Genomic DNA, 55173 nt, shown 5'->3' with positions numbered 1-55173 from the left:
TCGACCAGAACTTTGTCGCCGCCGTCACCAAGGTCGGCGAAGTCCATGCCCGGATCGGGCTGGAGCCGCGCTGGTACATCGGCGGCTACGCCCTGATCCTCGAAAAACTCATCACCGACGTCCTCGTCGCGCGCTGGCCGAAGCGTCGCTTCGGCAGCGGTTCGGAGGAAGCCACCCAGCGGGCGGCCGAAATCAGCGCCTTGGTCAAGGCGGCGCTGCTGGACATGGACTACGCGATCTCGGTCTACCTGGAGGCGTCCGAGGCGGCCCGTCTTCGCGTCGAGGAGCAGGCCAAGGCGATTGAGCGCTCCCTCGCCGCGGAACGCGAAACGGCCGTCGCCTCGGTCACCGAGGCCATGGCGGCTTTGGCCGACGGCAACCTCACCTTCCGGATCAGCCAGGACATTCCGGCGGAGTACGCGGCCATCCGCGACAACTTCAACGGCGCGATGGACCGGCTCGAGCAGATGGTGTCGACCATCAAGACCAACTCCTCCGCCATCGCCGCGACCTCTCAGGAGATCAATTCGGGCGCAAACGATCTTTCGATGCGCACGGAGCAGCAGGCTTCGGCGCTCGAGGAAAGCGCTGCGACCACCGAGCAACTCGCGGCCTCGGTCAAGACCTCGGCCCAGGCCTCGCGCCGCTCCGTGGCGCTCGCCGACGACGCCACCAAGATCGCCCGCACCGGCGGCGACATCGTCAAGAACGCGACCGACGCCATGGCACGGATCGAGGACGCCTCGAAGAAAATCTCCGAGATCACCAGCGTCATCGACGGCATCGCCTTCCAGACCAATCTGCTGGCGCTGAACGCCGCCGTCGAGGCCGCCCGTGCCGGCGATGCGGGGCGCGGCTTCGCTGTCGTTGCCGCAGAGGTCCGGGCGCTGGCGCAGCGCTCCTCCGACGCCGCCAAGGATATCACCGGCCTGATCGCATCCTCCGATGCCGAGGTGACGGAGGGCGTGAAGCTCGTTCGTCTGGCCGGTGGCACGCTGGAGCAGATCGTCGAGGCCGCGGCGGCCGTCTCCTCCACCGTCGAGGAGATCGCCAGTGCCTCGGGCGAGCAGGCCAACGGCATCGAGGAAATGAGCCAGACGGTCAGCCATATGGACGAGATCACCCAGCAGAACGCCGCGCTCGCCGAGCAGAGCGCCGCCTCCTCGAAGGCGCTGTTGGACCAGATCGAGCAGCTCAACCGGCTGATCTCGAGCTTCAGGACCTCGCAGGACGGCCGCATGGCCGCCCAGCCCATGCACCGCCGCCGCGCAGCCTGAGCGACCCCCGGCGCGTGCGTTGCGCCGGGCTAGCCTGCCAGCCGCCAGACGGTGCTGTGCTTGATATCGGCGTCCTCGAGGGTGCGCGTCACCGGTACCGCGTAGCTCGCGAGGGCCTCGAGCCGCTCCTTCGGCAGATAGCTGCGACCGGGATCGCCGATCAGGACCTGCGCCCCGCGCGCCGACAGTGTCGCCAGCCATGCGACGACGCTGTCGGCCATGGCGCGCTCGTAGCAGACATCGCCGGCGCAGATGACATCCCAGCCTTCGTCGCGCCCGATCAGATCCTCCAGCCGGATCGTCACTGAGACGCCGTTGGCGGCGGCATTGAGGGCCATCGCCTCCGCCGCAAAAGCGTCGATGTCGCAGGCCTCCACGCTCGCGGCCCCGCAGCGGGCCGCTGCAATGGCGACCAGTCCCGAGCCGCTGGCGAAGTCCAGCACCCGACGGCCGCGTGCGATGACCGGTTCGTCGAGGAGGTAGCGCGCCAGCGCCTGACCGCCCGCCCACGCAAAAGCCCAGAAAGGTGGCGGCAGCCCGATCGTGGCGAGTTCGTCCTCGGTCTTCTGCCAGAGCTCCGTCGCCTCCTCGGCGACATGGATCGCGATCTCAGGCGCATGCGGCACCGGTAGCAACCGGGTATGTTCGCGGATGAAGGCGCGCCGGTCGAGCGCCGGGGCGCTCACGCGGCAATGTCCGTCGTCGGCCGCGAGAGCAGCCCGCGATACAGCGCCTTGACCGCGTTCATGACATCGCGCTCGGTGTGGCCGTCGATCAGCCGCGCCCGGGCGCTCGCGCCCATGCGTTCGGCGAGAGCCGGCGCGCGGGCGAAGACGATCAGCGCCCGCGCCAGCGCCGCCGCATCACCCGGCGGGACCACCATGCCGTCCTGGCCGTCGCGCACGAAGCTGCGGCAGCCCGGGACATTCGTCGTCAGGATCGGGCGGCCGCAGGCTGCGGCCTCCAGGATCGTGCGAGGCAGACCCTCGCCGCCGCGCGAGGGCAGGATGCAGAGATGATGCTGGCGCCAGACGCCCTCGATGTCGCGCGTCGGGCCGGCCCAGTCGATCCCAGGGCGCGCGGCCCACTGCTTCAGCGTCTCCTCGGGAACCGCCTTGGGATTGGAGGGATCCGGTGCGCCATGCAGCGTCAGCTCGACCCGCGCCCCCTCGGCCCGCGCCAGCCTCACCGCCTCCACTGCGAGATCGACGCCCTTCGACCAGAGCAGTCGGGCGACCAGCGCCACCTTGAATGGCGGGGCCGGCGGCATCGGCTCCGGCATCAGGATGAGCGGATCGACCCCCGCCCCGCCGACGAGGGCGACCTTGGCGCGATCCTGCGGGTCGAGCCCCAGCGTGACGGGGTCGTCCGGGTTCTCGAACAGGAACCGCACCTGCGGCCCGTCGATCACGCCGCGCAGCCAGGCAATCGCGGCCCATCGCGCCGCTGCTGCCACCAAACCCTGGCTGGCCCCGAGAAATCCGAGCCCGGTCAGCGCGTAGACGCGCCGCTCGACACCAGCCAGCCGACCGGCGAGCCCCGCCAGCGCGATCGGCTTCAGCGCGATGCAGTGCAGGATGTCGGGCCGCTCCTGCTCGATCAGGCGCCGCAGCGCCACGATCTGCCGGAACAGCACCCGCGGGTCGAGGCTGCGCCTTTCCGCCTCGAGAGGGATCAGCCGCACGCCCACCGCCTCGAGAACGCGGCGGTGATGGCGCTCGCGCGCGATCACCGCGACATCGAAATCCAGCTCGCGCGCAGCCCGTGCCATCGGCAGGAAATGCGAGGCGAAGAACCAGTCCTCGGTGGCGACGAAGAGAAGGCGGGGGCGGCGCATGGGCGGACATCAGTCCGATGCGGCGGCCAAGGTCAAGCGGCGCGATGCGCCGCGGCGCCGCTCTCCGCTTGAAACGACCGCCCACCACCATGCTAGGCTGCCTGGAATGCAGGAGACGGACATGCACGGGACGGTCGAGACGGCGGCAACAAGAGACTTTCCGGCCGCACTGGCGCGGCTACGCGAGGCACTCGCCCATGTCGCCAACGGCGAGGTCGGGCCGATCAAGGCGCTCTATTCCCATGCCGACGATGCCACCAGCATGTATGGCTGGGGCGGCTACGAGAAAGGCTGGGAGGCCATCTCGCGGCGCTGGGACTGGGCCGCCAAGCAGTTTCGCGGCGGCACGGTCAGCCATCAGAATGTCACGACCGTGGTCGGAACGGAACTCGCACTCGTCACCGACATCGAGAACTTCGAGGTGCTGCTTCCGGATCTGGACGCGCCGACGCGCTGGACCAACCGCGTGACCCATGTCTTCCGCTTCGAAGGCAGCGAATGGCGCCTGCTGCACCGCCATGCAAACCGGCTGGAGCAGCAATACGAGCCGGCGCCGCGCCTCGCCCCGGCGTCAGGGACGTGAGGCTGTGAGCGGCTGGGCCCGCGACAGGGCAGCGGCGGCGTCGATGCGGCCGGCACCGTAGACGGGGTCGCGCCCGCGCGATCCGAGATCGACCGCCGTCTCCGTCAGCAGGCGGCGCATCGCCGCAACGTCCAGCTCCGGCCGCTTCTCCAGCACCAGAGCGACCAGCCCCGAGACATGTGCGGCGGCGATCGAGGTGCCGGACGAGAAGACGTAGCGCCCCTCGGGCTCCGCCGCGAGCACGTCGACCCCCGGCGCCGCCACGGCGATATGGCTGCCGCGATTGGCGCGGACGTAAACCCGGTCTTCGGCATCCGTCGCCGTCACCGCGATGACATTGGGATCGACCGCGGGATGGAGCGGCGCCGAGGCCGGCCCGGCGTTCCCGGCAGCAGCGACAGCGACCACACCCTTGGCCGCGAGTCCCGCGAGACCGCGCGACAACAGCCGGTCCTCAGGGCCGGCGAAGCTGAGATTGACGACGCGCGCGCCCTGATTCACCGCCCATTCGATCGCCGAGAGGATTTGCAGGCTGGTGCCGTTGGCTGCGCCCGATCCGGCCTTGCCGGAAAAGGCCCGCGCCACCAGCAGCCTTGCGGCAGGCGCAACGCCCTGCAACTGTCCCTGCGCGACGATCGCCGCCGCCATCGAGGTGCCGTGGGCATGGGGTTCGAACGGCCCGCCGAGCGCATCATAGGCGCCGAGGATCGCCCCCCTCAGTTCCGGATGCCCGACATCGACCCCGGAATCGATCACGGCGACCCGGACTGCATTGCCGCGCGCGACCTTGTGGACCTCCCCGAGGCGCAGCTTGTCGACCACATACTGCGCCGGCAGCTCGCGCCGGACCGGCGGAGCGCGCAGGGCCGCGGGATCGGACAGGCGCAGCGTCGGGACATCCGAGCGCGTGCTGGTCGCGGTGGTGCTGACCGGCTGTGCCAGATCCTGCTGGAGTTCGAAGGTGAAATTCGGCTGGGCCCCTGCAATGGCGTTGTCGCTCGCCATCTGGGTCAGGACGGCGCGCAGGTCGCGCCCTTCCGCGAGCCGGGCGCGGATGATCGTCGTGCCCGCCAGTTCGACGCGCCGGCTCGCGATCAGGGTCGCGCCGTAGCGGCGCAGCACCGCCTCGGCCTGGGCGTCCGGCGCAAGCTCGAACAGAATCTCCCCGGGCACGAAACGGGTCTCGTCGGCCGCGGGGACGACGGTGCGCGACGGCCGCTGGCCGAAGATGCCCGGAACCTGCCAGGCCGGCGGCGGCACGGTGATCGCGCGGGTTGAGCCTCCGGGCGGGCTGGCCGGCGGCGTGTTGCCCTGGCCCTGCTGCTGCGCCCCCGCGGGCGCTGCACCCAGCGCCAGCGCGACGCAGCCGGCAGCCATGAGCAGCCCGGTCAGGGAACGGAACGACCTCATGATGCGCTCTCCCGATGCGCTCGGATGCGGCGAAGCCTTACCAGAACCATGCCCCGCCGTCACCGCCGCGCTCAGGGCGCCGGCGCGACGAAACGCACGATCGCGGCCTCGGATTTCATCCGGGCCGCGATGGCGTCGACCTGGGCCTGGGTCAGCGAGGCATCGCCGACGCGGACCTTGAAGAAGCCGTTCGCGCGGGGGCCATCGACGACCGAGGCGTCGAAGCGCTTGAAGAAGGAGGCGATGTCGCCCGCCCGCGCATCGGCCGAGAAGCTCAGCAGCACATAGCGCTCGGACGCCTGCGACACGCTCGAGGCGGTTTCGAAACCGGTCCGCTCGCGCAGGACGAGGCTGGTCAGCGCGATCCCCTGGATCGCGACCAGCGCGATCGCCGCCGCACCCGCATAAGCGAGCCGGCGCGGCGGCTGCGCCGCGAGCAAAGTCCCGAGCCAGGTGAAAAAGCCGCCCTTCGCTGAGGAGAGAAGGCTCTGGCGGCGCGGCTCGGCCTCGATGCCGGCCATCAGCCGGTCGAGGACCCGCGGCGAGGGCGCGCCGAGCCGCTCGTTGAGCAGCACGGTCTCGGCCATGTCGTCCCGCACGATGTCGAGACGCAAGGCAAGGTCGCGATCCTCCGCCAGGGCCGCCTCGACGCGGGCCTTGTCGGCCGGCGACAAACGTCCCGTGGCATAGAAGGGCAGAAGCAGCTCGATTTCGGCCCGCTTCGGATCGGTCGCGATGGCGTCGGTCATGACTGAACTCCGGAATCGCGCACCGCCTGGAAACGGATGGCGCAGGGACGGAAACGCATCGGCATGGCGGAGCTGCGACCTGCGGCGCGCGGCGTCCCCTCAGGGCCAGCCACGGTCGATCCCGGCCGCCTTGAGCAGCTCTCCCAGCTTCTTGCGAGCGTGGAAGAGCCGGGTTTTGACGGTGTTCTCGGGGATGCCGACGATCCGGGCAACCTCCTCCACTGAACTCTCGTGATAGTAGACCAGGTCGATGACCTCGGCATGCTCTCGCGAGAGCTTGGACAGGCAGGCCCGGATTGCGAGCCCCTTGTCCTGCTTCTGGAGAACGACCTCGGGGTCGTCCGCCTCGTCTTCGATCCCGGCGGCGAAATCGTCGTCCAGCCCCGCATCGCGCCGCTTGCGCAAGGCCGAGTAGGACTTGTTCCGCGCGATGGTGAGGAGCCAGGTCGTGACCGAGGATCGCGCCTCGAACCGGTCGGCCTGACGCCAGAGGTCCATGAAGACGTCACCCGTCACATCCTCCGCCATCGTCTCGTCGCGCAGCAGCCGCAGCGCAAAACGATAAACCCGCGTCTGGTGCCGCGAGAACAGCACCTTCATCGCGAGCCGGTCGCCACCGGCGATCCGCTTGACGAGTTCTTCGTCGGATTCCGTATGCATCGCCCTCGAGGCCTGACATCCGGCTCGCGAGGGTTGGTCGCAGCGAGCGTAGGAGAGGTTCAACCGCCGGCACGAAAAATTCGCCTGCGACGATTTCGCCTACGTTATCGGCGCGGCGGCCCGACGGAAAGGGGGAAATCCCGCGCAGCTCAGACGCGGCGACGTCCGCGCGCAAAGGGCACGAGACGCGAGGAGGGTTCCGACGCCACAGATGGGTCTGATATGCCGCCGTCAGGCGGCGGGCTTGGCCTTCGCCCGGCCCTTGCCGGCTTCGGCCTTGCTGGCCTTCGCGGCGGCCTTGGCCTCGGCGATCGCGGCCTTTGCCTGCGCCTGTTCGGCGGCGACGATGGCGGCGGTCTCGGCGTCGGCGGCTTCCTTGGCGAGGCGCAGCGCCCTCAGCCGTGCCGTCTTCTGGAGAACGGCCTCGCGGGCGAGCTGCTCGGCCTCGAGCGCGCGGGAGGCTTCCTGCTTGCGCGCATCGACCTTGTCGAAGGCGCGCTGGGCGCGCAGCTTGAGTTCGTCGGACGAAAGGCCTCGCGTCGCCATGGCGGCTCGCTCCGGGTTCGCGGCAGCGGCGGGTTCACGGTCCGGCCGGAGGGCGCGGAGCGACCCGCCCCTGTGGGAGGCATGTCACGGCGGAAACCTCGCTGGGTCCCGCGGCCTCGGCAGGCGGTCGATCAGGCGATCCGGCCGCCGGGGCCAGGTCTGACGGGCAGGGCAGAGCCCGGCCGGACAGCAATCAGCGGCGGCCCTTGCCGGCGGCGCGCATCTGCGCGTACTGCACGGCCTCGAGCAGCACCTTGCGCGGGCGCTCGGCGTCGCGCTTGGCCTGCTCGGCCTTGCGGGCGGCCTCGCGGGCGAGTTCGGCGATCCGCTCTTCCTCTTCGCGGCGCAGACGCTCGATCTCGGCAAGACGCTCCTGTTCGGCGCGGATGGCGGCCTTTTCAGCCTCGCGCGCGGCGCGGGCGGCGGCGATGGCTTCGCGTTCCGCGCGTCGCTGCTGCATGATCGGGTCATCCGGACCCGGCCTCGCCTTGAAACGCTCCAGGAGCGCTTTCTTGGCGGCCGCGGAATTGGCCTGACGATCAGTGAAGCTGCGGTCGTTCGGGTTCTTCAAGGGTGGCCTTCTCTCGGGTTGTGACGGGCGCATCGCGGCCCGCGAGGGCGCATTAATCCAAAATGCGCCCGAATGGTATCGAAATCAGCGCGGCGCGGGTGCGCTTCCAGCGCGCACCGGGCGCGGCTTCGGCTTCGGGGCGGCGATCAGGCCCTCGCGCTGCATCTGCTTGCGGGCGACCTTGCGGGCGCGGCGGATGGCGTCGGCCTTCTCGCGAACGCGCTTCTCGGACGGCTTCTCATAGGCCGAACGACGCTTCATCTCGCGGAACACGCCTTCGCGCTGCATCTTCTTTTTCAGCACCCGGAGGGCCTGGTCGACATTGTTGTCGCGGACGAGAACCTGCATCTGTCACTCCCTTGGTTGGAGAATGGAAAAAAGGGCCGGCACGGGCACCGACCCTTCGTCACGCCGCTCTGGCTCAGGCTTGGAAACGGGGGCGCCAGTACATCCGTGGTCGCCCTCCTGCTGTCCTGGCCGGCCGTCGCGGCGATCGTCTCAGTCGGCGCGGAGCTGGTCGGCCGACATCTTGCCCGAGCGCTTGTCCTGCGTGAGCTCGTAGGAGATCTTCTGACCTTCCCGAAGATCGCGCATGCCGGCGCGCTCGACGGCGCTGATGTGGACGAACACGTCCTGACCGCCGTCATCCGGCTGAATGAAACCGAAACCCTTGGTCGAATTGAACCACTTGACTGTACCGGCGCTCATGACGAACCCTTTCACGGTATGATTGTGCGACGCGGACGGATGTCGCGCGCCGTTTTTCGAATTTTGAGCGGGAAGGTCGTCAGCGTGCGCAGCTGAACTGCGCGGGGCCAAGTCGTTCGGCCTAAATATCGACAAACCCCATATGGGCGCTTGAACCCACAATGTCAATGCAACTGCCGCGCGAATGCGCCGACGGTGCCCCCGCCCCCGCGCTCACGCGCTTTACAATGACGCGCTTTTCGCCAAGAGGCTGGCGGCGCAATCGCAACCCTGCGGATTTTCTCTCCGTGCAGACGCCTTCGCTGAACCAGTTCCGTCGCATCGTGGTGAAGGTCGGCTCGAGCCTTCTCGTCGATCGCGACCGCGGCCGCCTGCGTCAGGCCTGGCTCGCCGCTCTCGCCGAGGACCTCGCCGATCTGCATCAGCGCGGCGCGGATGTGCTCGTCGTCTCCTCGGGCGCCATTGCCCTGGGGCGCACCGTGCTCGGCCTGCCCTCGGGCCCGCTGCGCCTCGAGGAGAGCCAGGCCGCCGCCGCGGTCGGACAGATCGCGCTTGCCCGCACCTGGGCCGAGGCACTGGGCCATCACGCGCTCACCGCCGGGCAGATCCTGCTGACCCTCGCCGACACGGAAGAGCGCCGCCGTTATCTCAACGCCCGCGCCACGCTCGGCCGCCTGCTCGATCTGCGCGCCGTGCCGGTGATCAACGAGAACGACACCGTCGCCACCACCGAGATTCGCTATGGCGACAACGACCGGCTCGCCGCCCGCGTCGCCACCATGGCGGGCGCCGATCTGCTGGTGCTGTTCTCCGACATCGACGGGCTCTACACCGCCCCGCCCGCTCGCGATCCGGCGGCGCGCCATATTCCCGTCGTCGAGCGGATCACGCCCGAAATCGATGCGATGGCCGGCGGCGCGGCGTCCGAACTGTCGCGCGGCGGCATGCGCACCAAGATCGAGGCCGGCAAGATCGCCGCCAGCGGCGGCACCCACATGCTGATCGCCGACGGCCGCGGCAAGAACCCGCTCTCGGCCATCACGCAAGGCGCGCGCTGCACCTGGTTCCTGACCGCCTCGACGCCCGCCACCGCCCGCAAGACCTGGATCGCCGGCTCGCTGGAGCCGCGCGGGACGCTCCATGTCGATGCGGGCGCCGCCCGCGCGCTCGCCGGCGGCGCGAGCCTCCTGCCCGTCGGCGTCAGCCGGATCGAGGGCGAGTTCGCCCGTGGCGACGCGGTGCTGATCCGGGACGGGGACGGCCGCCTGCTCGGGCGCGGGCTCGTCGCCTATGACGCGGCCGAGGCCGCGCTCGTCCTCGGCAAGGCCTCGCGCGACATCGCCGCCATCCTGGGATATCCCGGACGCGCCGAGATGATCCACCGGGACGACATGGCGCTCGGCGTGAGCTAAGGTTGCGGGAAGATGGCGTCTGGCAGGGTGGACATGACGAGCGAAGCGGTGCTCCGCGTGGTCTCGAACGAGGGGCTCGCCCGCGACGGCGGACCGGCGCCGGATCTGGCCGCCGAGATGCTGGCCCTCGGCCGGCGCGCCCGCGCGGCCGCGCGACAGGTGTCGCTCGCCTCCGCTGAACGGCGCGATGCCGCTCTACTTGCCATGGCCGGCGCCTTGCGGGTCCGCGCTTCCGCCATCCTGGCCGCCAATGCGCTCGACCTCGCCGATGCGCGCGCCGCCGGCCAGACAGCGGCTTTTGTCGACCGCCTTCTGCTGGACGATCATCGCCTCGCCGGGGTGGCGGACGCAGTCGCCGGCATCGCCGCCCTGCCCGATCCGCTCGGCCGCGTCCTCGCGAGCTGGACGCAGCCCAACGGCCTGCGCTTCGAGCGCGTCACGACGCCGCTCGGCGTCATCGCGGTGATCTTCGAAAGCCGCCCGAACGTGACGGCCGATGCGGGAGCGCTCTGTCTGAAGAGCGGCAACGCCGCGATCCTGCGCGCCGGCTCCGACAGTTTCCGGACCTCGACCGAGATCGCGCTCGCCCTGCGCGAGGGGCTGACGGCGGCCGGCCTTCCGGCGGATGCGATCCAGCTCGTGCCGACCCGTGACCGCGCCGCCGTGGGCGAGATCCTGAAGGGGCTCGACGGCAGCGTCGACGTCGTCGTGCCGCGCGGCGGCAAGAGCCTGGTGGCGCGCGTGCAGAGCGATGCGCGGGTGCCGGTCTTCGCGCATCTCGACGGCAACTGCCATGTCTATGTCCACGCCGCCGCCGATCTCGCCATGGCGCGCGACATCGTGCTCAACGCCAAGCTGCGCCGCACCGGCGTCTGCGGCGCGGCCGAGACGCTGCTGATCGACGAGGGCTGCGCGGCGACGCATCTCGAGCCGCTGGTGACGGCCCTGATCGACGCGGGCTGCGCGGTGCGCGGCGATGCCCGCACCCAGGCCGCCGTGGCCCGGGCCGAGGCGGCGACCGAGACCGACTGGGCGACCGAATATCTCGACCGCATCATCGCGGTGAAGGTCGTCGCGGATCTCGACGAGGCCGTCGCCCATATCGAGCGCTACGGCTCGCATCACACCGACGCGATCGTGACCGCCGACGAGGCCGCCGCCGCGCGTTTCCTCGCCGAGGTCGATTCCGCGATCGTGCTGCACAACGCCTCGACGCAGTTCGCCGATGGCGGCGAATTCGGCTTCGGCGCCGAAATCGGCATCGCCACGGGCAGGATGCATGCGCGAGGCCCCGTCGGCGTCGAGCAGCTCTGCTCCTTCAAGTACCGCGTCCACGGCAACGGCCAGATCCGACCGTGAGCGACGAAACCGGGGCCCCGTCCCCCCACCTCGCCCTCGAGCATCTGCGCCTGCCACCCCACGCACCGGGGCTGCGCATCGGCCTGTTCGGCGGCACCTTCAACCCGGCCCATGACGGCCACCGCATGGCGAGCCTGACCGCGCTGCGCCGGCTCCAGCTCGACCGCATCTGGTGGCTGGTGACGCCCGGCAACCCGCTGAAGGACAATGCGGCGCTGCCGTCGCTCGCCCAGCGCATCCGCTTCGGGCGCAAGCTCGCCGACCACTCCAAGATCCACGTCACCGGCATCGAGGCGATGCTGCGCACGCGCTACACCGCCGACACGCTGCGCGCGCTGAAGCGCCGCTGTCCCGGCGTGAATTTCGTCTGGATCATGGGCTCGGACAATCTCGCCAGCTTCCACCGCTGGAACGAGTGGCGCACCATCGCGAGGATGATGCCGATGGCGATCATCGACCGCCCGGGATCGACCCACAGCGCCGTCGCCTCGCCAGCCGCCAACTGGCTCTCGCGCTGGCGGATTTCGGAAAGCCAGGGCGCCGCTCTGGCCCTGACGAAGCCGCCCGCCTGGGTCTTCCTGCATGGACGCCGCTCCGAGCTTTCGTCGACGATGCTGCGCGAACAGGCCGAACGCGATTGAATTTCGGGCCGATTGCGCGTATTTTGACCTTACCGCGCCGCGAGCGCACAAACCCGTGAGGATACGGATCTGACCCCTTCAACCCGTGGCGAAGCCGAGCCCAAGCCGCTTCCCCAGGAAGCCGTGCAGGAGAATCCTTCTGCCGACAGCATCGCCCTCGCTCTTCACGTCCTGGAGGACATGAAGGCGGAAGACATCACGGTCATCGACCTGGTCGGCAAGACCTCGCTGGCCGATGCGATGATCATCGCGACCGGTCGTGTGAACCGGCATGTCGCCTCCATCGCCGATTCTCTCATCGAGGCGATCAAGGGCTCCGGCCTTCCCGCGCCCAAGGTCGAGGGCATGCCGGCTTGCGACTGGGTGCTGATCGATACCGGCGACATCATCATCCACGTCTTCCGCCCGGAAGTGCGCCAGTTCTACAATCTCGAGAAGATGTGGGGCGCGGACCGCCCCAGCGAGCGCCTCGTCGGCTGACGGCGCTCCCCGCGCATGCGCCTCGCCCTGATCGCCGTCGGCCGTCTCAAGGACGGCCCGGAACGCGAACTCTGCGAGCGCTATCGCGAGCGCGCGGCCGCGCTGGGGCGCGGCCTCGGCCTCTCCGGCCCCGACATCGTCGAAATCGCGGAAAGTCGCGGCCGCCGCCCCGAGGAGCGCAAGCGGGAGGAGGCGGCTGCGATTCTCGCGAGGCTGTCCCCTGGCCTCGTCGTCGCGCTGGACGAGCGCGGCCGCAGCCAGGGCAGCGACGCCTTCGCCGCAGGGATCGCGGCGGCACGCGACGCCGGCACCGCCTCCTTCAGCCTCGTCATCGGCGGCGCGGACGGGCTGGCGGAGGAAATCCGCGCCCAGGCGGCGCGGACGCTCGCCTTCGGCGGCCTGACCATTCCCCATCAGCTCGTGCGGGTCCTCGTTCTGGAGCAGCTCTACCGCGCGATGACGATCCTCGCCGGTCACCCCTATCATCGCGCATGAACGCGCTTCTCCCTCTGATTCGTTTCCCCGGCGCCGGTCGCTCCCGGCGGTTGGCGACACTCGCGCTCGCACTCCTCCTGGCCGGCGCCCCGGCGGCGGGACAGCCGCAGCCGGCCGACCCCGAGGCGCTCGCGCGCGAGGCGATGCAGAAGCTGGTCGAGAAGCAGGCGCGCGAGGCCGAGCTGAAGACAATCGAGGAGCGCCTCGCCGGCAATGCCGAAGCCCGCGCGAAGCTGGAGGCGGAGATCGCCGCGATCCGGGCCGACCGGGCCGCTCTCAACAAGGCCCTGCTCGATACCACCGCCCGGGCCCAGGGGGCCGAGCAGCGGATCAGCGCTCTCGAACAGCGCCTCTCGCTGCTGCAGTCGAGCGAAACCGCCATTCGCCGCTCGCTTGAGGGGCGCCGCGGCCTGATCGCGGAGGTGCTCGCGGCCCTTCAGCGCATCGGCAGACGCCCGCCGCCCGCCGTTCTGGTGCGTCCGGAAGACATTCTCGAAGCGGTGCGGGCTTCGATGCTGCTCGGCGCCGTCGTGCCCGATCTACGGCAGGAGATCGAGGTTCTCGGCACCGATCTCGGCGAACTGGTGCGGCTGCGCGAAAGCATCGGCACGGAGCGCAAGGCGTTGTCGGGCGAACTCGAGCAGCTCGCGGGCGAGCGGCAGCGCATCGCCTCCCTCGTCGAGGCCCGCCGCCAGCGCGAGGCCAGCGCCACGCGTGACGCGGAAGCGCAGCGCGGGCAGGACGGCGAACTCGCCGCCAAGGCGAGGAGCCTGCGCGATTTCGTCGAGCGGATGGAGAAGGAGATCTCCACCGCCAATCGGGCTGCTGAGGCGGCGCGCCAGGCGCTCGAGGCGGAGACCCGCGAACAGCGCCAGCGCATGGCGGCGCTCGCCTTCAAGGACCCGGCACGCCTGGCTCCCAAGATCGCTTTCGCCGAAGCGCGTGGTCTGTTGCCGCTGCCGGTGGCAGGATCACAATTGCGTGGATTCGGCGAATCCGACGGTGCTGGCGGCACCACACGCGGGATTTCCTTGGAAACGCGGCCCGGCGCCCTAGTTTCGGCGCCTTCGGACGCTTGGGTCGTCTATGCGGGTCCTTTCCGGTCTTTCGGGCAACTCTTGATCCTGAATGCCGGCGGGGGGTACTATCTCTTGCTCGCCGGGATGCAGCGGATCGACGTGGCTCTCAACCAGTTCGTTCTCGCGGGGGAGCCGGTTGCGGTGATGGGCGAAACGTCGGAAGCTGCCGCGACGATCGTGGGCTCGGGAGCAGGCCTTCCGGTGCTGTATATCGAGTTCAGAAAAGACGGCGTGTCGGTCGATCCGGCCCCGTGGTGGACGAAACCGCTTGGCGAAAAGGTTCGCGGATGATGCGCAAGGTTTCTCTCGTTTTCGCCGGGGCTGTGCTGGGTGCGGGGCTGACCGGCATGGTCACGCAGACGCGCCTGCTCACCTCGACCAGCGCGGTCGCGGCCTCCGCCGAGGTCTATCGCAGCCTCAACCTCTTCGGTGACATCTTCGAGAAGATCCGCACCGACTATGTCGAGAAGCCGGACGAGCAGAAGCTGATCGAGGCCGCCATCAACGGCATGGTCTCCTCGCTCGACCCGCATTCCTCCTATCTCGACGCCAAATCGTTCCGCGACATGGACACCGACATGCGCGGCCAGTTCGGCGGCCTCGGCATCGAAGTCACCATGGAGGAAGGCATCCTCAAGGTCGCCAAGCCGATCCGGGACACGCCGGCCTTCAAGGCCGGCATCCTGGCCAACGACATCATCAGCCAGATCGACGGCCAGGAGGTGAAGGGCCTCTCCCTGACCCAGGCGGTCGAGAAGATGCGCGGCATCATCAACACCCAGGTCAAGCTCAAGGTCGAGCGCCCCGGCAAGCCGGAGCCGCTGGAATTCACGCTGACGCGCACGACCATCGTCGTTCCCGCCGTCGAGGAGCGCGTCGAAGGCGATGTCGGCTATATCCGCATCGGCACCTTCAGCGAGCAGACCTATGAGGGCCTGCGCAAGGCGATCGACAAGGTCAATGCCGACATCGGCGCCGACAAGCTCAAGGGCTACATCATCGACCTTCGCAACAACCGGGGCGGCCGCCTCGACCAGTCCGTGCTGGTCTCCGATGCCTTCCTGGAGCGCGGCAAGATCGTCTCGACCCGCGGGCGCAACGCCGAGGAGACTCAGGTCTTCAATGCCAAGGCGGGCGACCTCACCAAGGGCAAGCCGGTCGTCGTGCTGATCAACGGCTCCTCCGCCTCGGCCGCCGAGATCGTCGCCGGCGCGCTGCAGGACCACAAGCGCGCCACGATCATGGGCACGCGTTCCTTCGGCAAGGGCTCGGTCCAGACCGTGATACCGCTCGCCGGCAATGGCGGCCTGCGCCTGACGACGGCGCGCTACTACACGCCGTCCGGCAACTCGATCCAGGCGAAGGGCATCTCTCCCGACATCGAGGTGGTGCAGGACATCCCGCCGGAGCTGAAGGACAAGATCGCCGAGAACAAGGGCGAGGCGGCGCTGAAGGGCCATCTCAAGGCTGGCGACGGCAAGGACGAGCAGTCCGGCTCCGCTTCCTATGTGCCCAACGACCCGACCAAGGACACCCAGCTCATCGCCGCCCTGAACCAGCTCCGCGGCGTCAAGAAGGATGCCGCCGCCCCGCAGGCCGAGGCGCCCAAGCCCAATTGAGCAGGGCCCGCGCGCCTTCGGCGGCTGAGGTCGCGGGAGGCTGTCTGATTCCGTTCGAATCCGACATACTCTCGCTTCGCGGACCACTGATTCGGGTCCGTTCGCAAGCTTGAGGACGGCTTCGCTTGGCCGGAACGCCGCTCACTGAGCTCAACCGGCCACTCGGCCAGGACCGCCCGACATCCCCGGCCCGGCCATGGGGCCGCTGGGCCGTGTTCGCGGGGGCTGGCCTCGTCGGTCTGGCCTGGATCGGGCTTCTGCTCGTCGTCGCCATCCGACGCGATCCGGATGGCGGTCAGCCGATGGCGACCGCCCGTATCGAAACCCGCCCGGCACAGCCCTCCGTTCCCGCTGGCCCGGCCGTTGCGACCGCCCCGGCCGACGCGTCCCGCACCCAGGCCAGCGCACGCCAGCTCGAGAGCGAATCCGGCGTCACCGTGGTGCGCCCGGGATCGGATGCGCCCGGCGCCATCGTGATCACCATTCCCGACACCCCCACGGTCGTGAAGCTGGCCCCCGCGCCCGACAATCGCCTCGTCGAGCGGACCCGGCACGGGATGCTCCCGAAGATTGCTCCGGACGGCACGACCCCAGCCCAGCACTATGCGCGCCCGCTTGGCCCGCCACCGGCCGGCAAGGTCAATGGACGCGTCGCGATCCTGGTCGGCGGCCTCGGCATCAGCCCCACCGGGACCGCCGACGCTATCACGAAGCTGCCCGGCCCAGTCTCGCTTGCCTTCGCACCCTATGGCGCCGAACTGGAGCGGACGGTCCAGCGCGCCCGCGGCGAGGGCCATGAGGTGTTCCTGCAGCTGCCGATGGAGCCGTTCGACTATCCCGACAGCGATCCCGGACCCCACACGCTGCTGACCGGCCCCAAGGGCGCCGAGAACATCGAAAGGCTGCACTGGGCGCTTGGCCGCTTCACCGGCTATGTCGGGATCGTCAACTTCCTCGGCGGCCGCTTCACCTCCGACGAGGCGGCGCTGTCCTCGATCCTGCGCGAACTCGCCGGCCGCGGCCTGATGGTCGTCGATGATGGCTCTTCGGCGCGCAGTCTTCTCGCCGCTTCCGCGCAGCGGGCCCAGATCCCGACGCTGAAGATCGACCGCGTGGTCGATGCGGTTGCCCGCCCCGACGCGATCGACAAGGAACTCGCCGCGATCGAGGCCACGGCCCGTGACCAGGGCGTCGTCGTGCTCGGCGCCAGCGCGCTCCCGGTCTCGATCGAGCGCATCGCGCGCTGGGCGCAGACGCTGGAAGCGAAGGGCCTCGTCATCGTGCCGATGAGTGCGGCCCGGGGCCTGCGCAGCCCCAAGACCACCGGATCCCTCAGATGATCACCGCCACGCCGCCGGACGGCTACCGCCCCTGCGTGGGGCTCGCCCTGTTCAACGCCGAGGGCTTCGTCTTCGTCGGTCGCCGCGCCAACAGGTCCCAGCGCGAGCATGTCGCGCCCGGCCATGAATGGCAGATGCCGCAGGGCGGCATCGACGCCGTCGAAACACCGCTCCAGGCCGCCATCCGCGAACTTCAGGAAGAGACCAACGTCACCTCGGTGGCGCTGCTGGCCGAGAGCCCGGGCTGGCTCGCCTATGATCTGCCGACTGCCATCGGCAAGGAGGCCTGGAAAGGGCGCTGGCGCGGTCAGGCGCAGAAATGGTTTGCCTTCAGGCTGACGGGCCCCGACAGCGAGATCGACATCGCGACGCCGGCGGGCGGCCACAAGGCCGAATTCGACGCCTGGCGCTGGGAGCGGCTGGAGCGCACGGTCGATCTCATCATTCCGTTCAAGCAGGGCGTCTATCGCGAGGTCGCCTCCCTGTTTGCGCCCTTCGCCGCCGCCTGACCTACTTTCGCCACCCGGGACCCGCTCATGACATTCGACGGTGATCCCGGGCCGGTTTCGGCATCCCTGCGCGCGCGGCTGGCTCCGGACGGCATCCTGCGAGCGGGCATCAACCTGTCCAATTTTCTGCTCGTCTCCGCACGCGCGGCCGACGGTGTCCCGGTCGGCGTCTCGCCGGACATGGCGAAAGCGATCGCGGACCGACTCGGCGTCGCGCTGCGGCTCGTGCCTTACGCCTCGCCCGCTCTGCTGGCCGATGCGGCGGGCCGCGACGAATGGGACATCGGCCTGATCGGCGCCGAGCCGCAGCGCGCCGAGACGATCGCCTTCACCGCCGCCTATGCGCAGATCGAGGCGACCTATCTCGTGCCGGCCGGCTCGCCGCTCAACACGATCGACGCCGTGGACGCCCCCGGCATCCGCATCGCCGTCACGGGTGGCACGGCCTATGGCCTCTGGCTGGATCGTAACATCCGGCGCGCCGAACTCGTCCGCACCGCCACCATGGACAAGACCTTCGCCGATTTCCGCGACCAAGGGCTCGACGCCCTGGCCGGCCTGCGCATGCGCCTGCTCGAAGACGCCAAGCAGATGCCGGGCGCGCGCCTGCTCGATGGACGCTTCATGGCCGTGCAGCAGGCGATCGGCGTCCCCCGCAGGTCTGACGGACTGACGGAGGAGGCGGTCGCCTGGCTCGGCCGCTTCGTCGCGGCGGCCACCGCGTCCGGCTTCGTCGCGGACCGCATCCGCCATCACGGCATCATGGGGCTGAGCGTCGCGTGAAGGAACCGGGCTTGCCGGACCCGACGGCGCGGCCCAATTTCCGACATCGGGAACCGCTCTCAGACAAGCGGGTTGCCGGAGCGGCGCCAGGGGCGTCGCGGTCAACAGGAGCGCAATGGTGCAGGATCTGATCTGGGCAAAGCTGGCGGAACACCATCAGGCCACGCAAGCCCGCCCCTTGCGGGCTCTCTTTGCCGAGGATTCCGCCCGCTTTACCGACTTCTCCGCCCGTCTCGACGATCTGCTCCTGGATTACTCCAAGACCGCTGTGACGGCGCAGACACGCGCGCTCCTGCTTGAACTGGCCGAAGCCACCGGCGTTGCCGGTCAGCGCGATGCCATGTTCGCGGGCGAGGCGATCAATACCACGGAGAAGCGCGCTGTCCTTCACACCGCCCTGCGCGCACCGAAGAGCCATCGCGTCCTGGTCGACGGGCAGGACGTGATGCCCGCGATCCACGAGACCCTCGACCGGCTCGGCGCCTTCGCGGACGGGGTTCGCGGAGGCCGTATCGCGGCCTCGGACGGCGCGCCCTTCACCGACGTCGTCAATATCGGCATCGGCGGCTCCGATCTCGGCCCCGTCATGGTGACGCTGGCGCTGGCGCCCTATCATGACGGGCCGCGCCTGCATTACGTTTCCAATGTCGACGGCGCCCATATCGCCGACACGCTGGCGCGGCTCGATCCGGCGCGGACGCTCTTCATCGTCGCCTCCAAGACCTTCACCACGGTTGAGACCATGGCCAACGCCGCCACCGCACGGCGCTGGATCGCGGCTGCGCTCGGCGAGGCTGCGGTCGGCGCCCACTTTGCCGCCGTCTCCACGGCGCTCGACAAGGTCGCCGCCTTCGGCATCGCGCCGGACCGCGTCTTCGGGTTCTGGGACTGGGTGGGGGGCCGCTATTCGGTCTGGTCCGCCATCGGCCTGCCGGTCATGATCGCGGTCGGGCCGACGCACTTCCGCGCCTTTCTCGCCGGCGCCCACGCCATGGACGAGCACTTCCGCACCGCGCCGCTCGCCCATAACCTGCCGGTCCTGCTCGGCCTGATCGGCATCTGGCACCGCGACATCTGCAACTATCCGGCGCGCGCGATCCTGCCCTACGACCAGCGCCTGCTGCGCCTGCCGGCCTATCTCCAGCAACTCGACATGGAATCGAACGGCAAGCGCGTCCGCAAGGACGGCTCGCCCGTCGAACGGCCGAGCGGCCCGCTCGTCTGGGGCGAGCCCGGCACCAACGGCCAGCATGCCTTCTACCAGCTCATCCACCAGGGCACGGACACCATCCCCTGCGAGTTCATGGTCGCGGCAGAAGGGCACGAGCCGGAGCTGGCGCATCATCACCGGCTGCTGCTGGCCAATTGCCTCGCCCAAAGCGAGGCCCTGATGAAGGGCCGCACGCTAGAGGAGGCGCGCGAGTTGCTGGCGAAACAGGGGCTGTCCGAAGCGGACATCGCGGCATTGGCGCCGCACAAGGTCTTCCCCGGCAACCGCCCCTCGGTCACGCTGGCCTACCGCAAGCTCGATCCCTTCACACTCGGCCGCCTGATCGCGCTCTACGAGCACCGCGTCTTCGTCGAGGCCGCGATCTGGGGCATCAACGCCTTCGATCAATGGGGCGTCGAACTCGGCAAGGAGCTGGCGACGGCGCTACTGCCGGTCATCGAGGGCAAGGCTCCCGCCGACGCCCATGATTCCTCGACCGCCGGCCTGGCGGGCTATCTGACCGCATCGTCTTGATTCCAGTCAGGGCGGCCTCAGCGGGCCCGGTGTCCGCAGCACCGGTCTTGCATCGGCGGAACAGGCGGTCCCACGCTTCGGTGACGAAGGCGATCCGACGATGAACGACAGCACAAGCGGCCGGTCCGGATCGACTCATCTTGGCCCACCCGCTGATCCCCGCTCGCTGCGGCGGCGGGAGGACGCACGCTTCCTCACCGGGCGCGGCGATTACCTCGGCGATCGCGCCCCGGACGGCGAATTCGCCGCCGTCATGCTGCGCTCGCCCCATGCCCATGCCCGCATCCGCGCGATCGACCGCTCTGCAGCGGCAAGCCTCCCCGGCGTGCACGGAGTCTACACCGCCGCGGATCTCGACGGCCTCGCTCCGCTGCCGACCTCGATCGTTATCGCTTCCGTCGAGCCGCTGATCGTGCCGCCGCGCTGGCCATTGGCGCGCGACATCGTCCGCCATGTCGGCGAACCCGTCGCCTTCGTCGTCGCCGACACCGAGGCGCTGGCCCGCGAGGCCTGCGAGCACATCAGCATCGATTACGACATCCTGCCGGCCGTCACCGATCTGCGCGGCGCGACCGACCCGGAGGCGCCGCAGCTCTGGCCGCAGGCGCCGGGGAACATCGCCTTCCGTTTCCGCCGCGGCGATCCCGCCGCCGTCGAGCGCGCCTTCGCCAAGGCCTCCCATGTCGTAAGCTGCGCTCTGGTCAACAACCGCATCGTGGCGGCAGCCCTCGAGCCGCGCATCGCCATCGGCCGTTACGACGCCGGCGCGGACCGCTTCCATCTCGAGATCAGCGGCGCCTCGGTCCACGACATCCGCCGTGAACTCGCGCAGGGCGTCTTCGGCCTGCCGCTCGACCGCATCCGGGTTTCGACGCCCGATGTCGGCGGCGGCTTCGGCATGAAGAACGTCACCTATCCCGAATATGCGCTGGTACTCTGGGCTGCGCGGCGGCTCGGCCGGCCGGTGCGCTGGAGCGCCGAGCGCATCGAGGAGTTCACCGGCGGCGCCCATGCCCGCGACAATCTCAGCACCGCGCGGCTGGCGCTCGACCGGCGCGGGCGCTTCCTCGCGCTCGATGTCGAGACGATCGCCAATCTCGGCGCCTATGTCTCCTCGCTCGGCCCCGGCAGCGCGACCAATGCACCTTCAGCGGCGATGGGCGGGCTCTACGACATCCCCGCCATGGCGATGGACGTGCGCGGCGTCTTCACCAACACCGCCCCGATCGACGCCTATCGCGGCGCCGGCAAGCCCGAGGCGAATTATCTGATCGAGCGGCTGATCGAGGCCGCCGCCCATAAGCTGCACATCGATCCGGCGGAACTGCGCCGGCGCAACTTCATCCGCAGCTTCCCCTACCGCCGCCCCGCCTTCGGCATGGTGATCGACAGCGGCACCTTTCCGGAGAACCTCGAGCGGGCGCTGGCGGCGGCCGACCGCGCCGGCTTCGCGGCCCGCAAGCGCGCCGCCCGAAAGCGCGGGAAGCTGCGCGGCTTCGGCATCGGCTGCTTCCTCGAAACCTCGCGTGGCCGCCCCGACGAGGAGGCCTGGCTGCGGGTCGATGCCGAGGGCGCCATCGCCATGGCCGTCGGCACCCATTCCAACGGTCAGGGTCATGAGACCAGCTTCGCCCAGCTCGCGGCCGACCGGCTCGGCCTGCCGGTCGAGCGTTTCACCCTCGTCCAGGGCGACACGGCCACCGTCCCGCGCGGCGGCGGCCATGGCGGCGCACGCTCGCTCCATCTCGGCGGCACGGCGCTGCTGATGGCGGCCGACGATCTGCTCGCGAAGGCGAGGCCCGTTGCCGCGCAGCTGCTGCAGGTCGCAGCCGACAGCCTCTCCTTCGCGGAAGGCCGATTCCGCAGCGAGCCTGCCGCGGACGGCCTGCCGCGCGAGATCGACCTCTTCGCCATCTCGTCCCATCTCGCGGAGAGCAGCGGCGCGCCGCTGGAGGGCCATGGCGACAACCGCTGCGACGTCTTCACCTTTCCCAACGGTGCGCAGGTGGCGGAGGTCGAGATCGATCCGGAGACCGGCGCCGTCGCGATCGAACGCTATGTCGCGATCGACGATTACGGAACGCTGATCAACCCGCTGCTGGCGGAGGCGCAGGTCCATGGCGGTCTGGCGCAGGGCATCGGCCAGGCGCTGATGGAGGAAGCGCTCTACGATGAAGGCTCCGGCCAGTTGCTGAGCGCGACCTTCATGGACTATGCCGTACCGCGCGCCGCCGACCTGCCCGCCTTCGATCTCGAGATGGTCGAGGTGCCGACGCGCGCCAACCCGCTCGGCGTCAAGGGCGCCGGCCAGGCCGGCTGCATCGGCGCGCCGCAGACCGTGATCCACGCGATCCTCGACGCGCTGCGCCCGCTCGGCGTGACGCATCTCGACATGCCGGCGACGCCGGCGAGGGTCTGGCGCGCGATCCGGGATGCGCAGGCGGCGAAGGCCTAAGTCATCACCAGCCCGCCATCGACATGGAGCGTCTGGCCGGTGACGAAGCCACTGGCTTCTGAGGCAAGGAACAGCACCGGCCCGGCCACGTCCTCGGGCGTCGCGATGCGCCCCAGCGGCGTCTGGGCGATCAGCATCTCCCGGACCGCCTCAGGCGTCCGGGCACTCGCATCGGTCGGCCAGACCAGCCCCGGCGCGACGCAGTTGACCCGGATGCCGAGCGGGCCGAGCTCGGTCGCGAGGTTGCGGCTGAAGCCGATCAGCGCCGCCTTGGCCGTGGTGTAGTCGTGATAGGCGAGGCTCGGCCGCGCCACGAGATCGGTCGCCATGTTCACGATGGAGCCGCGCCCGCGCCGGCGCATCAGCGGCAGGGCCGCCTGGCAGACATTGTAGGTCGCCCTCAGCGCGCCATCGACCTGCGTCTGATAGGCCGACCATGGCGTCTCCCAGAAGCGCGCGCGATGGTCGGGGTCGAAGACATAGGGCGCAAACGCATTGTTGACGACGGCATCGAGCCGGCCCGCCTCCTCCGCGATCCGCGCCAGCATCCCCGCGACCGCCTCCGGATCGGTGACGTCGGCGGCGATCGCCACCGCCTGCCCGCCCGCCGCCCGGCAGGCCTCGACCACGGCCTGCGCCGCGGCGTCGCTGCTGCGGTAGTTGACGAAGACCAGCCCGCCCTCGGCGGCGAAGGCTTTGGCGATGGCCGCGCCGATGCCCCGGCTCGCGCCCGTGACGAGGATCACCCTGTCGCGGAAGGTCATGCCCGTTCCCTCGGCTGTTCTCGCGGAACTGCGCTGGCCCGCACCGTCATTGCGAGCGCAGCGAAGCAATCCAGTTGGGTTTGCGACGCGCTGGATTGCTTCGCTGCGCTCGCAATGACGAAGACGCTCACGGAATCAGATCCGTCTTCACGACCTGGCTTATATCGATCGGCTTTCCGATCAGTCCGAGCCGGTGGAAGGTGTCGGCGCCCTTCTGCAGCAGCTCCGGATCGAAATGGCCGAGGCCCTTCGCTTGCGTCGTCGGCGACACGGTCGAGATGTTGCGCAGCTTGATGATCTCGAGATTGAGCGCCTCGTCGCGGCCATTGATCGCGCGCGTCACGGCGAGCTTCGCCGCCTCCTCGGGGCTCGCGATCATCCAGGCGGCGCTGTCGCGATAGGCGGCGAGGAAGCGCTTCAGCAGCGGCTTCTTCGCCTCATAGGTTCCTTCCGTCACCACGAAGATGTCGCTCGGCAGGTTGAGATGGTCCTTGACCTCGATAACGTCGACCTCCGGCAGCCCCTTCATTTTCGCGACCAGCAGGCCGGTATCGGTCGCGGCCGTGGCGTCGACCTGGCCCTGGATCAGCGGCGCGAAGTTGAGCAGGCCGGTGACCTCGACCGTGACGTCCTTCTCGGTCAGCCCGACCTGATGCAGCAGCACCTGCAGGTTCTGCCGCGTGCCGCTGGACAGCGAATAGACGCCGATGCGCTTGCCCTTCAGGTCGGCGGCCGTGCGGATGCCCTTGGTCTTGGGCGCGACCACGTTGAAGACGTTCTGCGGATAGATGTTGTAGATCGCGACCAGCTTCTCGCCCTTGTCGAGCGCGAGATAGAGCGCCGCCGGATCGGTGAAGGCGATGTCGGCCTGGCCCGACAGCATGTTCTGGATCGCCGAGCCGCCGCCGGTTCCGGGCACATAGCCGAGATCGATCCCCTTCGCGCGGAAGAAGCCCTTGTCCGGCTCGGCCAGCAGATTGGTGATCTCGCTGATCGGCTGGCTCCAGCCGGCGACGGTGACCTTGTCCAGTGGCTGGGCTTGGAGGGGGCCAAGGCTGAACGCGCCCATCAGGCCGGTCCCGAAGAGCGCCAGCAGATGGCGGCGGGAATGTGGGGACATTGGAGCTTACCCTTTCAGATGGTGGCGCAGCAGCAGCCGCTCGATGAGGAGCGCCGCCTGGTAGAAGGCCATGCCGAGCAGCGTGATGACGATGAAGAGCGCGAACATCAGGCTCGAATCCATCACGCTCTGGGCGGCGATGATCGAGGCACCGAGCCCCGCCCGGCCGCCGATGAACTCGCCGACGACGGCGCCGACCAGCGCCAGCACGACCGCGACCCGGAACCCCGCGAGGATCACCGGCAGCGCACCCGGCAGCTTCAGCCGCAGCAGCGTCTGCAGGCGGCTCGCACCCAGCATCCGGAACAGCTCGCGCCGTCCGGAATCGACCTGCGACAGGCCGGTCAGCGTGTTTTCCATCAGCGGGAAGAAGCAGATCAGCGCCGTGATCACGATGGTCGGCGTCAGGCCGAAGCCGAACCACACGATGAAGAGCGGACCGAGTGCGAGCTTCGGCACGACCTGGCTCGCGACGATGTAGGGATGGAGCAACCGGCGCAGCACGGGAGCCTCCGCCAGCAGGATTCCTGTTGCCAGCCCGACCGCGCAGCCCAGCGCTAGCCCGAGTGTCATCTCGGTCGCGGTCACGGCGAGGTGCGGCAGCAGGCGCCCGCTGGCGATTTCGCTCCACAGCGTGGCGAAGACCGAAGACGGCGCCGGCACGATCAGGGCCGGAACCCGGCCGAGACGGCACCACGCCTCCCAGCCAGCGAGCAGGGCGACGAGCAGGAGCGCCGAGGCCAGCCTTTCCCTCATGGCGCGGCATCCATCGCCTGACGCAGCTCGCGGCAGAGCGCGTTGAAGGCGGGACCATAGCGCATCGCGCGCGCGCGCGGCCGTGGCAGGTCGATGGCGAGGTCGTGGTGCAGCCGCCCGCCGGCCATGATCGCGACCCGATCGGCGAGATAGACCGCCTCGCCGATGTCATGGGTGACGAAGAGCACCGTGGTCGCCTGCAGTCCGCAGAGCGCCAGCAGATCGTCCTGGAGCTCCTCGCGCGTCAGCGCGTCGAGCGCCGCGAAGGGCTCGTCCAGCAGCAGCAGGGCCGGCTGCGTGATCAGCGCCCGCGCCACCGCGACCCGGCTCTGCTGCCCGCCCGAGAGCTGGGCGGGATGGCGGGCCGCGAAGGCCGACAGGCCCACCCTGTCGAGCAAAGCGCGCGCCGTCTCGCGATCCGCCTCGCCCACGCTTCGCTTCAGCGAGAGCGGCAGCAGGACATTGTCGAGAACGCTGAGCCAGTCGAGCAACGTCGGCTGCTGGAAGACGAAGCCGATCCGCGGCCCCGGCCCCTCGAGCGCGGCGCCGTCGATCCGCACCAGGCCCCGGCGCGGCGCCAGCAGCCCCGCCGCGAGCTTGAGCAGGGTCGTCTTGCCGCTGCCGCTGCGCCCGACCAGGCAATGGAACGCCCCGCGCGGGAGCGCCCAGTCGACGCCGTCGACGATGGCCTCGTCGCCATAGCCGAAATCGACCGCCTCGAGGGCGACGAAGGCGTCCAGGTTCGCTTCAGTCGACATAGTCGGCGAAGCCGTCGGCGGCGCGTTCGGCCGATTGCTCGATCTCGGTCAGCCTGACCAGGTCGAGCAGGTTGAAGCGCCCGTCATTGTGCCAGCCGGCCTCGGGCGCCGCCATCGCCCCGAAGCCGCAGATGCGGGTGACGCCCGCGTCCCCCAGCAGCGCCGCGATGCGGAACAGCTCGCGCGGCGAGGCCGCGACCGCCGCAGTCTGCAGATAGGCGCGGGAGGGCGAAACCAGCGCCGGCACCGCATCGAGGCTGTCGACGGCGACGATCTTCAGCGTGCGGTTGAGCGCGCTGGGCGCGAGTGGCTGGGCGGCATCGCTGAAGACCACGCTCCAACCGTCTCCGGCCTCGCCCAGCACCACGGTCCCGTCCTCATCGAAGCCGCGCATCTCTTCGCGGCTGCGCCAGGCGGCAACGCCGGCCGCCTCCGCCACCGAGAGCGCGCGGCGCGGATGGCGGAGCCGCAGCGCGCCGAGCTCCTGCGACACGCGCTCGGCGAATTCGCGCGGCGAGACCGCCCCACCCCGGGCGACGAACAACATCTGCGGCGAGTAGCAGCCCTGCTGCTCCCAGCGCGCCACGTCTTGCGCCACGAGCCGCGCCAGCGGCCCGGCCCGGCGCGTGTCAAGCGCCTCGGCCCCGACCAGCCCGAAGCCGATCCGATGCCCATGCGGGAGGAAGCGCGCCGTCACCGGCACCCGTTCGCGGATCGCCGCCAGCGCCTCATTGCCGCCATAGGCGACGATCGTGTCGGCCTCGTTCAGCCAGGCGGCTTCAGCCTCCGCATCGCCGCCCTTCCACCAGACCACCGCCAGGCATTCGCCGAGCTTCGGATCGATCTCGGCGAGGATCTGCGCGAACCACCCCGCCAGCAGCGGCTCGGCGCTCGCGACCTTGCCGACCGTGCCGGCCTTGACCAGGAGCCCGCAGATCAGGCTCCAGAGCGACAGCCCCGGCACGTTCCCCGCCCAGATATGGAGCAGGAGCTGCGGCCCCTGGGCGCGCGTGAAGCCGCCCTTCATCGCCGGCTGGAAGCCGTCGAGCACGGCCGGATTGGCGAAGTCCTCGGCCAGGAAGCGCTGCAGCTGCGGCGCGCGGAAGCTGCGCAGATAGCCCGACAGCCCGAGGCGCACGCTCTCGCGGTCATAGCCGGTGACGATCGGCAGCACGGCTTCCGCCCGCCGCCGCCAGGGATCGTCCCTGTCGAGCAGCCGGGCGATGGCGGCGTCCAGCGTCGCGACGATCTGCGCGACCGGCAGAGTGCGGAGATAGGTCCGCGCCTGCTCGCGGACATGGCTGGCAAGCGCGCCGGCCTGCGCCGCCGTCAGCTCCGGAACCCGCACCTGCGCGCGCTCACCCCAAGCGCTGAAATCCAGCGTCCGCCAGGCGACCTCACTGGCCGGCAGCCCCGGCAGATGCCCCGCGGTCTCGATCACCGCCTCAGCCCCGCGCCGCCCGCAGGAATTCCTCGACCGCCACCGAACAGCCCTTGGAATCGGCGCCGTCGACGCGGCCGAGCAACCGGAAGCCGCCTTCGACCATCACGCCGGCGTCCTCGGTCAGGATCGCGGAGGCGCAGTTGAAATGGGCGAGGTCGTGATGAACCAGCACGCCGGTCGTTCCCTCCGGCAGGTCGCAACCGCTGACCGGATCGACGACGCGGCTGCGGATCCAGTGCGGGCCGGACTTCACCGGCGGGCAGACTGCATTGCCGTCGTCGTAGAACTGCGTGCTGAGCTCGGTCATGCCGTACATGTTGATGCAGGCCTCGCGCGGTACGCCGAGCGTCACTGAGAGTGCGTCATAGAAGGCGTCAGCCCCCATCTCGCGCGACTGCCCCTTGAAGCCGCCGGTGTCGAGGATCCGGCTGCCTGCAGGCAACGCGAAGCGCCGCCCCTGCGCCGCCAGCGCATCGAGCAGATGTACGAAGCTGAAGCTCGCGCCGAGCAGCGCATAGGGCTCGCCCGAAGCTTCCGCCCGCTCCAGCGCCGCGATCAGCCGCGGCAGGTCGAGCCCGCTTGCGCCGATGAAGCCCTCGCTGTCGGGCGTTCCGCATTCCCGCTTCGCCAGAGCGAGGTAATGCGCCAGCGAGGAGTTCGGCATAGCCACCTCGTCGGGGAAGAGGATGCCCATCGTGATGCGCTCCCGCCCGGCCATGAAGCGGCGGCGGAAATTCACCAGCATCGAGCGGCTCCAAACCGCCATCGTCGGGTGGTGGCTCTTACCCCGCACCCCACCTTGCGTCGTGCCGCTGGTCATGAAGATGCGCTCGGCCGCCTCCGGCGGCGTGCAGCTCAGCGTCAGGGTCTTGAAGGCGCTGATCGGCACGGCCGGGATGTCGCGCCAGCTGCGGACGGTGAGCGTGGTGCGCCCGCGCTGGATCGCGAAACGCCGATAGGGCGCGTTGTGGGCGAACTGATAGGCGAAGACGGCCAGCGCCATGCGCTCGAATTCCGCCTCCGACGCCCCGTCCTGGTCGATGAAGGCCAGCAAGGCCTCGATGATCTCGCTCTGCGTCACGTCCGCTCGCCTTCCCGCAAGGCCACTCGCCCGGCGACATGCCGAGGTTGGAGCCTGACGATCCGACAATGACGGCGCGAGCCTGGAAAAGGGGCGTGATGGTGCCGCCCGATGTCCCGCATCCCTACGCCGGCATGACCCGGATCAGGTTCGGAGGGTCACCGCGCTGTCGAACCGAAGCCCGACCGGCGGAATCTCAGCCTCCTCGCGAGGCACCCCTTGGAACAGCGGCCACCATGATGGCGCGCCCGCCTCGCTGTCAAGGAAGCGTCATGGTCGCGCCCACGGGCTCATGCACCGAAACAATCGCGCATCGCCGGGCGTTACGTCCGGGACAATCCCTGAGGAGACGGATGATGGACACGGCACGCGAAAATCCCGCGCTCGAGATTCCGGATGAGGGCGAACGTCTGGCCGAAGGCGGCGGCGCTGCAGCCACCCACCAAGTCAGCCTGCGGACCAATGTCCATGACGCGGGCAGCGGCGCCAACGAGACGATCGATGGCCTAGATTCGACAAGCGAAGCCATCCGCCATGCGGCGGAGGACATCCCGACCGGACAACGCCCGGAGGGGCCGATGGAGTCGGTGCCCGTTTTCGATCGCGCGGGACTGCCGCCGAAGGTCTGACGGAGGATGGCGAGGACCATGAGGACAGCCTGAGCGGCGGAACCACAGGCGCCCTCTCCCGGTTGCATCAGCAGAGCCCGCAGGAGGCGCCCATGAGATCGACGTCCGCCAATTCCATGGTCGCAGCCGCGACGATCGCCGTCTCGGCGGTCATGCTGACGATGCTTGCGATGGCCGACAACCGCCCTGCCAAGACGCTCTGCCGGGACGTCGTTCCGGGTTCGATCGTCGAGGTCATGAATTGCCCCCAAACCGCACAGGCCCCGCAGCTGGCGAAGTCTGTCGTGCCGGCTCAACAGACGCGGCTCGCCTTTACAGCTGGCCAGTGAACCGGAGCAGAAGGCGGGGAGCTGGCGTCTCGGCGGAAGTGGCGGACAGGGAGGGATTTGAACCCCCGATACCCTTGCGGGTATGCCGCATTTCGAGTGCGGTGCATTCAACCACTCTGCCACCTGTCCGCGGTCGCCTTCGGTCGAAGCGGGCTGGTTACTACACGCGGAGTTCGGCCAAAACAAGCCTTCGCTCGCGCGCCGGTCGCTTTCTGTTTCTCGCCGTCGCCGGGGCTTAGCTTTCGGAGCGCGAGGCGACGCTTTCGCTTGACCTTCGTGACCCTTGCGACTATCGAGCCTCGTCCGGCGTGGGGAAACCCGCGCCCGATCTCTTTTGGCCCATCGGTTTCGCCGCGCGCGAACCTTGAGCCGTCAAGAGCGAACCCTGACCCGTAACGACTGCCAAAAAGCCGTCCCGCATGCGCCTCGTCGAGGCCGTGACAGGGCGGGGCCGAACATGGAGGATAAAATGTTCGCAGTCATCAAGACCGGCGGAAAGCAGTTCCGCGTTGCCGCCAACGATCGCATCACCACCGCCAAGATCGAAGGCAACCCGGGCGACACCGTCGCCTTCGACACCGTGCTGATGCTCACCGACGGCGAGAAGACCACGCTCGACGCCAAGGCCCTCTCCGAGATCACGGTGGCCGCCGAGATCGTCGAGCAGGCCCGCGGCGACAAGGTCATCGCCTTCAAGAAGCGTCGCCGCCAGAATTCGAAGCGCAAGCGTGGCTTCCGCGCCGAGCTGACCGTCATCCGCATCACCGACATCCTCACCGGCGGCAAGAAGCCGGAGATGAAGAAGGGCGAGGCTTCAGCCGTCGCGCTTCAGGCCGGCGCTGCCGAAGCCAAGGCCAAGCCCGCCGCGAAGGCTCCCAAGGCCGCCAAGGCCGAGGCCGGTGCGCTGGACGCCTCCAACCTCTCGCTGATCTCGGGCGTCGGCCCGACCATCGAGAAGAAGCTGCGCGCCGCCGGCATCACCTCCTGGAACGACATCGCCGCCTGGACCGAGGCCGACGTCGCCAAGTGGGACGAGGAGCTCAAGCTCCGCGGCCGCGCCACCCGCGAGGAGTGGGTTGTTCAGGCCAAGGAACTCCTGGCTGGCAAGCCCCCGCGGGCCAAGGCCGACCAGGCCGAGCTGGCTTCCGGCGAGGACTACTGACGCCTCCCGTCAGTCCCGTTTTCGCTTCCCCGCCCGAACCGGCTGGCTTTTGCCGCCGATTCGGGTTAGAGAGACCACATCAGTTTTGAGGTAGGGCGTTATGGCTCACAAAAAGGCAGGCGGCTCGTCCCGCAACGGTCGCGACTCCGAAAGCAAGCGCCTCGGCGTGAAGAAGTTCGGCGACCAGGCCGTCATTCCGGGCAACATCATCATCCGCCAGCGCGGCACCCGTTGGCATGCCGGCGTCAATGTCGGCATGGGCAAAGACCATACCCTCTTTGCGACTACGGCCGGCCGCGTCCGATTCACGACGAAACTCGGCCGAGCTTTCGTGAACGTAGTCCCGGCCCAAGAGGCCGCAGAGTAAGACGGCGGATAGGGACTTCTCCGATCCGCCGGTTCCATCGAACCGGAACGGATCAGGGGTCCAGCCCTCTACGGGGTCACCCAAGGTCAGCGAAAGGGAGGTGGGACCAAATCCCAGCTCCCTTTTTTCGTTTGCGCCGACGGAGAGACCCGATGTTCCCCGAACTGACCCGCGACGATGTCTTCCGGCTCGAGACCCGCCGTCTCTGGCTGCGCTGGCCGCGCATGGCGGACGCTTCCGCCATCCTGCGTCAGGCGGGGGAGAAAGCCGTGGCCGAGATGACGGCCTCGATCCCGCATCCCTATCCGGTGGAAGCGGTCGAGCCCTTCATCTTCGCCATGCGCAAGGGCAATGCGCTGGGCGAGCATCTGGTGCTGGCGATCACGCCGCGGTCCAAGCCCAACGAGCTGATCGGCATGATCGGCGCGCACAGGCAGGCCACGGGCGTGCCCTTCATCGGCTACTGGCTGGGAACGGCCCATTGGGGCAAGGGTCTGGCGACCGAGGCCACCCAGGCGCTGATCGACACCGTGTTCTCGCTGAGCGAGATCAAGGCGATCGAGGCCGATGCGCGGGTCATCAACCCCGCCTCCAAGCGCGTGCTGGAGAAGTCGGGCTTCCGCGCCGAGGGCTCGTTCCTGAAGTCTCTGCCGGCCCGCGGCGGGCTCTTCCCCTGCGAGCAGTACCGGCTCGACCGCTCGACCTGGGCTGCCCTGAAGACCTGGGGCACCAGCGGCTGGACCCATGCGCCGGAGATCGAGCCTTCCGTCGCCGTCGACACGCCGGGCGAGCCCTGCCCGGCGTGAAACCGACTACTTGGCAGCCTACCCCGTCATGCTCGGCCTTGTGCCGAGCATCCACGTCTTGGCAACCCCACTTGGGCAGCGAAGACGTGGATGGTCGGGACAAGCCCGACCATGACGGCGGTATACGCTAACGGCCTACTTCACGAAGGTTCCACCGAGCTCATCCTCGATATGGATGCGGATGATCTCGTCGAAGCTCGACTCGGCCTTGAAGCCGAGCGCGATCGCGCGCTGCGGGTCGAAATTGCGCGGCCAGCCCTCGACGATCTTGTCGATCACCGGGTCGGGCACGCGCTTGATGCGCGCCACGACACCGTCTCCGGCGACCTTGCGCAGCGCCTCGATCTGCTCCGCCACCGTGCAGGAATAGCCGGGCATGTTGAGCGCGCGGCGCGGGCCCACAGCCGCGAGATCCATGGTCGCGGCATGGATCAGGAAGTTGACCGCCGAACGCGGCGAGGCGTGCCAGTGGCGTACCTGGTCCGACACGGGCAGCACCGCGTCGATGCCGTTCAGCGGCTCGCGGATGATGTTGGAGAAGAAGCCCGACGCCGCCTTGTTGGGCGTGCCCGGCCGCACGCAGATCGTCGGGAAGCGGATGCTGAGCCCGTCGAAGAAGCCGCGGCGGCTGTAATCCGACAGCAGCAATTCGCAGATCGCCTTCTGCGTGCCGTAGCTCGTCAGCGGCGTCGTGAAGAACTCGTCGCCGATCTTGTCGTGGAACGGCGCCCCGAACACGGCGACCGACGAGGTGAAGACGACTCGCGGCTTGTAGCCGTCGCCGGTCAGGCGGATCGCCTCGAACAGGAAGCGCGTCCCGTCGAGATTGATGCGATAGCCCTTCTCGAAATCAGCCTCGGCCTCGCCGGAGACGACCGCCGCGAGATGAATGATCAGCTCGGGCCGCGAGGCGATCAGCTTTTCGGCCTCGCCAGGCACCGAGAGGTCCGAGACGATCGCGTCGAAGGCGAAGGCCGCCCCCTTCGGCGCCTGCGCCGCGACGACGTCCTGCGCCGTGACCTTGACGATGGGCTTGCCGCCCAGTTGCCCGTCACGGGCGAGACGCTCGATGAATTTGCGGCCGGCCATGCCGGCCCCACCGAGAACGAGAATATGCATGGGCTTTCTCCCTGTTGTTGTTCTTGTGCGCTCAGAGAGCGAAGCCGCCATCGGCGAGATGGATCTGGCCGGTGGTGTAGCTCGCCTCGTCGGAGGCGAGATAGACGGCGAGCCAGGCGATCTCCTGCGCCGTGCCGAGCCGGCCCATCGGCTGGCGGTCGATGAAGGCCTGCCGCGCCGCCGCTTCCGTGGTTTTGGTCGAAGCCGCCAGGTCTTTGATGCGCTGGTCGAGCGAGGGGGACTGGATCGTGCCGGGGCAGATGGCGTTGGAGCGGATGCCCTTCTTGATGAAATCGGCTGCGACCGCCTTGGTTAGGCCGATGACCGCCGCCTTGGTCGTGCCATAGGCGTAGCGGTTCGGGATGCCGCGCACGGAGCCGGCGCCCGAGGCGATGTTGACGATCGAGCCCGAACCCTTCTCCAGCATGCCCGGCAGGAACGCCTTGATCGTGCGGTGCATGGAGGTGACGTTGAGGTCGAAGGAGAAATCCCAGGCCTTGTCGTCGGTGTCGAGGACCGTGCCGTGATGGACGTAGCCGGCGGCATTGACGAGGATATCGATCGTCCCGACCTTGGCGGCGAAGCTCTCTACAGCCCGGCTCGACAGGACATCGAGCTTGCGCTTCTTCGCCTTGGGAATGCCCTCCAGCAGCGCGACGTCCTTGTCGGTCGCCCAGACGGTCGCGCCCTCGGCCACGAAGGCCTCCGCGATCGCGCGCCCGATGCCCTGGCCGGCGGCGGTGACGACCGCGACCTTGCCCTTCAAACGTCCTGCCATGTGAAGTCCTCGCCTTCGCGTTTCTTGGTGGTGAAATTAGGCCTGAGCGGCCCTGAAGCTTTCGAGACGGGCCTTCTGTTGGCCGTCCGAATCGAAATTGCCCGGATCGAGCCAGGCCTCGAAGGCGGCATTGATCGCCGGCCATTCGCTGTCGAGGATCGAGAACCAGGCGGTGTCGCGGTTCTTGCCCTTCACCACCATGTGCTGGCGAAAGAGCCCCTCATACTGGAAGCCGAAGCGCCGCGCCGCACGCTTGGACGGCTCGTTGAGATTGTTGCACTTCCACTCGAAGCGCCGGTAGCCGAGCGAGAAGCCATAGGCGCCGCAGAGATGGATGGCTTCGGTCGCCACCCGCGTTCTCTGGAGCACGGGCGAATAGGTGATGTAGCCGACCTCGAACACCCCTTGGTCGGGCCGGATCTCCATCAGCCAGAGATGGCCCTTGGCCTTGCCGTCGGCCGTGTCGATGATCGCGAAGGGGACGATGCCGGCCTTGCCCGCCATCATCGCCAGCAATTCGCCATAGGCTTCCTTCGTCTGCGGCGGATGCGCCGGCATCCACTCCCAGATGGGGTCCTGGCCGGCATTGACGGCCCAGATGTCGTCGAGATGCCGGGCGGGGTCGATCGGCTCGAGCCGGCAATAGCGCCCCTCGAGCACCCGCGCCGGCGGAAAGGGCGGTGCCGTCCAGTTCAGGACCGGATTGTGCTCGGCGGTCGGCGTTGCGGTGCTCATGGCTTAGTCATCTCCTGCCAGCCCGCGAGATCGGCCGAGACCGACCAGCCCGCGCCGAGCTCGGCCGCGATGGCCGCCGTGATGGCGTGCCCCTCGGCCTCCCAGGCGCGCTGCTCGGCTTCGCTGGGGAAGCGCGAGCGGGCCTCGGCATCCTCTTCGTAGATCGCATCGAAGGCGTCCATCCAGGCTTCGAGCCGGTCCGCCAGATCCTCGCTGAGCCCGATCTCCTCGGCATCGACGGCGCTGCGGCGGCCCTTGGCATCCAGCGTCCAGAGACCGCTCTGCCCGAGCCAGGCCGGCGCGATCAGGAGCATCCGGCTCATGAGCGAGCCTTGAGATCGTCGCGGAAAAAAGGCTCGATCGGTGCAGTGACGGAATTGCCCGCAAAGCCGCTGAAGCGGCCCTCCTCCCGGATCAGCCGGGTCGATTCGATAAAACCCGCCCAGGCGGAGCGGGCGGAAGCCCCCCCCGTGGACAGGCGCCTGACGCCCAGCGCATCGAAATCGGCGACGGTCAGGCCGAAATCGGCGAAGACGACGACATTGATGGGCTTGCCCCGCGCCGCCGCGACGACTGCGGCGATCTGCTCGGGGGTCCGGACCCAGGGCGCGTAGAGCACGTCCGCTCCGGCGTCCGCGAAGGCGCCCAGACGGCGCACCACCTCGGGCAGCGGATCGGGATGGCCGGTGAGGAAAGCCTCCGCCCGCGCCGTCAGCACCACCCCCGAACCGGTCTCGTCGATCGCCCTGCGCGCAGCGCGGATGCGTTCCACCGCGAGCTCGAACGGATAGAGCGGATCGGCCTCGCGCCCCGTCGCATCCTCGATCGAAAGCCCCGCGACCCCGGTCGCGACGCAGAGCTTGATGTTGGCGGCGACGCCGTCGGGCGTGTCGGCATAGCCGTTCTCGAAATCGGCGTTCACCGGCAGGTCGGGAACCGCCTTCACCATCTCGGCGATGTGCGCGAGCATCATGTCGCGCGGCACGTCCTGGTCGGCCCGCCCCTGCGTGAAGGCGAAGCCCGCGCTCGTCGTCGCCAGCGCCTTGAAGCCCTGGCCGCGCAGCCAGCGCGCCGAGCCGAGATCCCACGGGTTCGGCATGACGAAGCAGCCGGTCTCGTGGAGCGAGCGAAAGGCAGCGACCTGAGCGGAATAGGCCATTTTAAATCGTTTCAGAGAGGCATTGGCAACCGGCCGCGCATAGTGTCCGCAAAGGCGTGCCTTGTCAGCCCCGGTGGCACGCGCAGCGGGAGCGGCGCCGATGCGTGCGTGGAATGGCACCCGTTGGCGTCATTCTCGGGCGGCGCATGGCGCCGACCCGAGGATCTCTTGCCGAAGATGCTCGGGCCGAGCCCGAGCATGATTCCCCGCCCGATCAGTGATTGTCGCGCGGCACACCGAATTTCTTGTGGATTTTCTGGTACTTGACCGCCGGTTTCAGCACCATGCCCTCGGAGAGTTCACCGACGATCTTGCGCTGGATCTCCTGCCAGGGCGTCTGGCTCTTGGGGTATTTGTAGCCACCGGCCGCCTTCAGTGCGGCGCGGCGCTGTGCCAGTTCCTCATCGGAGATCAGGATGTTGGCGGTGCGCTTGGTCAGGTCGATACGGACCTTGTCGCCCGTTTTCAGCAGGGCGAGCCCGCCGCCCGTCGCCGCTTCCGGCGAGGCGTTCAGGATCGAGGGCGAGCCCGAGGTGCCGGACTGGCGCCCGTCGCCGATGCAGGCCAGCGCCGAGACGCCCTTCTTGATGAGGTAATCCGGCGGCCGCATGTTCACCACTTCGGCCGCGCCGGGATAGCCGATCGGCCCGACGCCGCGGATGAACAGGATGCAATGCTCGTCGATGGCGAGCGCTGGGTCGTCGATGCGGTGGTGATAGTCCTCCGGCCCGTCGAAGACGATGGCGCGGCCCTCGAAGGCATTGGGATCCTTCGGGTTTTCGAGATAGCGCTTGCGGAATTCCGGCGTGATCACGCTGGTCTTCATGATCGCGGAATCGAACAGGTTGCCGGACAGGTTGAGGAAGCCCGACTGCGCCTTCATCGGCTCGTCATAGGTCTTGATCACGCGCCGGTCGACCGAGAAGAAGCCTTCGCAGTTTTCGGCGAGCGTGCGGCCGTTGGCCGTGATCGCCGGCTTGATCTTGCCCTTGGCGACGAGCTCGGCCACCACGGCGGGAACGCCGCCGGCGCGGTAGTAGTCCTCGCCGAGATACTCGCCCGCCGGCTGCAGGTTGACCAGCAACGGGACGTCGTAGCCGATACGGGTCCAGTCCTCGTTGTCGAGCGGCACGCCGATATGCTTGGCGATGGCGTTGACGTGGATCGGCGCATTGGTCGAGCCGCCGATCGCCGAATTGACGACGATCGTATTCTCGAAGGCCTCGCGCGTCAGGATCTTCGAGGGCACCAGGTTCTCCCAGACCATCTCGACGATGCGCTTGCCCGTCAGATAGGCCATCTCGTAGCGGTCGCGATAAGGCGCGGGGATGGCGGCGCCGCCCGGCAGCGTCATGCCCATCGCTTCGGCGAGCGAGTTCATCGTCGAGGCCGTGCCCATCGTGTTGCAATGGCCGGCGGAAGGCGCCGAGGAGGCGACCAGATCGACGAAGCCTTTGTAGTCGATCTCGCCGGCCGCCATCATCTGGCGCGCCTTCCAGACGATCGTGCCCGAGCCGGTGCGCTCGCCGCGGAAGTTGCCGTTGAGCATCGGACCGCCCGGCAGGGCGATGGCGGGAATATCGACCGTCGCGGCGGCCATGATCTGCGCCGGCGTGGTCTTGTCGCAGCCGGTCGTCAGCACAACGCCGTCGAGCGGGTAGCCGTAGAGGATTTCGACGAGGCTGAGATACTGCAGGTTGCGGTCGAGCGAGGCGGTCGGCCGCTTGCAGGTCTCCTGGATCGGATGGATCGGGAACTCAAAGGGCACGCCGCCCATCTCGCGGATGCCGTCGCGAACGCGGTGGGCAAGCTCGATATGGTGCCGGTTGCAGGGCGCGATGTCCGAACCGGTCTGGGCGATGCCGATGATCGGCCTGCCCGATTGCAACTCCTCGCGCGACAGGCCGAAATTCATCGTGCGCTCGATATAGAGCGCGGTCATGTCGGCATTCGCGGGATTGTCGAACCAGGCCTTCGAGCGCAGCTGCTCCGGCTTGATGCGCCGAGGCGCCTTCTTCTTCGTCGTGGCGACCGGGCGCTGATCGCGCGGCAGGTTGCTTTCGGGGGTCTTGGCCATCCTCGTCTTCCTCTCGCGCGGCGCGGACACTGACGGCCGCTTGCCGATCTCTGCTTCCACCAATTCGAGACAGGCACATCATGCCCATCGGCCGGGGCGCGGCAAGAGCCGATCCGGCGATAGTCATACTATTTACGCGGCCTGCATACAGCATGCAATCGAGCGGATCGGCGGCGACAACGCTTGCCAGCATGCCCCTTTGACTCCAAGAGAGACGGCAAGAGAGGACAAGGCCCCGTTCCCAGCGGGCCGCCGCGCGACCAAGCCCGAGGAAATCCGTCATGACGCTCCATGTCGTCCCCGCCTTCGCCCGCATCGGCGAGGAGAACGCCTTCGCCGTTCTGGCACGCGCCACCGAACTGCAGCGCCAGGGCAAGGACATCATCAATCTCGGCATCGGCCAGCCCGACTTCCCGACGCCCGACCACATCGTCGAAGCCGCCGTGAAGGCACTGCGCGACGGCCATCACGGTTACACCCCGGCCAACGGCATCCTGCCGCTGCGCGAGGCGGTCGCGGCCGATCTGCACAAGCGCTTCCAGGTCGAGGTCTCGCCCGAGAGCGTGATGATCGTGCCTGGCGGCAAGGTCACCATGTTCATCGCGATCCTGATGTTCGGCGAGCCCGGCGCCGAGATCCTCTATCCCGACCCGGGCTTCCCGATCTACCGCTCGATGATCGAGTACACCGGCGCGACGCCGATTCCCGTGCCGATCCGCGAGGAGAACGGCTTCGCCTTCTCGGCCGAGGAGACGCTCGCCCTGATCACGCCGAAGACACGGCTCCTGATCGTGAACTCCCCGGCCAACCCGACCGGTGGCGTGACGCCGAAGGCCGAGGTCGACAAGCTCGTCGCCGGGCTGGCGAAGTTCCCCGACGTCGCGATCATGTCCGACGAAATCTACGACCAGATGCTCTATGACGGCGAGCAGCATGTCTGCCTGCTGAGCTATCCCGAGGTCCGCGACCGGCTGATCCTGCTCAATGGCTGGTCGAAGACCTATGCCATGACCGGCTGGCGCATGGGCTGGTCGGTCTGGCCGAAGCCCCTCTACGACAACGCCCGCAAGCTCGCCGTGAACTCGCATTCCTGCGTCAACGCCCCGGCCCAATGGGCCGGCCTCGCGGCGCTGACCGGCCCGCAGGACGCGGTCGGGATGATGCTGGCGGAGTTCGACCGGCGCCGGAAGGCGGTGGTGAAGGGGCTGAACGCCCTGCCTGGCGTCTCCTGCATCGTGCCGAAGGGGGCCTTCTACGCCTTCCCGAACGTCTCGCGGACCGGCTGGAAGGCCAAGAAGCTCGCCTCCGCCCTCCTCGAGGAGACCGGCGTCGCCACCATCGGCGGGCCGGATTTCGGCGTCCATGGCGAGGGTTATATCCGCCTCTCCTACGCCAACTCGCTGGAGAACATCGAGCGCGCCCTGGAGCGCATGGGCACGTTCCTCGAGAGCGCGAAGGCCGCATGAGCTTTGGCGCCGCGAGCTATCTCTACCTCGCGGCGGCGATCGTCAGCGAGGTCATCGGGACTTCGGCGCTGAAGGCGTCGAACGAGTTCACGCGACCCGTGCCGACGATGATCATGCTCGCCGCCTTCCTCAGCGCCTTCTATTTCCTGACGCTGACCTTGCGGACGATCCCCGTCGGCGTCGCCTACGCCATCTGGTCGGGCGTCGGCATCGTCATGATCAGCATCATTGCGCGGGTACTGTTCGGACAAAAGCTGGACCCGCCCGCCATCATCGGCATGGCGCTGATCGTGGCGGGCGTGCTGGTGATTAACCTGTTCTCCAAATCGACGGCGCATTGAGGCGCTTTCAGCCCCTCCATCGTCATCCTGGACCAGCCGCGAAGCGGCGCAGGCCGGGATCCATCATAGAGTGATGTCGCGTCCTACGATGGATCCCGGGACGACCTTCGGTCGCCCAGGATGACGCCCGTTTCCGAACAGCGGAGCGTGGCGATAGGCCCCGCCGCCTCAGTTCCTCGCCGTGCTCGCCGTCATGCCGGGATCGACCTTGAAGCTCGAGGCTTCGAGCACGGCGGTGCCGATCATGGTCTTCACCGAGACCCGCACGGGCACCATGACGTTGGTGCCCGCGACCGGGGCGAGCCAGGTGCTGATGTCGCGGTTCTCGATCATGAACTTCGTGCTCGGCCGCTCCGAGCGATGCCCGGCGATCGGGACATAGCGGACCTGGCAGACAGCGACCGGGCCGCTATAGCCCTCGAGCTTGACCTCGCGCGTGCCGGACTGGCTCATCTTGATGTCGTAGCGCGCCGCGCCGTCGAAGATCTGCAGCGTCCGGTTGCAGGCATTGGCCAGCCCCTTGCCGACGACCGGCATCAGGAAGGCGCTGAGCGGGTCGATCACATTGCGGCGATGGCCGTCGTTCAGCGGCACGCGGTCCGGCTTGGCCTCGATCGGCGGCTCGATCTCGACCGCCGCCACCGCATTGCTGTCGAGCGCCATACGCACGGTGCGGCTTTCGCTGGAGCTGGCCGAGCTGACCGCGAAACTGGTCGGCGAAAGCTTCGTACCGTTCAGATTGCCGGTGGCGGCACCGGAGCCGCGCCCGCCGGTGAAGCCGCCGACCAGACCGGTGAGCTTGGCGGTCAGGTCGAGCTTATAGGCCGAGCCCTCGATGCCGCCGGTCAGGTTGGCGGTGCCGAGCGTCAGGCCCAGCAGCGACACGTCGTAGCGGGCATCGAGCGAGGCGGCGGCGGCCGGAACTGCGAAGCTCGCGGCACCGAAAGCGAGCATCAACCCGCCGAGAGACGATGCGATGGCGGGTTTCATCCACTTCCTCCAGACGGCTATGCTGCCGACATGCCCTGCGAATCGGTCCGAATCGTGACCCTTTTCGACGGTCTTGGCGAGCGCGCAGATGCCGCGGCGGGCCCTTGCCCCATCGCCCGCCCGTTTCCGCACGCGGCTGAGCGGTTTTCCTTGACGGCCCCGCCGGCCTTGGCTATGGAACCGCGACTTCAATTTGACTTCCGGTGCTCATGTCCGGCACGTCGCGTGTCGGCATTTTTGTTTGAGCCAGCCGGTTGGATGTAAGGATCGACACCATGGCGCGCCGTTGCGAACTGACAGGGAAGGCCACCCTCACCGGCCACCTCGTCAGCCACTCGAACCGCAAGACGAAGACCGTCTTCCGGCCCAACCTCGTCAACGTCACGCTGCAGTCGGACGCGCTCGGCCGCTCGGTGCGTCTGCGTGTCTCGGCGAACGCCCTGCGCAGCGTCGATCACCGCGGCGGTCTCGACGCCTTCCTGATCAAGGCCTCGGCCTCGGATCTTTCGGCCGGCGCCCTGACGCTGAAGCGCGACATCGAGAAGAAGCTCGCCACCGCCTGAGGGGGCGATCCTTTTCGGATCTGAAGGAAGCGGCCGCGAGGCCGCTTTTTTCGTTGGGGCACCGCCGTCATGCTCGCCCTTGTGGCGAGCATCCACGTCTTGAACACCAGGCTCGATCAAGGGAGACGTGGATGGTCGGCACAAGGCCGACCATGACGGAACGACCGCTTCAACCCAGTTCGAATTCCAGCAGCACGGTCCGCTGCAGGAACGAGAAATTATCGTCGGAGACCAGGGTCAGCACGGTGCGCCCCTCCTCCCGATGGACCGCAAGCCCTTCCATATTGTCGATCTCCTGGCCAAGATCGGCTTGGATCAGCGTCGGTCCGTCGAGCAGCGCCCCGGCCTTCAGGTTCGCGCCGGGGATCCGGCGGATTCGCATGCCGACGCCGCGCAAGGTCCGGTACCAGCGCTCCAGCACCACGAGGTCGCCGTCGGGCAGAAAGGCGAGGTCGGTGATGTCGAAGCCGTCGTGGCGGGCCACCTGGAACAGCCCGGGCTGACGGCCCAGGATGACGCCCAGCGTCGGCTCGTCCTCTCCTCCGGAGCGCTCGGCGATGGCGATGATCGCGCCCGCCAGCGGCTGGCCGGGAGGCACCACGCCGATCGCCTCGAGCCCGCGATTATCCGGCAGGCGCTTGACCTCGCGCGGCACCAGCACCAGCCGTGCCCGTGCCATCACGCCCTCAGTCGCCCAATCGAAGCGCAGCACGTCATGCGTCCGCTCGACGCCGAGATAGGCGACGCCGTCGGCGATGCAGAGGCTCTCGGTGTCATAGTAGCGCGAGCGATGCAGCGGCCGGCCGGAGCTGCCGAGGATCGGCGCCAGCTCGGCATCCTCCAGCCCGGTCAGCCGCCCCTCGCGCGAGGCGAGACGGCCCGTCAGCCAGAAGCCGTTATCGGTGATCGCGACGAGATCGGCGCCGCCCGCTCCGCGCCACAGCCCCGACAGCCCGCCGAAGCGGGGGTGGCTGCCGCTGAGCACGAGCCCGCTGCGGAAGATGAGCTGGCCGAAGCGCGTCTTGTCCGGGTTGCGCGGCTCGAAGGCGGCGATCGGACGGGCCGTCACCGCGAGCGGGATGCGGCCCGTGTCGGGAGAAGCAGCCTCGGCCGGGCCCGCAGCAGCCCAGGCGCCCAGCCCGGCGAGCGCGGAGCGGCGCGTCAGGCGCATCGGGAGGACGCGTCTGTCTGCGAAACCCCGCTCACTGCAGCCGCCGAGATCCGCGCGACGGCTTGGCGGCGAGCCCGGCATCCTCCTCGAACAGCTCGGCCAGCTTCTCGGTCATGACACCGCCGAGTTCCTCCGCATCGACGATGGTCACGGCCCGGCGGTAATATCGGGTGACGTCATGGCCGATGCCGATGGCGATCAGCTCGACCGGCGAACGCGTCTCGATCTCGGCAATGATGTGGCGCAGATGCCGCTCGAGATAGTTGCCGGAGTTGACCGACAGGGTCGAATCGTCGACCGGCGCACCGTCCGAGATCACCATCAGGATCTTGCGCTGCTCCGGCCGCGCCAGAAGGCGCTTATGGGCCCAGTCCAGCGCCTCGCCGTCGATGTTCTCCTTGAGCAGGCCCTCGCGCATCATCAGGCCGAGATTCTTGCGGGCCCGGCGCCACGGCGCATCCGCCGCCTTGTAGATGATGTGGCGCAGATCGTTCAGGCGGCCGGGACTCGCCGGCTTGCCCGATTGCAGCCAGCTCTCGCGCGAGAGACCGCCCTTCCAGGCCCGCGTCGTGAAGCCGAGCAGCTCGACCTTGACGCCGCAGCGCTCCAGCGTCCGCGCCAGGATGTCGGCGCAGGTCGCCGCGACCGTGATCGGCCGGCCGCGCATCGAGCCGGAATTGTCGATCAGCAGCGTCACCACCGTGTCGCGGAAATTCGTGTCCGATTCCTGCCGGAAGGAGAGCGGCTGATAGGGGTCAATGATGATGCGCGGCAGGCGTGCCGGATCGAGCGCACCTTCCTCGAGATCGAACTGCCAGGAGCGGTTCTGTTGCGCCATCAGGCGCCGCTGCAGCCGGTTGGCGAGCCGCGCTACCACGCCCTGGAGATGGGCGAGCTGTTTATCGAGGTAGGCCCGCAGCCGGGTCAGTTCCTCGGCATCGCAGAGGTCCTCTGCCGTGACGACCTCGTCGTATTTCTGGGTATAGGCCTTGTAGTCGGTCTGCGGACGGTCGTTGGCCTTGCTCTCGCGCGGGCGCGGAGCCTCACCGGCCTCGTCGGCTTCCGAGTTCTCGTCCTCTTCATCCCAGTCGCCCGAGGGCGCATCGGAGGCTTCGGTCGCCCCCTCCTGCAATTCCTCGGTCGCATCGTCCGAGACCTCGACCTCGGAGCGCTCGCCGGCGCTCTCCTGCTCGGCCTCGCCGTCCTGCTGCTGCTGTTCCTCGGAGGACTGGTCCTTGTCGTCCTCGTCCTCCTCGGATTCCTCGCCCTGCGCCGTCTGCTCGGCCATGTCGAGCGAGGCCAGCATGTCGCGCACGGTGCGGGCGAAGGCGCGCTGGTCCTCGACCGATTTCGACAGCCGGTCGAGATCGGCGCCGGCCTTGGCCTCGATCTGCTCGCGCCAGAGATCGACCAGCTTCTCCGCCGCCTTGGGCGGCTTCAGCCCGGTCAGCCGCTCGCGCACCATCAGTGCGAGCGCGTCCTCGAGCGGCGCGTCGGCGCGGTCGGTGATCTCCTCGTAGCGGCCGCCGCGGTGATAGCGGTCCTCGAGCATGGCCGTGATGTTGCCGGCCATGCCGGCCATGCGCCGCGCCCCGACGCATTCCACCCGCGCCTGCTCCACCGCATCGAACACGGCGCGCGCCGCATCGCCCTCAGGCGCGGCGCGGCGATGCACGGATGCGTCGTGGCAGGCCAGCCGCAGCGCCATCGAATCCGAATGGCCGCGCAGCACCGCGACGTCCTGCGCCGTCAGCTTGCGCGGCGGTTCGGGCAGGCGGGCGCGCTCGCCGACCAGCGAGGGTTTGTCGGCGGCGAAGACGATCTCCATCTCCGGCTTGCGCGCAATCGCCTTCATCGTCGAGGAGATCGCCCGCTTCAGCGGCTCCGCCGGCGCTTCCTTGGTCGTCCCGGGCTTGCGGTTGGAAATGCTCATAGCGCCTTCGCGAAATGGTGGATCCGATGGCCGGCGACGGGATAGTCCTCCATCACGCCGCAGGGCTGGTAACCCAGCCTGGGATAGAACTGCGGCGCCTGGATGCTCATCGTACTCAGATAGACGCCACGGGCGCCGCGCTCGCGCGCGGTCGTTTCAGCCAGTGCGACCAGCGCCTCGCCATGGCCGGCGCCGCGATGGGCCTCGTCGATCCAGAGCAGATCGATATGGAGCCATTCCCACTTCAGCTCCCCGATCAGCCCGCCGACGATCACGCCATGATCGTCGCGCAGGCTGAGCGCCAGCGGCTCGCTGTTGCGCGGCCCGACCCGGGCCGCATTGTAGGCGCTCAAGCCCGCGACCACGGCCTCCCTCGTCGCGGCGACATCGCTCTCGCGCTGGAGGGTCGCCATGGCGGGGACGGCCCTCAGCTCAGGACGACGTTCGCCGCGCTCTCCGGCAGTTCCTTGCCGAAGGAGCGCTGGTAGAACTCGGCCACCAGCGTGCGCTCCATCTCGTCGCACTTGTTCATGAAGGTGACGCGGAAGGCGAAGCCGACATCGCCGAAGATCGCGGCGTTCTCGGCCCAGGTGATCACCGTGCGCGGGCTCATCACCGTCGAAAGATCGCCGTTCATGAAGGCGTTGCGGGTCAGGTCGGCGACGCGGACCATCTTGTCGATCGTCGCCTTGCCCTCGGGCGTGCCCTGGAAGTGCTTCGACTTCGCGAGCACGATCGCGACCTCGTTGTCATGCGGCAGATAGTTCAGCGTCGTCACGATCGACCAGCGGTCCATCTGGCCCTGATTGATCTGCTGCGTGCCGTGATAGAGGCCCGAGGTGTCGCCAAGGCCGACCGTGTTGGCGGTCGCGAACAGCCGGAAAGCGGGATGAGGGCGGATGACGCGCTTCTGGTCGAGCAGCGTCAGCTTGCCGGACTGCTCGAGCACGCGCTGGATCACGAACATCACGTCCGGGCGGCCGGCATCGTACTCGTCGAAGACCAGCGCGATGTTGTTCTGCAGCGCCCAGGGCAGGATGCCGTCCTGGAACTCCGTGACCTGCTTGCCCTCCTTCAGCACGATCGCGTCCTTGCCGACGAGATCGAGGCGGGAGACATGGCTGTCGAGGTTGACGCGAACGCAGGGCCAGTTGAGCCGGGCCGCGACCTGCTCGATATGGGTCGACTTGCCGGTGCCGTGATAGCCCGAGATCATCACGCGCCGGTTATGGGCGAAGCCCGCCAGGATCGCGATCGTGGTGTCGTGGTCGAAACGGTAATCCGGGTCGAGATCGGGCACATGCGCCTCGGTCTTCGAATAGGCCGGCACCTCGAGATCCGAATCGATTCCGAAGGTCTGGCGCACCGACAGCTTCATGTCGGGCAGGCCGGCGGCAGTCGTCACTGTCATCATCAAGTCTCCGGGCGTGGGAGCATGACCGGAGAAGACCGGTTGTCCCGACGCCGACCGAGGAGGGAGGCAATGTCTCCCTAATTAGAGACAAAGCCCGGGACCGGCAATTCGCAAAGCGCCGGGTCGGCACTTCGCGGCAGGCATGCCGGGCTTGGCAAGAGCCGTGCCGCGGTCGCTGTCTCAGACGCTTGTCCGCTGCGCCAACAGCCGCGAGAGGATGCCGCCGATACGCCCGGCGCCGTCCAGATCGATCGAAGCGCGTGGCCGTTCTTCCTGCGCCAGTGCTGCGGCAACCGCCGCTGCCAGATCGGCAGGATGGGCGGGGTCGGGCCCCGAGAGACGCAGGCAGCGCGCCAATCCGGCTCTTTCCATGGCTTCGGCGCGGATCGACTGCTCCGTCTCAGCCCCCTCGTCGAAGGGCACCACGACTGCCGGCCGCCCTGCGGCGACGAGGTCGAGCACCGTGTTGTAGCCGGCCTGGCTGATCGAGAGCGCCGCCCGCGCCAGCAGCGCCGGAAAATCGGCCCGCACGCGCTCCACCGTGACGTTGGGCGAGGCTGATTGCCGCAGCGCGGCGACATCGCTCTCCGCCACGGCCTTGCCGACGAGGATGCGCCAGCGACGCGAGGCGTCGCCCAGCCGCGCCGCACCGAGGCAGAGCCGGAACAGCGGCAGCGCCGCAGCGGAGCCGCCACCCGAGACGAGCACCTCGCCCGCCCCCTCCCCATCGGGACCGCCCGGCGCCGGCACCGGCGGCGGCGCCATGTAGCCGGTATAATGCAGCCGCGCCGCCAGAGCCGGCGAAACCGGCCAGGAGGCCTCCAGCGGCAGGAAGTTCCGGTCGCCATGGACGAGGACGCCGTCGAACAGCGAGGCCAGGCGCTGCTCCGCCTCGGCGATCCGGTCAGGGCGTGGTGTCACCAGCACGTCGCGCACCGAGGCCAGCACCAGCGCGGACGGGTTGGCGGCCTTCGCCGCGGTGATCAGCGTCAGGAACTCCTCCGCCAGCTGTCGGCGTCCGAAGGGGAAATGCTCGGTCACGACGACATCGGGCTTCAGCGTCGTCGCCAGCGCCGCGAGCATGGCCCGGCGCCGCGCCAGCCGGCCGGCCTCGATCGGAGCCCCCGCCTCGTCGAGCAGATTGCGGAAATCCAGCCCCTCGACCTTGACCGGGGGCAGTTGCACGAACGCAAAGGGCTCACCCGCCATGTCGCGCAGCGGCATCCCGCCGCTCGCGAGCGTCACGGCGAAGCCGCCAGCCGCCAGCGCCCGCGCCAGCTGCGCCGCTCGCACCAGATGGCCGCTGCCGAGCAGATGCGTCACCGCGATCAGGACGCGCGCTGGCTCCCCCAGGACCCTCACGGCACGAGCCCCGCCGAGGCGCGCAGCCGCGCCGCGATCCCGTCAAGGCCCGCCTCGGCCGAGAAGGCACCGGTCAGCCGGGCCAGAGCCGCCTGGCCGAGCGCGCTTCGCCGCGGCGGCGCCTCCGCCAGGTCGGCGACAGCATGGGCCAGCGCCGCGACGTCGCCGGGCAGCACCAGCAGCCCCTCGACGCCGTCGCGCACGAACTCCGGAATCCCGGCGAAATCGGTCGCAACGATCGGCAGGGCCTGGCTCGCGGCCTCCATCACCACATTGGGCAGCCCGTCGCGATCGCCGTCCTCGCCCCTCTTCGAAGGCAGCACGAACAGATCCGCCTCGCGCAGCGCGGCGATGACATCGCCCTGCGCCTTCGGTCCGGCCCAGGTCACGCGCTCCCCGAGCCCCAGCCCCACGGCCTGAGCCTGCAACGCCTTCAGCCTCTCGCCGCCGCCGATATGGGTCAGGCGCCAGTGCAAGCCGGGCGGCAACCGCGCGAGAGCCGCCAGCAGATCGTCAAAACCCTTTTTCTCCACCGCCCGGCCGACGGTGACGATGCGGACAGGCGCGCCCGGGTCGCTCCCGTCGCGCGGCGGGCGCGGCGGTGGCGCGGGAAAGCGGCCGAGATCGAGCCCGTGATAGACCAAAGCGACCTTGTCGTGCCGGTCGGCCAGGCGCTGCAATTCGCGGTGGCCGTCCTGTGTGCAGGTGACGCCCCAGGCGGCCTCCGCGATCTTCTCGCGCTTTTCCCAATCCGGCGTGGTCCAGATGTCCTTGGCATGGGCCGAGAACGACCAACCGATGCCGCGCAGCAGGGCGGCGTAGCGGATCACCGAGGCGGGCGTGTGCAGATAGTGCACATGCAGGTGAGCCGTGCCGGGCGGCAGCTCGCGGGCCATCACGCAGGCCTGGCCGAAGCGGCGCAGGCGGTTGCGCGTGCGATCACGGACGAGGTCGCGCAGGAGGACGGGCAGCAGCCGGAGCAGGCCGGGCCGCGCGAGGGCGCCGATAACGCCGCGCAGAACGCGCCCCGGCTCCTCATGCAGATACTCCGGCAGATAATGCACCGGCACGCTGATCTGATCGTGCATCAGATGGCGCGCCGCGTCGGTCGGACGCCGCAGCGACCAGATCGCGAAGGGCACAGCGCGCTGCTGCAGGCCGAGCAGTTCCTGCGCGATGAAGGTCTCCGACAGGCGCGGATAGCCCTTCATCGCGATCGCGATGACAGGCTCGGTCATCGCCGGCCGATCAGCATGAAGCGGGTGTAGTTCTTCGTCGGCAGCGCGCCGGCGAAGAGCGTCTCGGAGAGGCCGGCCTGTGCCTGGAACGCCTCCAGCGAGGGCACGCAGCTGCGGTGGTCGGGCTCGCGGACATAATCGTTCGACTGCAGCAGCAGCGGCAGCCCCGTCGGCAGCGTGGCGAGCCAGCCCGGCACATCGACGAGATGCTCGCAGCTGGTGTTGATCACGAGGCCCGGGCTAGGCTCCTGGGCGGCGAAACCCAGCGTCATCATGTCCGCGGTCACGGCACGAAACCGGCCTTCTGCGACATGGCGGCGGTTCAGCCGCTCCGCGACAGGCGCGCAGGCGGGATCGAGATCGACGCTGACAACAGCGGGGATGGTCAGACGCGGATCATCGAGCAGCAGCGCCCCGAGCACGCCATACCAGGCTCCGAGCACCCAGACCGGGCCGTCGGGCCGCGGCAGGACCTCCGCCAGCGCATCGACCAGCCAGCGTTTCGAACCGATCTGCTTGTGGTTGAAGGCGATCCAGAGATCTTGCGGCATCCCGTCCGCAACGAGGCGCGCGAGATCGCCGACGACGCGGTTGCCGGTCAGGGCTGCGACGCCGCGCAGAATGTCATAGAAGGCGTCGGGCGGCGCGTCGGACGTCATGTCGTTTCGAAGAGCGGGGATCGAAGGTGGCGGGACCATATGCAAGCGCGGGCCCAAAGGCCAGCGAAGCCGGCCACGATCCGGACGCCCTCGCCGGCACCCGCCTGCCGCATTTGGCGAGCCCGGCAGCGGCGTTGCGACAGGTGCTGGCGGCCCATGCCCTGCGCCGCTGCGCCCATATCGTCGAGATCGGCGGCGCCGGCCTCCCGATCACCGGCTTTTTGACGCACCATCCGGCCAGCGTCACCGTCATCGATCCGAAGATTCCCGCTTATGAGGCCGACACGCTGAACGGTGCGCCCTGCCGCCTGCGCCACGTCGCCGCCAAGCTGCAGGAGGTCGAGATCGCGCCGGCAACGCCTTTTGGACTGGTGCTGCTCGGCCTCTCGCTCAAGCCCTTCGGACGCCGCGCCGCGACGCCGCCGGAACTGCTCGCCCTGGCCGCGGGCGCGGCCGTGCTCGTGATTGATTACGCGCTCGAGCTGGAACGGGCGCTGGGACAGATCGGCGCCCTGACCGCGACGCGCAGCGACGCGCCGGCCATCGATCTCTCGCTGACGATCCATGACGAGGCGCTGCGCGCTGCCGGCTTCGACCGCAGGCGCTTCCTGGTCTTTGGCGACGCCTGAGGCACACGGCCGCTCGCGGCTCAGGCGCCTGCGTCCTCGGGCGGCGCGGTTTTCTTCGGCGCAGCCTTGCGGCGCGGTTTGCGCGCGATCGGCGCCGCGGTCTCCTCGCCCGCTGCCGGCGCGGGAGCAGCCGTCTGCCCCGGCGCCGTCGCGGCCGCCTCCAGGACGGCCAGTCCGCCGGTCGCAGCCGGCGCATCCGCCGCTGCGGGAACGATTTCGGGCGCCTCTTCGAAGACCGGCGGCGCCGTCACGCGATCGTCGCGCTCGTCGGCCAGCTCCGGCGCGCTCGCGAAACCGATCGCGTTGATCGGCTTCTCGCGGCCTCGGATGGTGATCTTGAGTGCCGTCGTCCCGCGATAGCTGCGTCCGCTGGCGCGAATCGCCTCCTCCGAGACGAGGATGTCGGCCAGCACGCGGCGCGTCGCCAGTTCGAGCTGGGCGGCCACCGCCACCGTCTCGCCGACGGTGATGTCGCGCCGGCCCATGCTCTCGTTCTCGACCGCCCCGGTGATCGCCTGGCCGCTGTGGATGCCGATGCCGATGCGCAGCGGCAGGGGCAGCGCCGCCCCGAATTCCCGGTTCAGCGCCTCGACCGCCCGCACGATGTCGCCCGCGGACGCGATCGCGCTCTGGGCGCTGCGCGCCGGCGTGCCCTCCAGCCCGAACACGGCCATGAAGCCGTCGCCATAGAAGGCGTCGATGCGTCCACCATGGGCGGTGATCGCCTGGGCCATCTCGTCGAAGAAGCGGTTCAGGAGCCCGATCAGCTCCTGCGGGAGCTGGCGAGCGGAGAGCGCAGAGAAGGCCCGCAGATCCGCCACCACCACGGTCAGCCCGCGCTTGCCGATGCTGGTGTCGGGCTCGAGCTGGCCGGGCGTCGTCGCGCTCAGGCGGGACGCCAGGAGGATCTGCACCTGGACGTCGTCGCGCGGGCGGATCTGGCAGGCGAGACGCACCCGTTCTGGCGCCGCAATCCGGCGCAGCAGCTTCGCCTCGTTGGCTCCCGGAGGCGGCAGGCTGTCGCCGCCATCCAGAACCAGAACGCGGCATGTGGCGCAGCGCGCCCGCCCCCCGCAGAGCGCCGCATGAGGGATGCCGAAGCGGCGGAACATCTCCAGCACGGTCAGGCCGGGCGCGAGCTTGCGCACGCCATGGCCGACGAACCGCACGGTGATCTGCCGCGTGGTCCGAACCCGGATCTCGCGGATCGCCACGAAGGCGACGAAGCACCCGACCAGCCCATAGAAGACCGTCTTCGCCCAGGTGACGTTCTGGTTGAACATCACGATCTGGGCGTCCGACGAGACCTCTGGCGGCATCGCCATTTGCCCGGCCTCGCGCCCGCCGACGGCGAAGCCGATGAGGGCGAGGATCGGGATCAGGATCGCCAGCAGCAGGAACGGGTCGCGCCAGCGCTGATAGCCGTCACGCGAGCGCAGCGTGAAATGCAGGCCGATGATGCCGTGGACCCAAACCAGCAGCAGCAGGATCGTCTGCGACATCGCCAGCCCCGGCCAGAGACGGCGCAGCACGGCGCGGTAGCTCTCGTCGAGATGAAAGAAGCTCCCCATCACCCGTGTGCCAACGATATGGTCGATCAGAAAGAGCGGGATGGCGAGCCCGAGCGCGATCTGCAGCATCTCGCGCGCCGGCATCTTGAAGGTGCGCCGCTGTGCCACCCGCACGAGGGCGAAGAAGGGATGGACGATCAGCGCCCCGTAGAGCGCGATGGTTCCCGCCCAGGAATGCCACAACCAGTAACGCCATTCCTGCGCCTGCTCCATCGCCGCGACCCCGGCGATCCCGGCGGCATGGTTGAGGAAATGCGTCGTCGCAAAGAACAGCAGGATCATCCCGGAGGCGAAGCGGATGTCGCGGCTCCACGAGGAGACCTGATCCATGCCCATGCCGCTGCGCGTCACCGCGGTTTGCTGAAGGCTCATGCGGAAATCCGGTTCGTCAATGCACCTTCTCCGCATGCAGCGTGCGGTCCGCCAGCCGGTAGAGCCGCGACGCCAGGTCGCGCGTCAGCGCCAGGCTGAAATCGGGGATCGTCTCGAGCAGTTCGAAGAACAGATCCTTCGGCAGACGCAGCGCCACGACGGCCGTCTTGGCGGTGATCGCGCCGACATAGCTGCGCCCGGAGAGAAGCGGCACGTCGCCGACGAGGCTGCCGGTATGGAGCGGCAGCCTCGGCCCCTCCCCGTTCGCGCCGCCATGTGAAATCTCGAGTTCGCCCTGCAAGACGACGAAGACACCTTCAGGCGTCTCGCCCTCGGCGATGATCTGCGTCCCAGGATCGAAACGCAGCTTTTCTCCCATCAGCGCGACGAGCTTCAGCCGCGGCAGGGGCAGGCTCCGGAACAGCGGGACTTGCCGCAGGCATGAAATGTCCGTTTCGAGGGTCATGACCGCGCCTCCATGGTCTCGATGCCGTTCCGTTGACGCGTCGGGGGCGGCATCGCCGCCTCGTCCTCCTCCTCGGTCCCGCTCTCGAGGGTCGCCGAAGGCCCATTGAAGACGATCCTGAGGGGGATGTCACCGACGAGATGGTCGTCCCTGACGAGCAGGAACAGCGTCATGCCGGCGCAATGCTCGCGTAGCCGGGCAATGACCGCCTCGGGTTCCGCGGTCGTCGCGAGGAACGCGCCGAGATCGAGGATCGCGATCTGCGGCGCCTTGATCAGCGCCTGCGCCAGCGGGATGGCGAGCTTGAGCCGCGTCGGCAGGAACCGACCGCGAATGCCGCAATCGGTGTTGAGGCCGATGCGATAGAGGTCACCGTCGAGCCCCGCACGCGCCAGGGCCTTGCGGACGATCATCGCCACCTTCTTCCGCGCATCGGCGATACCGTGGCCGATGCGGCCGAACATCAGGTTGTCGCGCAGGCTCGCCCCGAGCATCACCTTGTCGGGATCGTAGAAATCGACGTCCTCCACCGCGTCGGCCGGCAGATGCATCTTGAAGCTCGCCCGCGCCCGCAGGATACGCTCACGCAGCCGCTCATCGAGCAGGTTGAGCCGGTGTTTGGGCTCGATATAGCCCAGCGCCAGAGCCACCAAATCGCGCTCGGCCACGGCGTCGAGGGGGCTGCGCATGTCGTGCTTGTCGAGCAAGGCCGCCAATTCGCCCATCCGGTCGAAATCCAGACCCGAGCCGAAGGAGTAACGCTCGAAGAGGGCATGGCCGTGCGGCAGCCCGGCGAAGATCTCGGCGACGGTTCCAGCGATCCGCGAGCCGACCTCGACCAGCGGCTCGACCAGCGACTCTGCCTTCAGGATCGCATGGGCGTAGGGCTCGAACAGCAGCGTCTCGTTGGCGAAGCGGGGGCTCATCCGGGCGCCGAAGATCAGGTTCTCGGCGATGGTCGCATTGTCGTTGTAGCTCTCGGGGTCGAAGGGCGTGATCAACCCGGCGAGCTTGCTGCGGGCGAGCTCCTCGGCCACCGCCCAGCGCGCATCCACGATCTGCGCCTTCGCCTCGGCGCGCAGACCGGCTGTCACCTTCCCGTCGAGGCCCAGCTCATAGACGTCCTCCGCACAGCCAAGCACATCGAGCACCGTCCTCACCCGCTGCGCCAGCTCTGCCTCGTCGGCCACGCCCGCTCCCTGGTAATCCGTCCAGTCGGCCTCGAAGGGTAGCGGCGTGTTGCCCGATCGCAGCGACTCGACGAAGCGCCGGTGTTCGCTGGTCGAAAGCCGGCCCTGGGGGCGGATGTCGGGACGGCGTCGCTTCAGCGGCAACAGGATGTTGTCGCGGATCGTGCCCGCGATGATCTCGGTCTCGTTGCCGGCATAGCCGATGAGATGGCTCGCCCGCTCGACCGACATGCGCGCCAGCGGAGCCGAGTCGAACATCACCCGCCCGGAATAATTCATCGCCTGCCGACCGAGGATGCGTCCCAGCACCTCCAGCCCGCCGCCGGCCGGACCGACCAACGCGACCTCGCCCGGTCGCGGAATGCGGACGGTCAGCGGCATCAGCAGGGGCTGGCCCCGATTGTCCAGCATCTGCACGCCGTCCAGCCGGATCTCTCCGGTCTCCGGCAAGCGCTCGACACCGCCCTCTTCGTCGAGCTGGACACGGTCTTCGGTGTTGAACTGAGCGATGACCTGCTCGTACTTGATCGTGACGTCGTTGCGCTGCTGGTCCCAGTCGATCAGCTCCTTGATCGGCGGCGGCAGGTCGCGATAGGCGGCGATGACGGCGACGAGCTGGCCGATATCGAGGCGCCCCTGCAGAGCGAAGAAGCCGCCGATCGCGTAGAAGAAGAAGGGCGTGATCTGCGCCAGCAGGTTGTTCAGGAACTTGACCGCGAATTTGCGCTTGTAGAGCGCGTAGCGGATGTCGAAGAGCCGGCCCAGCCGCCCGGCGATGTCCGACTGGACATAGGTCGTCGCGCCATGACCCTGGATCGTCGGCCCCGCATCGACGATTTCGCCGATCCGCCCGGCGAGCTGGCGGGAGGCGAGCTGGCGCTCGCGACCGAGCCGCAGCTGCTCGCGCCGCAGGATCGGGACGATGATGGCCTGTGCCAGCACGATCACCAGAGCGATCGACCCCAGCCAGACGCTCTGCACCATGATGAAGGTCAGCGCCGTCAGCGCCTGCGTCAGGAGGAAGACCGGCTGGATGAAGGCGTCGCCGACGAAGCCGCCGATCGGCTCGACCTCGTCCTTGATCATGCTGGCGACCTCGGCCGGCTTCACCGCCCGGATGTCCTCGGGGCGGAAGCGCATGAGCTGGCTGAAGAGGTCGTAGCGCATCCGCCGCAGCATGCGCTCGCCGAGGATGCCCTTGCGCACATTGATGACGTATTTGAACGCGCCGTTGACCAGCACCAGGAACAGGAAATAGCTACTCAGCCCCAGCAGCAGCCCGAGCTGACCGACCTGGAATCCCTCGAACAGCTTGAAGCTCGCACCCCCGAGGAAGGAGGGAAGGTGCAGGGTGAAGTCGAGCAGGGTCGCCGTGGTCTTGCCGTCCTTGAAGGCATTGCCCTGGATCGCATCGTTGACGATGCGCTTGGGCACGTCGAAGGACGCCCAATAGAATGGGATCGAGGCGAGGATGATGAGCAGGACGATGATCTGCTCGCCGCGGCTCTTCTCCCAGACATAGCGGAAGAGGCTGGTCTCCAAGAGGAATCCTCGCCGGTGCGCCGCAACCCGGCGCCCGTCTCCTGACCTTCGAAGGTCCATATGTGTGCCAGCCGCGCCGCGAGCGCAATGAGCCCGCTTTCACGCGACCGTCATCGCCGGGCGACATGGTCCGGCGCGGTGTCGCAGTCGGTCGAACCCCGTTGGCAAAGCGGCACTTTCCGCGTCTAGTGACGTTGTGATGAGGAACTGGGGGCGAAGCTCCGGCGAAAGCGGCTGATGGATATTCTTCGGATCAGCGATCTGCATATCGGGTTCACCGTTCACGGCCTCGCGCGCGACGTCGTGAAGGGCGTGAGCCTGCGTGTGCCCGCGGGCCGCACCGTCGCGCTGGTCGGCGAGTCGGGCTCGGGCAAATCGGTGATCTCGCAGGCGATCATGGGGCTTTTGCCCCGCGCTGGCGGCGTGACCGGGGGGGAGATCCTGTTCCGCGATCCGCTCACCCCCGACACCACTATCGACATTGCCGCACTGCCGGCGGAGGGCAAGGCGATCCGCGCCCTGCGCGGCGGGCGCATCGGCATGATCTTCCAGGAGCCGATGTCGTCGCTCTCGCCGGTCCACACCATCGGCAACCAGATCGAGGAAGCGCTGCTGCTGCACCGGCCCATGAGCAAGGCCGAAGCGCGCGGTCTGATCGAAACGATGCTCGGTCGCGTCGGCTTCAAGGACCCGGTGCGCGCCTACGGGCTCTATCCCTTCGAACTCTCGGGCGGGCTGCGCCAGCGCGCCATGCTCGCCATGGCGCTGATCTGCCAGCCGGCCCTGCTGATCGCCGATGAGCCGACCACGGCGCTCGACGTCACGATCCAGGCCCAGGTGCTCGACCTGATGCGCGACCTCCAGGCCGAAATGGGCATGGCGATCCTGCTCATCACCCATGATCTCGGCGTCGTCGCCAACATGG

Annotated in this window: 56 protein-coding genes, 1 tRNA gene and 1 riboswitch (1 of these 58 only partly in view); of the genes, 24 read left to right on the top strand and 33 right to left on the bottom strand. The window is 68.7% G+C overall.

Annotated features, from left to right (window positions below):
* Positions 1-1277: the 3' portion of a globin-coupled sensor protein gene (locus tag AX750_RS18805; RefSeq protein ID WP_082735241.1), read on the top strand. The gene continues 241 nt to the left of window position 1, outside the view; the window shows 1277 of its 1518 coding nt (coding positions 242-1518); its start codon lies off the left edge, out of view; its stop codon occupies positions 1275-1277.
* 29 nt (positions 1278-1306) lie between these two features.
* Here AX750_RS18805 and AX750_RS18800 read toward each other — a convergent pair whose 3' ends face one another.
* Together AX750_RS18800 and AX750_RS18795 are read right to left on the bottom strand one after the other, a co-directional pair.
* Entirely contained in the window at positions 1307-1963 is a 657-nt protein-coding gene (locus AX750_RS18800) for a methyltransferase (protein WP_066723504.1), read from the bottom strand.
* On the bottom strand, positions 1960-3114 hold the full coding sequence (locus tag AX750_RS18795) for a glycosyltransferase family 4 protein (protein WP_066723507.1): 1155 nt from the start codon (positions 3112-3114) through the stop codon (positions 1960-1962). Before AX750_RS18795 ends, AX750_RS18800 begins: the two co-directional genes overlap by 4 nt.
* 121 nt (positions 3115-3235) lie before the next feature.
* On the opposite strand from AX750_RS18795, the gene AX750_RS18790 reads away from it, so the two are divergent.
* The gene (locus tag AX750_RS18790) at positions 3236-3697 is read left to right on the top strand and encodes a nuclear transport factor 2 family protein (RefSeq protein ID WP_197426680.1); all 462 of its coding nucleotides are present in this window, start codon (positions 3236-3238) and stop codon (positions 3695-3697) included.
* On the opposite strand, the gene AX750_RS18785 is transcribed toward AX750_RS18790, so the two are convergent.
* The 7 genes from AX750_RS18785 to AX750_RS18755 form a co-directional block, all read right to left on the bottom strand.
* Positions 3686-5107: a S8 family serine peptidase gene (locus AX750_RS18785; protein WP_066723514.1), complete on the bottom strand. Its 1422-nt coding sequence runs from the start codon at positions 5105-5107 to the stop codon at positions 3686-3688. The two genes, AX750_RS18790 and AX750_RS18785, sit on opposite strands and share 12 nt — an antisense overlap.
* 71 nt (positions 5108-5178) lie before the next feature.
* Positions 5179-5856 (bottom strand): hypothetical protein, encoded by a 678-nt coding sequence (locus tag AX750_RS18780; RefSeq protein ID WP_066723515.1) that lies wholly within the window; start codon positions 5854-5856, stop codon positions 5179-5181.
* A gap of 99 nt (positions 5857-5955) precedes the next feature.
* Positions 5956-6516, bottom strand: a complete 561-nt coding sequence (locus tag AX750_RS18775; protein WP_066723517.1) for a sigma-70 family RNA polymerase sigma factor — start codon at positions 6514-6516, stop codon at positions 5956-5958.
* A 231-nt stretch (positions 6517-6747) separates the two neighbouring features.
* On the bottom strand, positions 6748-7062 hold the full coding sequence (locus tag AX750_RS26965; RefSeq protein WP_066723519.1) for a hypothetical protein: 315 nt from the start codon (positions 7060-7062) through the stop codon (positions 6748-6750).
* A gap of 193 nt (positions 7063-7255) precedes the next feature.
* Positions 7256-7633, bottom strand: coding sequence for a DUF6481 family protein (locus tag AX750_RS18765; protein ID WP_067997043.1), 378 nt, complete (start codon positions 7631-7633; stop codon positions 7256-7258).
* Between the two features lie 84 nt (positions 7634-7717).
* Positions 7718-7981 carry a 30S ribosomal protein S21 gene (gene rpsU, locus AX750_RS18760; RefSeq protein ID WP_066723523.1) on the bottom strand — a complete coding sequence of 88 codons (264 nt, stop codon included), beginning with the start codon at positions 7979-7981 and terminating at the stop codon, positions 7718-7720.
* A gap of 150 nt (positions 7982-8131) precedes the next feature.
* On the bottom strand, positions 8132-8356 hold the full coding sequence (locus AX750_RS18755; protein WP_280939913.1) for a cold-shock protein: 225 nt from the start codon (positions 8354-8356) through the stop codon (positions 8132-8134).
* 212 nt (positions 8357-8568) lie between these two features.
* Here AX750_RS18755 and proB point away from each other — a divergent pair, with 212 nt between their 5' ends.
* From proB to AX750_RS18695, 12 genes are all read left to right on the top strand, one after another.
* A complete protein-coding gene (gene proB, locus AX750_RS18750; protein WP_082735247.1) occupies positions 8569-9753 on the top strand; it encodes a glutamate 5-kinase in 1185 nt (394 codons plus the stop codon).
* 117 nt (positions 9754-9870) lie between these two features.
* On the top strand, positions 9871-11112 hold the full coding sequence (locus tag AX750_RS18745; protein ID WP_066723624.1) for a glutamate-5-semialdehyde dehydrogenase: 1242 nt from the start codon (positions 9871-9873) through the stop codon (positions 11110-11112).
* On the top strand, positions 11109-11753 hold the full coding sequence (locus tag AX750_RS18740) for a nicotinate-nucleotide adenylyltransferase (RefSeq protein WP_245282441.1): 645 nt from the start codon (positions 11109-11111) through the stop codon (positions 11751-11753). Before AX750_RS18745 ends, AX750_RS18740 begins: the two co-directional genes overlap by 4 nt.
* A gap of 123 nt (positions 11754-11876) precedes the next feature.
* Positions 11877-12233 carry a ribosome silencing factor gene (gene rsfS / locus AX750_RS18735; RefSeq protein WP_066723528.1) on the top strand — a complete coding sequence of 119 codons (357 nt, stop codon included), beginning with the start codon at positions 11877-11879 and terminating at the stop codon, positions 12231-12233.
* 15 nt (positions 12234-12248) lie between these two features.
* A complete protein-coding gene (gene rlmH / locus AX750_RS18730; protein ID WP_066723529.1) occupies positions 12249-12728 on the top strand; it encodes a 23S rRNA (pseudouridine(1915)-N(3))-methyltransferase RlmH in 480 nt (159 codons plus the stop codon).
* Between the two features lie 50 nt (positions 12729-12778).
* Positions 12779-14098: a peptidoglycan DD-metalloendopeptidase family protein gene (locus tag AX750_RS18725; RefSeq protein ID WP_245282440.1), complete on the top strand. Its 1320-nt coding sequence runs from the start codon at positions 12779-12781 to the stop codon at positions 14096-14098.
* Complete coding sequence (locus AX750_RS18720; protein ID WP_066723636.1) at positions 14098-15426, top strand: S41 family peptidase; 1329 nt, start codon at positions 14098-14100, stop codon at positions 15424-15426. The genes AX750_RS18725 and AX750_RS18720 overlap by 1 nt, the downstream gene beginning before the upstream one ends.
* A gap of 125 nt (positions 15427-15551) precedes the next feature.
* Entirely contained in the window at positions 15552-16766 is a 1215-nt protein-coding gene (locus AX750_RS18715; RefSeq protein ID WP_082735243.1) for a divergent polysaccharide deacetylase family protein, read from the top strand.
* The gene (locus AX750_RS18710; protein ID WP_066723533.1) at positions 16763-17275 is read left to right on the top strand and encodes an RNA pyrophosphohydrolase; all 513 of its coding nucleotides are present in this window, start codon (positions 16763-16765) and stop codon (positions 17273-17275) included. The genes AX750_RS18715 and AX750_RS18710 overlap by 4 nt, the downstream gene beginning before the upstream one ends.
* A gap of 27 nt (positions 17276-17302) precedes the next feature.
* Complete coding sequence (locus tag AX750_RS18705; protein ID WP_066723535.1) at positions 17303-18058, top strand: transporter substrate-binding domain-containing protein; 756 nt, start codon at positions 17303-17305, stop codon at positions 18056-18058.
* A 115-nt stretch (positions 18059-18173) separates the two neighbouring features.
* Positions 18174-19802 (top strand): glucose-6-phosphate isomerase, encoded by a 1629-nt coding sequence (gene pgi / locus AX750_RS18700; RefSeq protein ID WP_066723536.1) that lies wholly within the window; start codon positions 18174-18176, stop codon positions 19800-19802.
* A 100-nt stretch (positions 19803-19902) separates the two neighbouring features.
* Positions 19903-22257 carry a xanthine dehydrogenase family protein molybdopterin-binding subunit gene (locus AX750_RS18695; protein WP_066723537.1) on the top strand — a complete coding sequence of 785 codons (2355 nt, stop codon included), beginning with the start codon at positions 19903-19905 and terminating at the stop codon, positions 22255-22257.
* Here AX750_RS18695 and AX750_RS18690 read toward each other — a convergent pair.
* The 6 genes from AX750_RS18690 to AX750_RS18665 form a co-directional block, all read right to left on the bottom strand.
* Positions 22254-23021, bottom strand: coding sequence for an SDR family oxidoreductase (locus tag AX750_RS18690; RefSeq protein WP_066723540.1), 768 nt, complete (start codon positions 23019-23021; stop codon positions 22254-22256). The two genes, AX750_RS18695 and AX750_RS18690, sit on opposite strands and share 4 nt — an antisense overlap.
* Before the next feature lie 127 nt (positions 23022-23148).
* Positions 23149-24141 (bottom strand): ABC transporter substrate-binding protein, encoded by a 993-nt coding sequence (locus AX750_RS18685; RefSeq protein ID WP_066723542.1) that lies wholly within the window; start codon positions 24139-24141, stop codon positions 23149-23151.
* 6 nt (positions 24142-24147) lie between these two features.
* A complete protein-coding gene (locus tag AX750_RS18680; protein ID WP_066723544.1) occupies positions 24148-24897 on the bottom strand; it encodes an ABC transporter permease in 750 nt (249 codons plus the stop codon).
* Positions 24894-25655, bottom strand: coding sequence for an ABC transporter ATP-binding protein (locus AX750_RS18675; protein WP_066723547.1), 762 nt, complete (start codon positions 25653-25655; stop codon positions 24894-24896). Before AX750_RS18675 ends, AX750_RS18680 begins: the two co-directional genes overlap by 4 nt.
* Entirely contained in the window at positions 25645-27096 is a 1452-nt protein-coding gene (locus AX750_RS18670) for an acyl-CoA reductase (protein ID WP_066723549.1), read from the bottom strand. The genes AX750_RS18675 and AX750_RS18670 overlap by 11 nt, the downstream gene beginning before the upstream one ends.
* A gap of 4 nt (positions 27097-27100) precedes the next feature.
* On the bottom strand, positions 27101-28180 hold the full coding sequence (locus tag AX750_RS18665; protein ID WP_066723551.1) for a long-chain fatty acid--CoA ligase: 1080 nt from the start codon (positions 28178-28180) through the stop codon (positions 27101-27103).
* 104 nt (positions 28181-28284) lie between these two features.
* A riboswitch (TPP riboswitch) is annotated at positions 28285-28410 on the bottom strand.
* Positions 28411-28536: 126 nt separating this feature from the next.
* Here AX750_RS18665 and AX750_RS18660 point away from each other — a divergent pair.
* Both AX750_RS18660 and AX750_RS18655 read left to right on the top strand, forming a co-directional pair.
* Entirely contained in the window at positions 28537-28809 is a 273-nt protein-coding gene (locus AX750_RS18660; protein ID WP_066723555.1) for a hypothetical protein, read from the top strand.
* Positions 28810-28901: 92 nt separating this feature from the next.
* Positions 28902-29138, top strand: a complete 237-nt coding sequence (locus AX750_RS18655; protein ID WP_156446618.1) for a hypothetical protein — start codon at positions 28902-28904, stop codon at positions 29136-29138.
* Positions 29139-29177: 39 nt separating this feature from the next.
* On the opposite strand, the gene AX750_RS18650 is transcribed toward AX750_RS18655, so the two are convergent.
* A tRNA-Ser gene (locus AX750_RS18650) sits at positions 29178-29267 on the bottom strand.
* Positions 29268-29607: 340 nt separating this feature from the next.
* Here AX750_RS18650 and rplU point away from each other — a divergent pair.
* The 3 genes from rplU to AX750_RS18635 all read left to right on the top strand — a co-directional run bounded on the left by rplU (position 29608) and on the right by AX750_RS18635 (position 31473).
* Positions 29608-30300 carry a 50S ribosomal protein L21 gene (rplU, locus tag AX750_RS18645; RefSeq protein ID WP_066723572.1) on the top strand — a complete coding sequence of 231 codons (693 nt, stop codon included), beginning with the start codon at positions 29608-29610 and terminating at the stop codon, positions 30298-30300.
* Between the two features lie 100 nt (positions 30301-30400).
* A complete protein-coding gene (rpmA, locus tag AX750_RS18640) occupies positions 30401-30667 on the top strand; it encodes a 50S ribosomal protein L27 (protein WP_066723575.1) in 267 nt (88 codons plus the stop codon).
* Positions 30668-30819: 152 nt separating this feature from the next.
* Positions 30820-31473, top strand: a complete 654-nt coding sequence (locus AX750_RS18635) for a GNAT family N-acetyltransferase (RefSeq protein ID WP_082733283.1) — start codon at positions 30820-30822, stop codon at positions 31471-31473.
* 135 nt (positions 31474-31608) lie between these two features.
* On the opposite strand, the gene denD is transcribed toward AX750_RS18635, so the two are convergent.
* The 6 genes from denD to AX750_RS18605 form a co-directional block, all read right to left on the bottom strand.
* The gene (gene denD / locus AX750_RS18630; protein WP_066723578.1) at positions 31609-32592 is read right to left on the bottom strand and encodes a D-erythronate dehydrogenase; all 984 of its coding nucleotides are present in this window, start codon (positions 32590-32592) and stop codon (positions 31609-31611) included.
* A 31-nt stretch (positions 32593-32623) separates the two neighbouring features.
* Positions 32624-33370: an SDR family oxidoreductase gene (locus AX750_RS18625; RefSeq protein WP_066723581.1), complete on the bottom strand. Its 747-nt coding sequence runs from the start codon at positions 33368-33370 to the stop codon at positions 32624-32626.
* Positions 33371-33406: 36 nt separating this feature from the next.
* Positions 33407-34105, bottom strand: coding sequence for a GNAT family protein (locus AX750_RS18620; protein ID WP_066723585.1), 699 nt, complete (start codon positions 34103-34105; stop codon positions 33407-33409).
* Complete coding sequence (locus AX750_RS18615) at positions 34102-34428, bottom strand: hypothetical protein (protein WP_066734603.1); 327 nt, start codon at positions 34426-34428, stop codon at positions 34102-34104. Before AX750_RS18615 ends, AX750_RS18620 begins: the two co-directional genes overlap by 4 nt.
* The gene (locus AX750_RS18610) at positions 34425-35264 is read right to left on the bottom strand and encodes an isocitrate lyase/phosphoenolpyruvate mutase family protein (protein WP_066723591.1); all 840 of its coding nucleotides are present in this window, start codon (positions 35262-35264) and stop codon (positions 34425-34427) included. The genes AX750_RS18615 and AX750_RS18610 overlap by 4 nt, the downstream gene beginning before the upstream one ends.
* Before the next feature lie 214 nt (positions 35265-35478).
* Positions 35479-37341, bottom strand: coding sequence for an IlvD/Edd family dehydratase (locus AX750_RS18605; protein ID WP_082735244.1), 1863 nt, complete (start codon positions 37339-37341; stop codon positions 35479-35481).
* Positions 37342-37622: 281 nt separating this feature from the next.
* Here AX750_RS18605 and AX750_RS18600 point away from each other — a divergent pair, with 281 nt between their 5' ends.
* Positions 37623-38807: a pyridoxal phosphate-dependent aminotransferase gene (locus AX750_RS18600; protein ID WP_066723594.1), complete on the top strand. Its 1185-nt coding sequence runs from the start codon at positions 37623-37625 to the stop codon at positions 38805-38807.
* Positions 38804-39148, top strand: a complete 345-nt coding sequence (locus AX750_RS18595; protein WP_066723597.1) for an SMR family transporter — start codon at positions 38804-38806, stop codon at positions 39146-39148. Before AX750_RS18600 ends, AX750_RS18595 begins: the two co-directional genes overlap by 4 nt.
* Before the next feature lie 168 nt (positions 39149-39316).
* On the opposite strand, the gene AX750_RS18590 is transcribed toward AX750_RS18595, so the two are convergent.
* Complete coding sequence (locus AX750_RS18590; RefSeq protein WP_067254842.1) at positions 39317-40138, bottom strand: DUF3108 domain-containing protein; 822 nt, start codon at positions 40136-40138, stop codon at positions 39317-39319.
* A gap of 275 nt (positions 40139-40413) precedes the next feature.
* Between AX750_RS18590 and rpmB the strand changes: the two genes are divergently transcribed.
* The gene (gene rpmB / locus AX750_RS18585) at positions 40414-40701 is read left to right on the top strand and encodes a 50S ribosomal protein L28 (RefSeq protein ID WP_066723603.1); all 288 of its coding nucleotides are present in this window, start codon (positions 40414-40416) and stop codon (positions 40699-40701) included.
* Positions 40702-40870: 169 nt separating this feature from the next.
* Here rpmB and AX750_RS18580 read toward each other — a convergent pair whose 3' ends face one another.
* The 7 genes from AX750_RS18580 to AX750_RS18550 all read right to left on the bottom strand — a co-directional run bounded on the left by AX750_RS18580 (position 40871) and on the right by AX750_RS18550 (position 48478).
* Positions 40871-41872, bottom strand: a complete 1002-nt coding sequence (locus AX750_RS18580) for an esterase-like activity of phytase family protein (protein ID WP_066723605.1) — start codon at positions 41870-41872, stop codon at positions 40871-40873.
* A gap of 31 nt (positions 41873-41903) precedes the next feature.
* Positions 41904-43805 carry a cobaltochelatase subunit CobT gene (gene cobT / locus AX750_RS18575; RefSeq protein ID WP_066723607.1) on the bottom strand — a complete coding sequence of 634 codons (1902 nt, stop codon included), beginning with the start codon at positions 43803-43805 and terminating at the stop codon, positions 41904-41906.
* Complete coding sequence (locus AX750_RS18570) at positions 43802-44218, bottom strand: GNAT family N-acetyltransferase (protein WP_066723609.1); 417 nt, start codon at positions 44216-44218, stop codon at positions 43802-43804. Before AX750_RS18570 ends, cobT begins: the two co-directional genes overlap by 4 nt.
* 14 nt (positions 44219-44232) lie before the next feature.
* Positions 44233-45219, bottom strand: a complete 987-nt coding sequence (gene cobS, locus AX750_RS18565) for a cobaltochelatase subunit CobS (protein ID WP_066723612.1) — start codon at positions 45217-45219, stop codon at positions 44233-44235.
* A 180-nt stretch (positions 45220-45399) separates the two neighbouring features.
* Positions 45400-46581: a glycosyltransferase gene (locus AX750_RS18560; RefSeq protein WP_067254838.1), complete on the bottom strand. Its 1182-nt coding sequence runs from the start codon at positions 46579-46581 to the stop codon at positions 45400-45402.
* Positions 46578-47819 (bottom strand): glycosyltransferase family 4 protein, encoded by a 1242-nt coding sequence (locus tag AX750_RS18555; protein WP_066723618.1) that lies wholly within the window; start codon positions 47817-47819, stop codon positions 46578-46580. Before AX750_RS18555 ends, AX750_RS18560 begins: the two co-directional genes overlap by 4 nt.
* Complete coding sequence (locus tag AX750_RS18550; RefSeq protein WP_067254836.1) at positions 47816-48478, bottom strand: SAM-dependent methyltransferase; 663 nt, start codon at positions 48476-48478, stop codon at positions 47816-47818. The genes AX750_RS18555 and AX750_RS18550 overlap by 4 nt, the downstream gene beginning before the upstream one ends.
* 26 nt (positions 48479-48504) lie before the next feature.
* Here AX750_RS18550 and AX750_RS18545 point away from each other — a divergent pair, with 26 nt between their 5' ends.
* Positions 48505-49107: a hypothetical protein gene (locus AX750_RS18545; protein WP_156446498.1), complete on the top strand. Its 603-nt coding sequence runs from the start codon at positions 48505-48507 to the stop codon at positions 49105-49107.
* Positions 49108-49127: 20 nt separating this feature from the next.
* Here AX750_RS18545 and AX750_RS18540 read toward each other — a convergent pair whose 3' ends face one another.
* From AX750_RS18540 to AX750_RS18530, 3 genes are read right to left on the bottom strand one after another with little or no spacing between them, the layout of a single operon-like run.
* A complete protein-coding gene (locus AX750_RS18540) occupies positions 49128-51050 on the bottom strand; it encodes an adenylate/guanylate cyclase domain-containing protein (RefSeq protein ID WP_066719449.1) in 1923 nt (640 codons plus the stop codon).
* A 16-nt stretch (positions 51051-51066) separates the two neighbouring features.
* The gene (locus tag AX750_RS18535) at positions 51067-51516 is read right to left on the bottom strand and encodes a cyclic nucleotide-binding domain-containing protein (RefSeq protein ID WP_066719456.1); all 450 of its coding nucleotides are present in this window, start codon (positions 51514-51516) and stop codon (positions 51067-51069) included.
* Positions 51513-54248 carry an ABC transporter ATP-binding protein gene (locus AX750_RS18530; protein ID WP_066719462.1) on the bottom strand — a complete coding sequence of 912 codons (2736 nt, stop codon included), beginning with the start codon at positions 54246-54248 and terminating at the stop codon, positions 51513-51515. The genes AX750_RS18535 and AX750_RS18530 overlap by 4 nt, the downstream gene beginning before the upstream one ends.
* 237 nt (positions 54249-54485) lie before the next feature.
* On the opposite strand from AX750_RS18530, the gene AX750_RS18525 reads away from it, so the two are divergent.
* The coding region (locus AX750_RS18525) for an ABC transporter ATP-binding protein (protein ID WP_156446499.1) at positions 54486-55173 on the top strand (688 nt) is incomplete at its 3' end.

Source organism: Methylobacterium sp. CCH7-A2 (assembly GCF_001557075.1).
GTDB lineage: Bacteria > Pseudomonadota > Alphaproteobacteria > Rhizobiales > Beijerinckiaceae > Allobosea > Allobosea massiliensis.
The sequence above is the reverse complement of the archived record's forward strand: the minus strand, read 5'-3'. Positions and strand labels throughout refer to the sequence as shown.

What these genes read in the sequence shown, in the direction of transcription:
- AX750_RS18795 (WP_066723507.1), bottom strand. Translation starts at nt 3,114, where the DNA reads ATGCGCCGCCCCCGCCTTCTCTTCGTCGCCACCGAGGACTGGTTCTTC.
- AX750_RS18790 (WP_197426680.1), top strand. Translation starts at nt 3,236, where the DNA reads ATGCACGGGACGGTCGAGACGGCGGCAACAAGAGACTTTCCGGCCGCA.
- AX750_RS18785 (WP_066723514.1), bottom strand. Translation starts at nt 5,107, where the DNA reads ATGAGGTCGTTCCGTTCCCTGACCGGGCTGCTCATGGCTGCCGGCTGC.
- AX750_RS18780 (WP_066723515.1), bottom strand. Translation starts at nt 5,856, where the DNA reads ATGACCGACGCCATCGCGACCGATCCGAAGCGGGCCGAAATCGAGCTG.
- AX750_RS18775 (WP_066723517.1), bottom strand. Translation starts at nt 6,516, where the DNA reads ATGCATACGGAATCCGACGAAGAACTCGTCAAGCGGATCGCCGGTGGC.
- AX750_RS26965 (WP_066723519.1), bottom strand. Translation starts at nt 7,062, where the DNA reads ATGGCGACGCGAGGCCTTTCGTCCGACGAACTCAAGCTGCGCGCCCAG.
- rpsU (WP_066723523.1), bottom strand. Translation starts at nt 7,981, where the DNA reads ATGCAGGTTCTCGTCCGCGACAACAATGTCGACCAGGCCCTCCGGGTG.
- proB (WP_082735247.1), top strand. Translation starts at nt 8,569, where the DNA reads ATGACGCGCTTTTCGCCAAGAGGCTGGCGGCGCAATCGCAACCCTGCG.
- AX750_RS18745 (WP_066723624.1), top strand. Translation starts at nt 9,871, where the DNA reads ATGCTGGCCCTCGGCCGGCGCGCCCGCGCGGCCGCGCGACAGGTGTCG.
- rlmH (WP_066723529.1), top strand. Translation starts at nt 12,249, where the DNA reads ATGCGCCTCGCCCTGATCGCCGTCGGCCGTCTCAAGGACGGCCCGGAA.
- AX750_RS18720 (WP_066723636.1), top strand. Translation starts at nt 14,098, where the DNA reads ATGCGCAAGGTTTCTCTCGTTTTCGCCGGGGCTGTGCTGGGTGCGGGG.
- AX750_RS18710 (WP_066723533.1), top strand. Translation starts at nt 16,763, where the DNA reads ATGATCACCGCCACGCCGCCGGACGGCTACCGCCCCTGCGTGGGGCTC.
- AX750_RS18705 (WP_066723535.1), top strand. Translation starts at nt 17,303, where the DNA reads ATGACATTCGACGGTGATCCCGGGCCGGTTTCGGCATCCCTGCGCGCG.
- pgi (WP_066723536.1), top strand. Translation starts at nt 18,174, where the DNA reads ATGGTGCAGGATCTGATCTGGGCAAAGCTGGCGGAACACCATCAGGCC.
- AX750_RS18695 (WP_066723537.1), top strand. Translation starts at nt 19,903, where the DNA reads ATGAACGACAGCACAAGCGGCCGGTCCGGATCGACTCATCTTGGCCCA.
- AX750_RS18690 (WP_066723540.1), bottom strand. Translation starts at nt 23,021, where the DNA reads ATGACCTTCCGCGACAGGGTGATCCTCGTCACGGGCGCGAGCCGGGGC.
- AX750_RS18685 (WP_066723542.1), bottom strand. Translation starts at nt 24,141, where the DNA reads ATGTCCCCACATTCCCGCCGCCATCTGCTGGCGCTCTTCGGGACCGGC.
- AX750_RS18680 (WP_066723544.1), bottom strand. Translation starts at nt 24,897, where the DNA reads ATGAGGGAAAGGCTGGCCTCGGCGCTCCTGCTCGTCGCCCTGCTCGCT.
- AX750_RS18675 (WP_066723547.1), bottom strand. Translation starts at nt 25,655, where the DNA reads ATGTCGACTGAAGCGAACCTGGACGCCTTCGTCGCCCTCGAGGCGGTC.
- AX750_RS18660 (WP_066723555.1), top strand. Translation starts at nt 28,537, where the DNA reads ATGGACACGGCACGCGAAAATCCCGCGCTCGAGATTCCGGATGAGGGC.
- AX750_RS18655 (WP_156446618.1), top strand. Translation starts at nt 28,902, where the DNA reads ATGAGATCGACGTCCGCCAATTCCATGGTCGCAGCCGCGACGATCGCC.
- rplU (WP_066723572.1), top strand. Translation starts at nt 29,608, where the DNA reads ATGTTCGCAGTCATCAAGACCGGCGGAAAGCAGTTCCGCGTTGCCGCC.
- rpmA (WP_066723575.1), top strand. Translation starts at nt 30,401, where the DNA reads ATGGCTCACAAAAAGGCAGGCGGCTCGTCCCGCAACGGTCGCGACTCC.
- AX750_RS18635 (WP_082733283.1), top strand. Translation starts at nt 30,820, where the DNA reads ATGTTCCCCGAACTGACCCGCGACGATGTCTTCCGGCTCGAGACCCGC.
- denD (WP_066723578.1), bottom strand. Translation starts at nt 32,592, where the DNA reads ATGCATATTCTCGTTCTCGGTGGGGCCGGCATGGCCGGCCGCAAATTC.
- AX750_RS18625 (WP_066723581.1), bottom strand. Translation starts at nt 33,370, where the DNA reads ATGGCAGGACGTTTGAAGGGCAAGGTCGCGGTCGTCACCGCCGCCGGC.
- AX750_RS18620 (WP_066723585.1), bottom strand. Translation starts at nt 34,105, where the DNA reads ATGAGCACCGCAACGCCGACCGCCGAGCACAATCCGGTCCTGAACTGG.
- AX750_RS18615 (WP_066734603.1), bottom strand. Translation starts at nt 34,428, where the DNA reads ATGAGCCGGATGCTCCTGATCGCGCCGGCCTGGCTCGGGCAGAGCGGT.
- AX750_RS18610 (WP_066723591.1), bottom strand. Translation starts at nt 35,264, where the DNA reads ATGGCCTATTCCGCTCAGGTCGCTGCCTTTCGCTCGCTCCACGAGACC.
- AX750_RS18605 (WP_082735244.1), bottom strand. Translation starts at nt 37,341, where the DNA reads ATGGCCAAGACCCCCGAAAGCAACCTGCCGCGCGATCAGCGCCCGGTC.
- AX750_RS18600 (WP_066723594.1), top strand. Translation starts at nt 37,623, where the DNA reads ATGACGCTCCATGTCGTCCCCGCCTTCGCCCGCATCGGCGAGGAGAAC.
- AX750_RS18595 (WP_066723597.1), top strand. Translation starts at nt 38,804, where the DNA reads ATGAGCTTTGGCGCCGCGAGCTATCTCTACCTCGCGGCGGCGATCGTC.
- AX750_RS18590 (WP_067254842.1), bottom strand. Translation starts at nt 40,138, where the DNA reads ATGAAACCCGCCATCGCATCGTCTCTCGGCGGGTTGATGCTCGCTTTC.
- rpmB (WP_066723603.1), top strand. Translation starts at nt 40,414, where the DNA reads ATGGCGCGCCGTTGCGAACTGACAGGGAAGGCCACCCTCACCGGCCAC.
- AX750_RS18580 (WP_066723605.1), bottom strand. Translation starts at nt 41,872, where the DNA reads ATGCGCCTGACGCGCCGCTCCGCGCTCGCCGGGCTGGGCGCCTGGGCT.
- cobT (WP_066723607.1), bottom strand. Translation starts at nt 43,805, where the DNA reads ATGAGCATTTCCAACCGCAAGCCCGGGACGACCAAGGAAGCGCCGGCG.
- AX750_RS18570 (WP_066723609.1), bottom strand. Translation starts at nt 44,218, where the DNA reads ATGGCGACCCTCCAGCGCGAGAGCGATGTCGCCGCGACGAGGGAGGCC.
- cobS (WP_066723612.1), bottom strand. Translation starts at nt 45,219, where the DNA reads ATGATGACAGTGACGACTGCCGCCGGCCTGCCCGACATGAAGCTGTCG.
- AX750_RS18555 (WP_066723618.1), bottom strand. Translation starts at nt 47,819, where the DNA reads ATGACCGAGCCTGTCATCGCGATCGCGATGAAGGGCTATCCGCGCCTG.
- AX750_RS18550 (WP_067254836.1), bottom strand. Translation starts at nt 48,478, where the DNA reads ATGACGTCCGACGCGCCGCCCGACGCCTTCTATGACATTCTGCGCGGC.
- AX750_RS18540 (WP_066719449.1), bottom strand. Translation starts at nt 51,050, where the DNA reads ATGAGCCTTCAGCAAACCGCGGTGACGCGCAGCGGCATGGGCATGGAT.
- AX750_RS18535 (WP_066719456.1), bottom strand. Translation starts at nt 51,516, where the DNA reads ATGACCCTCGAAACGGACATTTCATGCCTGCGGCAAGTCCCGCTGTTC.